Source organism: Kitasatospora sp. NPDC057223 (assembly GCF_042669755.1).
Lineage (GTDB): Bacteria > Actinomycetota > Actinomycetes > Streptomycetales > Streptomycetaceae > Kitasatospora.
This window is the reverse complement of record NZ_JBHUWW010000022.1, coordinates 1-56,451: the sequence shown is the minus strand read 5'-3', so window position 1 is coordinate 56,451 and position 56,451 is coordinate 1. Positions and strand designations below refer to the sequence as shown.

Here is a 56,451-nt window from a genome sequence, read left to right as displayed (position 1 = left end):
TGAGCAGCAGGTCGCGCATCCGGAACGAGCGCGTACGGCGAGCGCGATGCGCCGGCCTTGGGCTCGTTGTCGGAGTGCATGGATGCAGACAGCATCGGCTCTCCCGTCGTCGTCTTGGTATTGGGGGCCCGCCCGGTGGAGGTTGGGGGGCTCTGTGCAATAGGGACGACGTTGGCCCTCTGCGATTTCGTGCAGGTTACATGATGCCCGACATCCCGGGAAGTGGACGGCAGCGTCCACATGGCGGACGCAATTCCCAGGTCAGGGCCTATTACTGAGCAGTAATACCGGCCGGGGGAGACGAACTCGCATCCACACGCTCCCACCAGTGTGCCCGCACGCCGCGCAAATGAAACAGAGGCGAAATGCTCCCGAACCAAGATCGCCCGGAGACTGCCTGCGATTCGTCACGCGGGGCCGGGCCGAAGATTGGATTCCTCGGGCCCGCGGGCCCCGCAACGATAGTAGGACAACCGAGCACCCGAGTCTTATGTGCGGAACGTCACGCACCCCGGGGCATAACCATGCATCAGCTGTCGCTTCGCACCATCCCCCGCCGGCGGGCCGCCGACGGGGGCCGGCCCAGGACCGCGTCAGCCGACGGCGCCGCCGATCAGCGTCCCGAGCAGGTACGTCACCGCGGCAGCCGCGCCGCCCAGCACCAGCTGGCGCACCCCGCTGAACCACCAGCTGCGGGCCGTCACCCGCGCCACCACCGCGCCGCAGGCGAACAGCCCGGCCAGCGACAGCAGCAGTGCCGGCACCAGCGAGGTGGCGCCGAGCAGGTACGGCAGCAGCGGCAGCAGCGCGCCGACCGCGAAGCAGACGAACGAGGAGGCGGCCGCCACGACCGGCGACGGAAGGTCGTTCGGGTCGATGCCCAGCTCCTCCCGGGCGTGGATCTCCAGTGTCTGGTCGGGGTCGGTGGACAGCTGCCGGGCGACCTCGTGCGCGAGGTCCGGGTCCACCCCGCGCGAGACGTACAACTGGGCCAGTTCGGCCAGCTCGCCGTGCGGGTTGCGGCTGAGCTCCAAGCGCTCCGCCTCGATCTCGGCCTGCACCAGCTCGCGCTGCGAGGCGACCGAGGTGTACTCCCCCGCCGCCATCGAGCAGGCACCGGCCGCCAGCCCGGCGAGTCCGGTCAGCACCACCGTGCCGCTGGCGACCGAGCCCCCGACCACTCCGGTCATCAGGGCGAAGTTGGAGACCAGTCCGTCCATCGCGCCGAACACCGCCGGGCGCAGCCAGCCGCCGTTGACGTCGCGGTGGTGCCCCTCGTCGGGGATGTGCACCTTGGGCTGCGGTTCGTCGGTGATCGGTGCGGCTGTCGTCGTGGTCACGGTCTCGTCCTCCCTCAGCGGCTGCCCCCGCCTGTGCCCGGGCACGGCTGTGCGCCGTGAGCCGGGCTGCCCCGCGGGGGCTCTCACACTGGTGAACGTAGTCCGATGATCAGGTACTTTCCAGCAAAGTAAGGCTGTCCGAACAGCGCTGCGGCCGCCCGCCACCTGGTCGGTGGGGGCGGCCGCAGCCTCGGAAGATCGCAGGTCAGGTCAGCTTCTTGGGTTCCGCCCCGGCCGCACGGGCCGCGTCGGCGGGGGTGGCGTCGGCCTCGTCGGCGGAGGTGTCGGCGGGGTCTTCGGCGGGGTCCGCGCCGGCTTCGTCCGAGGCGTGGGACGCGGCCTCGGCCTCGCGCTGCTCACGGGCCGCCGGGTCGATGGAGTCCGGGTCCTCCCGGCCGGGGCGCTTCTTCCCGACGATCACCAGGTAGGCGACGGCGCCGAGGAAGACCACGATCGCGACCCAGTCGTTGAGGCGCAGGCCGAAGAACCGGTGGGCCTCGTCGATCCGCATCGCCTCGATCCAGAACCGGCCCACCGTGTACGCGGCGACGTACAGCGCGAAGGCCCGGCCGTGGCCGAGGGTGAAGCGGCGGTCGGCCCAGATGACCAGCAGGGCGACGCCGACGCACCAGAGCGACTCGTACAGGAACGTCGGGTGGTAGACCCCCTGGATCACCTCGCCGTCCGGCAGGGTCTTGTCGATCTTCAGGCCCCAGGGGAGGGTCGTCGCCTTGCCGTAGAGCTCCTGGTTGAACCAGTTGCCCCAGCGGCCGCAGGCCTGGGCGAGGGCGATGCCCGGCGCGAGGGCGTCCGCCCAGGGCGGCAGCGGCACGCCCCGGCGGCGGGCGCCGATCCAGGCGCCGACCGCGCCGAGGGCGATCGCGCCCCAGATGCCGAGGCCGCCCTCCCAGATCTTGAAGGCGTTCCAGGGGTTCTTGCCGTCCCCGAAGTACAGCTGGTTGTCGGTGATCACGTGGTACAGGCGACCGCCGACCAGGCCGAACGGGACGGCCCAGACGGCGATGTCACCCACCGTGTTCTTGGCACCGCCCCGGGCGACCCAGCGCTTGCTGCCGAGCCAGACGGCTACGACGACACCGATGATGATGCAGAAGGCGTAGGCGCGCAGCGGAATGGGCCCCAGTTGCAGGACGCCCCGCGACGGGCTCGGAATGTAAGCGATATCCATGGCAGGGTCGACGCTACCGTGTCCGCGGGCCGGTTCGGCCATCCCGGCAGGTCACAGATCGCACTCGGCTCCCACGGGCCCCGTCCGGGTCAGCCGTTGGGGCCGGGGGACGGGTTGTTCGACTCGGAGGCGGTACTGGTCGGCGCGGCGCTCTGGCCGTTGGTGCCGGGGGTGCCCAGCGGCTTGCCCTGGTTGGCCGCGTCGACCCACTTCACCAGGTTCTCCGGGGTGATCTCCTCGGTGCCGTTCTTCGGGTAGACCGGCTGGCCGTTGAGCAGCACGGTCGGCGTGGACTTGAAGCTGGACTTGTCGAAGTCCTGCTGCACCGCCGAGACCCAGCCGCTGAACTTGTTGTCGTTCACGCAGGCCTGGAAGGTGGGCGTGTCCAGGCCGGGGACCTGCTTGGACAGCGCGATCAGGGTGTCCTTGTTGCCGAAGGCGTCGTTCGTCTCGTCCGGCTGGTTGCGGTAGAGCACGTCGTGGAAGTCGCGGAAGTGCCCGGCGTCCTGCGCGCAGCCCAGCGCGTTGGCGCCGTAGCGGGAGCCCTTGCCCGCGACCGCCCGGTCGATGAACGACACGATGTGGTAGTTGAGGAACAGCTTGCCCTGGTCCTCCAGCTGGTCGATGGTGGGGCCGAACTCCCGCTCGAAGGTGCCGCAGGCGGGGCAGCGCGGGTCCTCGTACACGGTCAGCGTGGAGGGGGCGTTCGCCGAGCCGACCGGGATCACCAGGTTCTTGTCACCGATGGTGCCGGCCGGGGCGGCCACCGGGGTGTCCGGCTTGGAGCGGTTGTTCTGCACCACGACACCGACCACCGCCGCGACGACGATCACCGCGAGGACCGAACCGCCGACGATCAGTTTCTTGTTCCGCCTGGCCTTCGCCTCCTCGGCCGCCCGCTCCTCCAGCATCCGCTCGCGGGCGCTGCGCTTGCCATCTCGGTTCTTCTCGCTCATGTGACAGGACATCCAGGGTCGGGGCCGGGCCGGGGCCGGCGAGGACGGGGTGGGGGTGGGAGGGGCGGGCCGTTGCGAGCCGGGCGGCTCAGGCGGCCAGCCAGGCGTCGGCGGACAGCTTGGTCCGGGGTCTGAACACCAGCCAGCCGGCCAGGACGAGGAAGCCGGTGTCGCGCAGGATCTCCTGGAGGTACTCGGTCTGGGAGGCGTCGACCGCGCCGCCGCCGCCGAAGCAGCCGCAGTCGATCGAGATGCCGCGGGCCCAGGCCGAGCTGATGCCGGCGATGAAGGCGAGCAGCAGCACCGCGGAGACGACGGCGACGATCCGCACGCCGAGCCCGATCACCAGCAGCACGGCGAGCGCCAGCTCCAGGAACGGCAGCGCGTAGCCGACCGGCTTCACCAGCGACTCGGGGAGGATCTCGTACGCGCGGACGGCCTGTGCGGCGGCCGCCGGGTCGGAGACCTTGGCGAGGCCGGCCCAGCCCCAGACCACGGCCAGGCCGAGCCTGGCGGCCGTGCCGATCCACTCCCCCGCCGGGCCGTCGACCACCCGCCGCAGCGCGGAGCCGCCACCGGGCCGGGCCGCGGCGTGCGGGCGCGGCTCGGTGCCCTGCTGACCGGACATCGGGAACCCCCCTCGGAAAACGGCGTACATCCGTGGTGCGACCCACGTTTCCTGATGAACCGTAGGGGATCGGGGGTGGTTCCTCCACATTCGCCGGATTAAGCCGAACGAGTGATGTTTTGTCAGTTTCGACCCCGCGCCCGTTACCGACCGGGAGCCCCGCACCCGGTCGGCCGGACGGCGCCGCCGAGCCCCGGCCGCCGCTCCGCGCCCGAGCGGGTGGCCCGCTCCACCGCGCTCAGCCGGGCCGCCTCGGCGCACACCGAGGCCTCCCGCTCGGCACGCTCCGCACCCCTTCTGGCCAGCGCGTGTCCGACCGAGCCGTGCAGCCCCAGCGCCACACCGAGGGCCAGTGCGGCCGCCGCGGCGCGGAGCAGGACGGCTCGTTGGAGGCACGGCACCGGCAAACCCCTTCGATCGCTGCGGACGGCTGGGACGGCTGGGACGGCTGAGCAGTGCACGAACGACGAAGACCGGACGCCACCCGTCGACACGTCCCTCCACTCAACGCCGGTCAACCGCTGCTGATGCGCGGGGCCCTGACTCTTCACCCGGACGGGTGCACGGCAACGGCCCGCCGCCCCCGGTGCGGGGGCGACGGGCCGTCAGGGCGCTTCCGGTGCTGCGGATCTACCTGCGGCGCACGCCGGCCGCGAGTTCGCCGGCCAGGGCGCGGACGGACGCCAGCGCGGCCTCCTCGTCCCCGGCGGCGTCCAGGATCCGCTGGACGAAGGCGGAGCCGACGATCACGCCGTCCGCGAAGCCCGCGACCTGGGCCGCCTGGTCGGCGGTCGAGACGCCGAGGCCGACGCAGACCGGCAGGTCGGTGGTGGCCCGGGTACGGGCGACCAGGTCCTCGGCGAGGTTGCCGACCTGGGCCCGGGTGCCGGTCACGCCCATCACGGCGGCGGCGTACACGAAGCCGGTGCCGGCGGCCGTGACCTCGGCCAGCCGCGGGTCCTTGCTGCTCGGGGCGACCACGAAGACGGTGTCCAGGCCGTGCTCCCCGGCGGCCTTGCGCCACTCCTCGGACTCCTCGACCGGCAGGTCGGGCAGGATGCAGCCCGCTCCCCCGGCCGCCGCCAGGTCGGCGGCGAACCGGGCGACGCCGTAGCGGTCGACCGGGTTCCAGTACGTCATGACCAGCACCGGTGCGTCGGTGGCCGCGGCCACCTCCTGCACGGTGCGCAGCACGTCCTTGATCCGGACGCCGCCGCGCAGCGCGATGTCGTCCGCGGTCTGGATGGTCGGGCCGTCGAGCACCGGGTCGGAGTGCGGCAGGCCGACCTCGACGATGTCGCAGCCGCCCTCGATCAGCGCGCGGACGGCCTTGATGCCGCCCTCGATGCTGGGGAAGCCGGCCGGCAGGTAGCCGATCAGGGCCGCGCGGCCCTCGGCCTTGGCGGCGGCCAGGGTCTCGCTGAGCTTCGAAGCCATGGTCACTTACCGCCCTTGTCGTCGTAGAGGCCGAAGTACTGGGCGGCCGTGTGCATGTCCTTGTCGCCGCGGCCGGAGAGGCTGACCAGGATGGTCGCGTCCGGGCCGAGTTCGCGGCCGAGCACCAGGGCGCCGGCCAGTGCGTGGGCGCTCTCGATGGCCGGGATGATGCCCTCGGTGCGCGACAGCAGGCGCAGCGCCTGCATCGCCTCGTCGTCGGTGACCGGGCGGTACTCGGCGCGGCCGGTGTCCTTGAGCCAGGCGTGCTCGGGGCCGATGCCGGGGTAGTCCAGGCCGGCCGAGATGGAGTGGCTCTCGATGGTCTGGCCGTCCTCGTCCTGCAGGACGTAGCTGCGGGCGCCGTGCAGCACGCCGGGCTCGCCCTTGGTGAGGGTGGCCGCGTGGCGCGGGGTGTCGACGCCCTCGCCGGCCGCCTCGCAGCCGATCAGGCGGACGCCGGCGTCCGGGATGAACTCGTGGAAGATGCCCATGGCGTTGGAGCCGCCGCCGACGCAGGCGACGACCGCGTCCGGCAGCTTGCCGGTGCGCTCGATCACCTGCTCGCGGGCCTCGATGCCGATCACCCGGTGGAAGTCGCGGACCATCATCGGGAACGGGTGCGGGCCGGCCACCGTGCCGAACAGGTAGTGCGTGCTGTCGACGTTGGCGACCCAGTCGCGGAACGCCTCGTTGATGGCGTCCTTGAGGGTGCGGCTGCCGGACTTCACGGCGACGACCTCGGCGCCGAGCATCCGCATCCGGGCGACGTTGAGCGCCTGGCGCTCGGTGTCGACCTCGCCCATGTAGATGGTGCAGTCGAAGCCGAACAGCGCGCAGGCGGTGGCGGTGGCCACGCCGTGCTGGCCGGCGCCGGTCTCGGCGATGATCCGGGTCTTGCCCATCCGGCGGGTCAGCAGCGCCTGCCCGAGCACGTTGTTGATCTTGTGCGAGCCGGTGTGGTTGAGGTCCTCGCGCTTGAGCAGGATGCGCGCGCCGCCCGCCTCGGCGGAGAAGCGGTGGACGTCGGTGAGCGGGCTGGGCCGGCCGGTGTAGTCCTTCAGCAGGGCGTCCAGCTCGGCGGCGAAGGCCGGATCGGCCTTGGCCTTCTCGTACTCCTCGGCGACCTGCTCGACGGCGGCGACCAGCGCCTCCGGGATGAAGCGGCCGCCGTACGCGCCGAAGTAGCCCCGTGCGTCGGGGACCTGGGCGCCTGGCAGGTAGTCCTTCTCGGACATGGTGGAAGTCCTTCTCGGTGATGACTGCAGTGACGTGGCAGGGCTGTGCTCAGCCGTACGTCCTGCGCCATCGGCTGCCCTGCACCTGCCCGGGCTCGCAGCCGATCACGTACCGCACCCGGCGCCCCAGCACCCGGCGTGCGGGCGCGCGGCAGCCGCGCGGGCGGCAGCCGTTCCGGAGGGCGCCGCCGAGCCGCAGCGGAGGGTGGGGGTCGCGGCCGAGGAACGAGGTCGCGGCACCCGGCCTCCGCGGAGCCGGGGCAGTGCCCGGCCCCGGAGCGGGGCGGGTGACGATGGACATGTCCGCGGTCAGCCCCGGCCGTTGTTGCGCAGCGCCGGGTGGGCGCCGGCGGCGACCAGGTCGGCGACGGCCGCCTTCGGGTCCTTGCCGGTCACCAGGGACTCGCCGACCAGCACCGCGTCGGCGCCGAGGTTGGCGTACGCGATCAGGTCGTGCGGGCCGCGGACGCCGGACTCGGCCACCTTGACGATGTGCGCCGGGATGCTGTCCACGACGTTGCCGAAGGTGTTGCGGTCCACTTCGAGGGTCTTGAGGTTGCGGGCGTTGACGCCGATGATCCGGGCGCCGGCGTCGACCGCGCGGGCGATCTCCTCCTCGTCGTGCACCTCGACGAGCGGGGTGAGCCCGATCGACTCGGCGCGCTCGATCAGCGACACCAGGGCCGGCTGGTCGAGGGCGGCGACGATCAGCAGGGCCAGGTCGGCGCCGTGGGCGCGGGCCTCCCAGAGCTGGTACGCGGTGACGATGAAGTCCTTGCGCAGGATCGGGGTGTCGACCGCGGCCCGGACACTGTCGAGGTCGGCGAGCGAACCGCCGAAGCGGCGCTGCTCGGTCAGCACGCTGATCGCGGCGGCGCCGCCGGCGGAGTAGTCGAGCGCCAGGGCGGCCGGGTCGGCGATCGCGGCCAGTGCACCCTTGGAGGGGCTGGAGCGCTTGACCTCGCAGATCACCCGCACGCCGTCGCCGCGCAGGGCGGCCACGCCGTCCTTGGCGGCGGGAGCCTTGGCGGCGAGCTCCTTGAGCTGGTCCAGGGAGACCTGGGCCTGCCGCTCCGCGAGGTCCTCGCGGACTCCGTCGATGATCTCGTCGAGCACACTCACTCGGGCGCCCCCATCATTCTGCTAGTTCTGCGAGCCAGGGGTTCGGGGTGACCCGGGGGTCGTCCCGGCCTGGCAGTCCAGTCGGCCGACGGCTGCGATTCGCACAGATCGGTGAGGATTCTGTGGTCATGCGCCCTCGTCGGCTCTTCGATGGTATCGGCAAGGGGGGGCGCGGGGCGCATCCACCCGGCGCGCGTCTCGCGGAGCGGACCGCCCCGGGCCCCCGCCCGCGGCCTGCTCAGGCCCTCGACGAGCGGCTTTCGGACGCCTGCCGGACGCCGTCCAGGTCACGTACCAGGTGGTTTGCCGAGCCGGCCGCTCAGACCGCCGGGGGTGCCAGGCCGACCCCGATCGGCAGGTTCCGCAGGGCCATGAAGAGCACCAGCAGCACGCCGAGCAGCACCGCCCGGCGGCCGCCGACCACGACCACGGGCGCGCGGCCGCCGCTCACCGCGGCCCACAGCCAGCGGAGCCAGAGCACCGCCACGACCGCGGCCAGCCCGACCACCAGCACGTTGTCGTGCAGTGCGGTGAAGAGGTCGCCGTGGCTGAGCGCGTGCACACTGCGCAGGCCGCCGCAGCCCGGGCACCACCAGCCGGTGGCCTGGAGCAGCGGGCAGGTCGGGTAGTGACCGGGCGTGTTCGGGTCCACCGAGGCCACGTAGAGGGTCGGCACGGCGAGGGCCGCGAGGGCGGCCAGCGGACGGCCGAGGCGGCGCAGTACGGACGGCTGCGGCGCGGGGGCGGCGGGAGCGGCGTTCACCCGGACGATTCTGCCCCGCCCGGGTACCGGACGGGGCAGAACGGGGACGGCGGGCGTGGCGCGCCCGCCGTCCGGCAGTCCCTCGGTCGGCGCGGGGCCCGTGGCCCGGGCGCCTCAGCGCCTCAGTGGGCGGCGGCGACGGCGACGGCCGGCTGCTCGACGGCGGGGGCGCCCTCGTAGTGCGGGCTGGGCTGGCGGCCCATGCCGGCGATCGACATCGCCTTGCCGACGACGCCGGCGAGCAGGACGACGACGAGGCCGCCCCACACCAGGAGCACGTTCGGGATGATCATCGCGACGCCGCTGATCGTGAAGCCGATGAAGGCGATGGTCACGCCGGTCCAGGCGGCGGGGGTGTGGCCGTGTGCTGCTGCCGACATCTGATGCTGCTCCTTGGTCTCCGGGGTCCGGCGGGGCTGCGTGGCTCTCGGCAGTCCTGCGGGCTCCTGGCGGGTTGTCGCTGTCCATTGTGCCGGGCCTTCACGGCCCGGCCCAAAGGGGGGCCGCTGTCTATCGCCTCACAGTGCGGGCGGTCGGCCCGCGGCGGGGGGCCGCGTCAGCCGACGGTCGGGTCCTCACCGCGGTCGAGGGCCTTCCACAGGTCGGCGGGGGCGTCCGAGGGCCTGGCGGGTGCCTTGCGGGTCGGGGCGTCGTACCGGGTGCCCATGCCCGGCCAGCTCCGCCCGTACCGGACGGTCAGCAGGCCGGCCACCGCGATCAGCAGCCCGCCGAGCAGGGCGAGCCAGGGCCAGACGGAGTGGCCGACGTGTTCGGCCCGCGCGCCGGCCAGCGCCAGCTTGCGGGCGGCCTCGGCGTGCAGGGCGGTGGTGCCGTCGGCGTTCAGGGCGGCGCCGGCGGCCACGCCGAAGCCGGCGAGCGTCAGCAGGAGGCCCACCGCGACCCGCCCCGCGCCGCGGACCGCGAAGACCGCGACGGCGGCGGCCAGCGCGGCCAGCGCGAGGCCGGTCGGCAGGCCGGAGACGGTGCTGCCGGTGACGGAGACGTCCAGCGCGCCGCCGGTGACGCCGGCCACCGTGCCGGTCGCCCAGACCCGGCTCACCGCGGTCAGCACCAGGACGGCGCCGAGCGCGGTCAGCAGCAGCATCAGCCCGAGCGTGCGGCGGCCCGCCCCCTTCGACGGTGCGGCGGGGGCGGCCGGGGCCGCCTGTTCGGTCCGGGGTGCGGGAAGAGCGCTCACCGCTCCAGTGTCCCCCGGGCGCGGGCGGGCCCGGCGCCCGGGGTCACCGGGGGGCGCCCTCCACCGGGAAGCCGCCGGTCTCGATCACCATCGTGCGGTCCTGCAGCGGCAGGTACAGCTCGTTGCCGAACGGCACCCGCTCGGCGTCCCGGTAGGCGCCGGTGCGCTGCGGGCCGCTGTGCACGGTGCAGAGCGCCTCGGCCGGGTCGACGACCACGTACAGCGGGATGCCGCACTCCGCGTACAGCCGGAGCTTGCGGACGAAGTCCTCGTCCTGCTCGGGTCTGGCGGTCACGTCGAGCACCGCCTCCAGGTCGTGCCACTCGTAGCGGCCCCGGCCGTTGAGCTCGGCGCCGGGGGCGACGACGGCGAGGTCCGGGGCGTAGCCGTAGCGGGTGGACGGGAAGTCCACCTTGCTGTCCGAGAGCAGCCGGCCGTGACCGGCCAGCTGGTCCTCGATCTGCGGTGCGGCGGCGAGCACGGTCTGCCGCCGGGCCTGCCGCCGGGGCGTCATGATGATCTTCCCGGCGGTGATCTCGACCCGGTAGCCACGCGGCAGCGTGGCGCCCTCCAGGACGTCCCAGGCGCTCTCGGTCGTCATCGCGGTCATGCCGGCTGCTCTCCCTGCTGCGGCCCCCGGCCCCTCAGCTCACGATACCGGCGCCCGCAGCGTGTTGGCGGTGGCCACGGCGCGCAGCACGGCGGCGGCCTTGTTGCGGCACTCGGTGTCCTCGCTGTACGGGTCGGAGTCGGCGACCACGCCCGCGCCGGCCTGGACGTACGCGGTGCCGTCGCGCAGCACCGCGGTGCGGATCGCGATGGCGGTGTCGGAGTCCCCGGCGAAGTCCAGGTAGCCGACGCAGCCGCCGTACAGGCCGCGGCGGGTGGGCTCCAGCTCCTCGATGATCCGCATCGCGCGCGGCTTCGGCGCCCCCGACAGGGTGCCCGCCGGGAAGCAGGCGGTGAGCACGTCGAAGGCGGTGCGGCCGGCCGCGACGGTGCCGGTCACCGTGGAGACGATGTGCATCACGTGGCTGTAGCGCTCGACGGACATGAAGTCGACGACCTCCACGCTGCCCGGCTCGCAGACCCGGCCGAGGTCGTTGCGGCCGAGGTCGACGAGCATCAGGTGCTCGGCCCGCTCCTTGGGGTCGGCGAGCAGCTCGGCGGCGAGGTCGGCGTCCTCGTGCGGGGTGGCGCCGCGGTGCCGGGTGCCGGCGATCGGGTGCACCATCGCCCGGCCCTCGGTGACCTTGACCAGCGCCTCCGGGCTGGAGCCGACCACGTCGAAGCCGCCCTCGGCCGTGCCGTCCGGGCCGGGGAAGCGGAACAGGTACATGTACGGGCTGGGGTTGGTGGTGCGCAGCACGCGGTAGACGTCCAGGGCGGAGGCCGGGCAGGGCGCCTCGAAGCGCTGCGAGGGGACGACCTGGAAGGCCTCGCCGGCCCGGATCCGCTCCTTGATCTCCTCGACGGCGGCCCGGTAGGGCGCGCCGCCGAACGGCGAGACGGCCTCGGCGGCGGTGGGCGTGAAGGTCGCCAGGCCCGGGTCGACCGGCCGGCGCAGGTCGGACTCCATCGCGTCGAGGCGGGCGAGCGCGTCCGCGTACGCCTCGTCGACGCCGGTGGCCAGGTCGTTGTGGTTGACGGCGTTGGCGATCAGCAGCACGGTGCCGTCGGAGTGGTCGAGCACCGCGAGGTCGGTGGCGAGCAGCATCGTCAGCTCGGGCAGCTTGAGGTCGTCCGGCGTGAGGTCGGGCAGCTTCTCCAGGCGGCGCACGACGTCGTAGCCGAGGTAGCCGACCAGGCCGCCGGTGAGCGGGGGCAGGCCGTCCGCGTGGCGCGGGGTGTGCAGCGCCTCGACGGCGGCGCGCAGCACCTGGAGCGGGTCGCCGCTGGTGGGGATGCCGACCGGCACGTCGCCGTGCCAGCGGGCGTCGCCCTCCGGGCTCGCGGTCAGGGTGGCGGCGCTGCGCACGCCGACGAAGGAGTAGCGGGACCAGCTGCCCTGCTCCGCCGACTCCAGCAGGAAGGTGCCGGGGCGCTCGTCCGCGAGGCTGCGGTAGAGGCCGATGGGGGTGAGGCCGTCCGCGAGGAGCCGGCGGGTGACCGGGATGACCCGCGTGTCGACGGCGAGTTTGCGGAAGGCATCGAGGTCCATGGGCGGCGGCACCGTTTCCTGTGTGGCGGAGCAGGGGACTGCGGGTGGGAGAAGGTTAGCGAGTCACCGGCAGGACATCGGCGTCGAAGCACGTCCGCTCGCCGGTGTGGCAGGCCGCGCCGACCTGGTCGACCTTGACCAGCAGGGTGTCGCCGTCGCAGTCCAGCGCGACGGCCTTCACGTGCTGGAAGTGGCCGGAGGTGTCGCCCTTGACCCAGTACTCGCTGCGGCTGCGGCTCCAGTAGGTGCAGCGGCCGGTGGTCAGGGTGCGGTGCAGCGCCTCGTCGTCCATCCACCCGAGCATCAGCACCTCGCCCGTGTCGTACTGCTGCGCGATGGCCGGGAGCAGGCCGTCGGTGGTGCGCTTGAGGCGGGCGGCGACGTCGGCGGCCAGGGCGGTGCTGCCGGGGGCGGCGGGTGTGGTCGACATGCGTCCCATTCTGTCAGCACCCGTACCGGGCCCCGGCCCGCCACCTCCCGGGCGGGGCGTCAGGCGGGCGGCTCGCAGCCGTCCGGCCAGATCCGGTGGACGTACAGCCCGGCCTGCCGGGCGAGTCCGGCCACCCGGGCGGGTGCGGTGCCGGGGGCGCCGTCCCAGACGGCGACGACCTCGTCGGCCATGCCGACCAGGGCCGCCGCGGTGTCGTCCCCGGGGCCGCCGTGCGCGGCCGGTGCCAGCCGGTGGACGGCGTTCGCCTCGTTCATCAGCCGCAGCCGGGTGCTCCGGTGGTCGTCGCCGGCCGTCGCGAACACGGACGCCCCGGCCGGGACGATCACTTCGAGTCTGCCGCCGTGCTCCAGCACGGACCGGGCGAACCAGCTCTCCGGCCCCTCCCCCGCACAGCTGACGCCGACCAGTTCGCTCGCCCCGAAGGTGCTGACCAGCCTCCAGAGGTCTCCGCGGACGAGCATCTCGGTGATGCCCGAGAGCCCCTGGTACCCGGTGATTGCGACGCGCATCCGAAACTCCTGGGAACGTGTCGTGCCGCGCCCACGATATGCCAGTGGGCGGTACGGACGGGGCGGGCCGGGACGACTTGTCCGAAGTGCCTGCCGAGCGGCGGGCCGGTGGGCCATTCTCTGGGGCATGAGCACCGAGCAGCCGCCCCCCGCCCCCCGTCCGTCGCGGGGGCTGGTCCTCGCCGTCGCCGCCGTCCTGGCGGTGCTGCTGGCCGTGGTCGCCACCGTGCTGCTGTGGCCGGAGAAGCGGCCGGTGGCGCTGCCCCCGCCGCCCTCGCCCTCCCCCACCGCCACCGCCACCCCGACGCCGACACCCACGCCCGTCCCGACGCCCGCCAAGGTGCTGCCGTACCCGTTCTTCCCGGTCGGGACGTGCCTGGACCACCCGCAGCTGAGCAAGACCGTCACCAAGGCCGAGGCCCGGCCCTGCGAGGGCTCGCACGACGCCGAGGCCGTCGCGGACGTGCTGCTGCCGGAGGGGCTGACGAGCGACAGCCAGATCGGCAAGGCGCTGCGCGAGGCCTGCAAGAGCGCCTTCGACGAGGCGGAGCGGCGCCAGGGCGGCGGCGGGCCGTACTACGGCTTCCCGCTCGGGCCGTACCTGGCGTACTACCAGCAGGGCATGCGGGACGCGACGTGCGCGCTGGCGGTGAGCAACAAGCAGGGCGCGGCCAAGCTGACCGGACATCTCAAGTAGGGGCAGCCGCGGTGGGCGGCGGGCGCGCTGACGGAGCGTAGGCTTCCGGGCATGCCGACACTCGCCCGTGGGGAACGCCGGCGGCTCGCCGATCTGCTGATCGCGGCCGGGCCGGACGCTCCGACGCTCTGCACCGGGTGGACCACCCGGGACCTGGCCGCGCACCTGGTGCTGCGCGAACGCCGGATGGACGCGGCGGCCGGGATCCGGATCCGCGCGCTGGCGGCCCGGACCGCCCGGGTGCAGGCGCAGTACGCGGCCCGGCCGTACGAGGAGCTGGTGCGGCTGTTCCGCGAGGGGCCGCCCAGGCTGTCGCCGTTCGCGCTGCCGGGCGCCGACGAGGCGGCCAACACCGTGGAGTACTTCGTGCACGCGGAGGACGTCCGCCGGGCCGGCGACTGGGAGCCGCAGGCCGTGGCGCCCGCGCTGGCCGAGGCGCTCTGGGCGCGGCTGCCGATGCTGGCCCGGCTGGAGGCGGGGCGCAAGTCCCCCGTCCGGCTGGTGCTGCTGCGCTCGGACGGCGGGCGGGCGGAGGCCGGCCCCGAGGACGCCGGTTACGTCGAAGTGACCGGGGAGCCGGGCGAGTTGGCGCTGTTCGCGTTCGGCCGCGGGGCCCGTGCCCAGGTGCGCGTGGCGGGAGCGGAGGAGGCAGTGGCGGCGCTGCGTGCCGCGCTGCCACTGCCTCCCGAGGAGCTCTGAGCCGCTAGCGGACGGGGTGCCCGGCCTCGCGCAGGGCGTCCTTGACCTGGCCGATCCGCAGGTCGCCGAAGTGGAAGACGCTGGCGGCGAGCACCGCGTCGGCGCCGGCCTCGACGGCGGGGGCGAAGTCGGCCAGCTTCCCGGCGCCGCCGGAGGCGATCACCGGGATGGAGACGGTCTTGCGGACGGCCCGGATCATGTCCAGGTCGTAGCCGTCCTTGGTGCCGTCGGCGTCCATCGAGTTGAGCAGGATCTCACCGGCGCCCAGCTCGGCGGCCCGGCCGGCCCACTCCACGGCGTCCAGGCCGGTGCCCTTGCGCCCGCCGTGGGTGGTGACCTCGAAACCCGAGGCGGTCTCGGTGCCCTCGGGGCAGCGACGGGCGTCCACCGACAGGACGAGCACCTGGCGGCCGAACCGCTGGGCGATCTCGCGGATCAGCTCGGGGCGGGCGATGGCGGCGGTGTTGACGCCGATCTTGTCCGCGCCGGCCCGCAGCAGCTTGTCGACGTCCTCGACGGCGCGGATGCCGCCGCCGACGGTGAGCGGGATGAACACCTGCTCGGCGGTGCGGCGCACCACGTCGTAGGTGGTCTCGCGGGAGCCGGAGGAGGCGGTGATGTCGAGGAAGGTCAGCTCGTCGGCGCCCTCGGCGTCGTAGAGCTTGGCCATCTCGACCGGGTCACCGGCGTCGCGCAGGTTCTGGAAGTTGACGCCCTTGACCACCCGGCCCGCGTCGACGTCCAGGCAGGGGATCACTCGTACAGCGAGGGTCACGGCTGTTTGCCTTCCAAAGTGCTTGCGAGCCCGGCGCGGTAGGCCTCCAGCTCGATCTCGACCATCATCCGGGAGTCGATCAGGCCCTCGACCACGACCATGGTGGCGACCGGGCGGGCGGCGTCGAAGAGCAGCTTGTGGGCCCGGCCCACCTCGTCGGCGTCGCGTACGTGCGTGATGTACATCCGGGTGCGGACGACGTCGTCCGCCGTCAGACCGTACGCGGCGAGGGCCTGGAGGCCGACGCCGAAGGCGGCGAGTGTCTGGTTGTACGGGTCGCCCTCGTGCTCGATCTTCCCGTTCACCCAGGCGGTGGTGCCGGCCACCAGGACGTGGTCACCCGCCGCCACCGCCCGCGAGTAGCCGAAGTCGTCCTCCCAGGGGGAGGCGCCGGCCAGCTTGCCGCGTACGATCCGACGCTCTGTCATGACACGGCCTCCAGGGCCTCTTCGAGGGTGAACTTCTGCTCGTAGAGTGCCTTGCCCACGATGGCGCCCTCGACACCTTCGCCGACGAGGGTGGCGATGGCCCGCAGGTCCTCCAGCGAGGAGACGCCGCCGGAGGCGACGACCGGCCGGTCGGTGGCGGCGCAGACGTCGCGCAGCAGCTGCAGGTTGGGGCCGGTCAGGGTGCCGTCGCGGTTGACGTCGGTGACGACGTAGCGCGCGCAGCCCTCGGCGTCGAGGCGGGCGAGCACCTCGTAGAGGTCGCCGCCGTCCTTCGTCCAGCCGCGGCCCTTGAGCGTGGTGCCGACCACGTCCAGGCCGACCGCGATCCGGTCACCGTGCTCGGCGATGACCTTGGCGACCCACTCCGGGGTCTCCAGGGCGGCGGTGCCCAGGTTGACCCGGCGGCAGCCGGTGGCCAGCGCCGCGGCGAGGGTGGCGTCGTCGCGGATGCCGCCGGACAGCTCGACCTTGATGTCGAGGCGCTCGGTGACCTCGCGGACCAGGGCGCGGTTGTCACCGGTGCCGAAGGCGGCGTCCAGGTCGACCAGGTGCAGCCACTCGGCGCCGGCGCTCTGCCAGGCCAGGGCGGCGGCGAGCGGCTCGCCGAAGGAGGTCTCGCTGCCGGAGGCGCCCTTGACCAGGCGGACGGCCTGGCCGTCGCGGACGTCGACGGCGGGGAGGAGTTCGAGGCGGTTGCTCATGGAGTTGCAACTCTCCGGATGTCAGAGGGTGTTGACCCAGTTGGTCAGCAGGGCGGCGCCGGCGTCGCCGGACTTCTCGGGGTGGAACTGGGTGGCCCAGAGCGGGCCGTTCTCGACGGCCGCGACGAACGGCTGCCCGTGCGTGGCCCAGGTGACCAGCGGCGCGGTGATGTTCTCGTTGGTGACCTGGAGCTCCCAGTTGCGCACGCCGTATGAGTGCACGAAGTAGAAGCGGGCCTCGGGGTCCATCCCGGCGAACAGCCGGCTGTTCGCCGGGGCGTCCACGGTGTTCCAGCCCATGTGCGGGACGATCGGCGCGTCCAGCGGCTCGACGGTGCCGGGCCACTCGTCGCAGCCGGCGCTCTCCACGCCGTGCTCGACGCCCCGCTCGAAGAGGATCTGCATGCCGACGCAGATGCCGAGCACCGGCCGGCCGCCGGACAGCCGCCGGCCGATGATCACGTCGCCGCGGACCTCCTTCAGCCCGCGCATGCAGGCCTCGAAGGCACCCACACCGGGGACGAGCAGGCCGTCCGCCTCCAGGGCGGTCCGGAAGTCGGAGCTCACGGTGACGTTGGCGCCGGTGCGCTCGACGGCCCGCTGGGCGGAGCGCAGGTTTCCCGACCCGTAGTCGAGGACCACCACGTTCTTGGCCATGAAGGTTGTCGTCCAGTCTCTCTAGAGGCGCATGACGCCGGAAACGAGGCAGAGCGCCGCGCCGATCGCGAGGACCGCGACCAGGCTCTTGGACTGCTTCTGCTTCCAGAACGAGTACACGCCGCCGGACAGGAACAGCCCGGCGATGATCAGGAGTGTTGCGGCCTTGCTCACAGTGCGCCCTTGGTCGAGGGGAGGATGCCGGCCGCGCGCGGGTCGCGCTCGGAGGCGTAGCGCAGGGCACGCGCGAGGGCCTTGAACTGGCACTCGACGATGTGGTGCGCGTTGCGACCGTACGGGACGTGGATGTGCAGGGCGACCTGCGCCTGGGCCACGAAGGACTCGAAGATGTGCCGGGTCATCGTGGTGTCGTAGGTGCCGATCATCGGCGCCATCGTCTCCGGCTCGGTGTGCACCAGGTACGGGCGGCCGGAGAGGTCGACGGTGACCTGGGCCAGCGACTCGTCCAGCGGGACGGTGCAGTTGCCGAAGCGGTAGATGCCGACCTTGTCGCCGAGCGCCTGCTTGAAGGCGGCACCGAGCGCGAGGGCGGAGTCCTCGATGGTGTGGTGGGTGTCGATGTGCAGGTCGCCCTCGGTCTTGACGGTGAGGTCGAAGAGACCGTGGCGGCCCAGCTGGTCGAGCATGTGGTCGTAGAACCCGACGCCCGTGGAGATGTCGGTCTTCCCGGTGCCGTCGAGGTCGATCTCGACGAGGACCGAGGTCTCCTTGGTGGTGCGCTCAACGCGGCCGATACGGGACATGGGGTTCAAAGCTCCTTGGTGACTGTGCGGACGGCGTCCAGGAAGGCGTCGTTCTCGGCGGGGGTGCCGGCGGTCACCCGCAGCTGCCCGGGCACGCCGTTGTCGCGGATCAGGACGCCGAGGTCGAGGATCGCCCGCCAGACGGCCCGCTGGTCCGCGAAGGTGCCGAACTGGATGAAGTTGGCGTCGGACTCGGTGACGTCCAGCCCGAGCCCGCGCAGCGCCTCGACCACCCGGTCCCGCTCGGCCTTGAGCCGCTCGACGTAGCCCAGCAGGGTGTCGGTGTGCTCCAGGCAGGCCAGCGCGGTGGCCTGGGTGACGGCGGACAGGTGGTACGGCAGGCGCACCAGCTGGACGGCGTCCACCACGGCCCGGTCGGCGGCCAGGTAGCCGAGCCGCAGACCGGCCGCGCCGAAGGCCTTGGACATGGTGCGGGTGACCACCAGCAGCGGGCGCCCGGCCAGCAGCGGGAGCAGCGACGCCCGGTGCGAGAACTCGACGTACGCCTCGTCCACGATCACCATGGTCGGCTTGACGGCCTGCGCGGCCTCGTACAGCGCGAGCACGGCCTCGACCGGGACGGCGGTGCCGGTCGGGTTGTTCGGCGAGCAGATGAACAGGACGTCCGGGCGGTGCTCGGCCAGCGCGGCGACGGCCGCGTCGAGGTCGATGGTGAAGTCGGCGTTGCGCGGGCCGGCGATCCAGCGGGTGCCGGTGCCCCGGGAGATCAGCTCGTGCATCTGGTAGGAGGGCTCGAAGCCCAGCGCGCTGCGGCCGGGGCCGCCGAAGGTCTGCAGCAGCTGCTGGATGACCTCGTTGGAGCCGTTCGCCGCCCAGACCTGCTCAAGGGTGCGCTCGAACCCGGTGGTGCGGGTGAGGTAGCGCGCCAGCTCGGTGCGCAGCTCGACGGCGTCGCGGTCCGGGTAGCGGTTGAGGTTGCGGGCCGCCTCGGCGACCCGCTCGGCGATCCGGGCCACCAGCGGCTCGGGCAGCTGGTAGGGGTTCTCGTTGGTGTTCAGCTGGACGGGGACGTCGAGCTGCGGCGCGCCGTACGGGGACTGGCCGCGCAGTTCGTCCCGGACGGGCAGGTCGTCGATCTTCACGAGGCGTTCGGTACCGTCCAGTCGAAGCGGGCACGGATGGCGTCGCCGTGACCCGGGAGGTCCTCGGCGTTCGCGAGGTTCACCACGTGCGCGGCGACGCCGGCCAGCGCCTCGCGGTCGTAGTCCACGACGTGGATGCCGCGCAGGAAGGACTGCACGGACAGGCCCGAGGAGTGGCAGGCGCAGCCGCCGGTGGGCAGCACGTGGTTGGAGCCGGCCGCGTAGTCGCCGAGCGAGACCGGCGCGTACGGGCCGATGAAGACCGCGCCCGCGTTGCGGACCCGGGCGGCGACCGCGCGGGCGTCGCGGGTCTGGATCTCCAGGTGCTCGGCGGCGTAGGCGTTGACGACGTCCAGGCCCTGCTCGACGTCGTCGACCAGCACGATGCCGGACTGCCGGCCGCCGAGCGCCTCGGTGACGCGCTCGCGGTGCTTGGTGTCCGCGACCTGCACGGCCAGCTCGGCCTCGACGGCGTCGGCCAGCGCGAGCGAGTCGGTGACCAGCACGGAGGCGGCCATCGGGTCGTGCTCGGCCTGCGAGATCAGGTCGGCGGCCACGTCGCGCGGCGAGGCACTGTCGTCGGCGAGGACCGCGATCTCGGTCGGCCCGGCCTCGGCGTCGATCCCGATCCGGCCCTTGAGCAGCCGCTTCGCGGCGGCCACGTAGATGTTGCCGGGGCCGGTCACCAGGTTGACCGGGCGGCACTCCTCGGTGCCGTACGCGAACATCGCGACCGCCTGGGCGCCGCCGACGGAGTACACCTCGGTGACGCCGAGCAGCGCGCAGGCCGCCAGGATGGTCGGGTGCACGGCGCCGCCGAAGTCCTTCTGCGGCGGGGAGGTGACGGCGATGCCCTGCACCCCGGCCTCCTGCGCGGGCACGACGTTCATCACGACGGAGGACGGGTAGACGGCCAGGCCGCCCGGCACGTACAGGCCGACCCGGTCGACCGGCACCCAGCGCTCGGTGACGGTGCCGCCGGGCACCACCTGGACGGTGTGGTCGGTGCGGCGCTGCTCGCGGTGCACCATCCGGGCGCGGCGGATCGACTCCTCCAGCGCGGCCCGGACCTTCGGGTCCAGGGTCTCCAGCGCGGCGGTGATGTCCGCCTCGGGGACGCGGGTCGAGGTGAGCGTCACACCGTCGAACCGCTCGGTGATCTCGACCAGCGCCGCGACCCCGCGATGGCGTACGTCCTCGCAGATCGGCCGCACCGTCTCCAGCGCGGCCTCCACGTCGAACTCGGCACGGGGCAGCAGGTCACGCGGGTCGTCGAGCGAGCCGCGGAGGTCGATTCGAGAGATCACGCAACCCAGTGTAAGGAGTGGCCGGAACCGGCGGCCCCGCATTTCAGTCCGTGATACGAAAGCCGGGACGGCCGGGGATCTTGGGGGGACGCATCGTGGAGCAGGTTCCGGACGACTGGACGCCGGTGGAGAAGGGGCTGTGGGAGGCCGTCCGGCACGGCCGGGTCTACGACCTCAGGACCGGTGACGACGCCCTGGACGACCCGGTGAACTCCGGCGACTGGGGCCCCGGGCGCACCGTCCGCGCCGAGGTGGTCGCGGCCCTCCTGCTGGACGGGCCGCCCGCGGTGTCCGGCCGGGTGGCGAGCCTGCGGATGAGCGGCGTCCACGTCACCGGCTCGCTGGTGCTGGCCGGCGGCGCCATCCAGCACTACGTGGAGCTCTACGACTGCCGCTTCGAGCACAAGGTCCTGCTGTCCGAGGCCCGCGCCGGGACGCTGCGCCTGATCCGCTGCCTGATACCCCGGCTGGAGGCCTCCCGCCTGATCACCGAGGGTGACCTGCACCTGGCCCGCTGCGTGATACCCGGCGGGGTGCGGCTGACCGACGCCAAGATCGGCACCGACCTGATGCTCAACCAGGCGAAGTTCGGCGGCGACCGGCACGGCCGGGCGTTCGCCGCCGACGGCCTGAGCGTCAACCAGGACGTCGAGGCCGAACGGATGGAGTCCGACGGCGAGGTCAGCCTGCGCACCGCCCGGATCGGCGGGCGGCTGTCCCTGCGCGGTGCCCAGCTGCGCGGCGCCCCCGGCGCCCGCAACGTCCTCAACCTGGCCCGGATCAACGTCGGCCACACGCTGTACCTGAGCGGCTCGGCGGACGCCAGCTGGATCGACTCCCGCACGGTCTACGGCTACGGGTACGGCGAGCCGACCCCGCTCGGCTCCCCCGTCACCCCGTTCCGCGCGTACGGCGGCGTGCGGCTCGCCGACGGGCGGTTCGAGAACGCCTGCCTGATCACCGACGCCGAGTTCCACCTCGGCCCCGGCCAGGAGCTGTCGATGCGCCGCATCCACGCCCCCGAGCTGCGCTTCAGCTGCCGCAAGCCACCGACCGGCCACGTCTCGCTGTCCCGCGCCCGGATCGGCAACCTGGTCGACCGGCCCGGGGCCTGGCCCGAGGCCGGGCAGGTCGGCCTCAACGGCTTCACCTACGAGTCGCTCCGCCCGGACGGCCACTTCTCGGTGCGGGAGCGGATCGAGTGGCTGGAGAAGTCCCTCAGCGAGTACCAGCCCGAACCGTACGAGCAGCTGGCGGCCGCACTGCGCCGGGACGGCTCCGACGAGGACGCCCGCGAGGTGCTGCACGCCAAGCAGCGCCGCCGGCGCCGCAGCCTGCCGCTGCCCGGCCGGCTCTGGGGCCTGGTCCAGGACTTCGCCGTCGGCTACGGCTACCGGCCCGGGCGCGCCGCCTGGTGGCTGCTGCTGGCCTGGGCGCTGGGCAGCCTGTACTTCAGCCGGCACGAACCGGCCCCGCTGAAGGCCGACGAGCGGCCGCACTGGAACGCCGTGCTCTACGCGCTCAGCCAGCTGCTGCCCATCGTCGACCTCGGCCAGCAGGGCTGGAACCCGGGCGGGACGAGCCAGTGGGTGGCCGCCGGGCTGGTCATCGTCGGCTGGGTGCTGGCCACCACGGTCGCGGCCGGTGCGACCCGGATGCTCCAGCGCGGCTGACCCGGCCGGCGACCGCCCGTACCCGGCCGCACCCGCCCACAGCCGCAAACCCTGGCGCGCCGTGCCCCTTCGGGCAACTACGCTGAGCGCCGTGACCGAACGGCTGCCGCTCTTCCCGCTCAACCAGGTTCTCTACCCGGGCCTGGTGGTGCCCCTCAACGTCTTCGAGGAGCGCTACCGCCGTCTCGTCGCGGACCTGCTGGAGCTGCCCGAGGACCGGCCCCGCCGGTTCGGGGTGCTGGCGATCAGGGACGGCCGGGAGGTCTCCCCCGTCCGTGAGAACAGCGGCCCGGCCGGGCCGCTGGACGGCCTGGGCACCGTCACCGGCGACCCGCTGGAGGCGCTGCACCACATCGGCTGCGTCGCCGACGTCGCGTCCGTCCAGCCCCAGCCCGACGGCCGCTACGAACTGCTGGTCACCGGCACCACCCGGTTCCGGCTGCGCAGCGTCGACACCGGCGGCCCGTACCTGACCGGCGAGATCGAGACGATCGACGAGCAGCCCGGCGAGGGGGCGGGCGCGCTGGCGGCCGGGGTCGTCCGGGCGTTCCGGCTCTACCAGAAGCGCCTCGCGGGCGCCCGCGAGGCCAGCCTGGCCGGCGAGCAGGAGCTGCCGGGCGACCCGCAGGTGCTGTCGTACCTGGTCGCGGCCGCCGCCGTGTTCGACACCCCGGTCAAGCAGCAGCTGCTGGCCTGCCCCGACACCGCGCAGCGGCTGACCACCGAACTGGACCTGCTGCGCCGGGAGACGGCGATGCTCGCCTGGCTGCCGTCGCTGCCCGCGGTGGACCTGACCCGGCAGTCGTTCAGCCCGAACTGACCCGCCCCGCCCGCGCGGGCGCCTGTGACGAGCGGAGGGCCGGATGGCCAAGAAGGCGAAGAAGGGCGGGCAGGGCACGCCGGCGACGGTGGCCCTGGCGGCGGCCGGCGTGCCGTTCACCGTCCACGCGTACGAGCACGACCCGGCGGCGGACTCCTACGGCGGGGAGGCGGCGCAGCTGCTCGCCGTCCCGGCCTCCCGGGTCTTCAAGACGCTGGTCGCGGACGTGGACGGCGCCCTGACCGTCGGCGTGGTGCCGGTCTCCGGCAAGCTCGACCTGAAGGCGCTGGCGGCGGCGGTCGGCGGCAGGCGGGCCGCGATGGCGGACCCGGCGGCGGCCGAGCGGAGCAGCGGCTACGTCCTGGGCGGCATCTCGCCGCTCGGCCAGCGCCGGCCGCTGCGGACCGTCCTGGACGACAGTGCGCTGGCGCATCCGACCGTGTACGTGTCGGCGGGCCGGCGCGGGCTGGAGGTCGAGCTCGCCCCGGCCGACCTGGTGGCGCTCACGAACGCGACGACGGCCCCCATCGGGCGATAGGGGCCGTCGTCACGCGGTACCGGGGCTCGGGCTAGGCCTTCGGGGGGTGCCGGTCCTCGGGGGCCGGTGCGGGCGGCAGGGTCGGGGCGGGGGGTGCTGCCGGGGCGGGGGCGAGCCCGCCGGCCGGGTGACCGTCGGTGACGGCCCCGTGGGCGCCGGCACCGACCGGGGTGCCCCAGCCGGTGCCCTCCCAGTACGGCGGCGGATCCTGCTCGCGCTTGCCGAACGCCGCCGACAGGGCCAGCAGCAGCACCATCGCCGTCATCGGCCAGACCAGCAGCGCGCTGTGCGCGCTGAGCCGCAGCGCGTCGCTGAACTCGTGGCCGTCGCCGACCTGCTTGGCGTGCGCGACCACGTCGGCCGTCGGGCCGAAGCGGATCCCGAGCTGCCAGCCGAGCACCGAGCCGGCCAAACCGCCGAGGGTCAGCCCGACCGCCACCGCGATCCCGCCGCCCCGGGCCCGGGTCAGCAGGAACGCCCCCAGCGCGGTGAACAGGCCGGCGCCGAGCCCGACCAGTGCGAACACCGCGTCCGCCCCGGCGCGCTGCTCGCCCTCGGGGTCGGCGTACAGGATCCGGTTGCCCTGGACGAGCAGCGGCACCCGGGGCGCCAGCCAGACCCAGAGCCCGGCCACCGCGAGCCCCAGCACCAGGCAGACCAGCACCGTCAGCGCACCGACCCGCAGCTCCGGCAGCAGCGGACGCCTGGGCTCCCGGACCGGCTGGAAGGCCGGCGGTGCGGCGTAGGGGTTCTGGGCCGGGGGCGGCGCCTGGCCGAAGGCACCGGCGGCGGGGCCCCCGACCGGACCCGCGGTCGGGGCCGCGGTCGGGGCCGCGGGAGTGCCCGTCGTCGGGCCCGTGAGGTCCGCGGCGGGGCTCGCGGCGTCTCGGGCGGAGCCGGGATCCGGAGGTGTGTTCGGTACGGTCACCCGGCCATCGTTTCACGGTCGGCCTGCCCCAGGGGGTGCGGGCCACACCCCGGGGCACGTCCGAGGGCCGGCCGCCGGCCGTCCTCGGGCCCGGTCAGCGGCTGGTGGCCCGCCGGTAGGCCCAGGTCGCCGCCGCCAGCGAGACCAGGCCGACACCGGCGCAGACCCCGAGGTCGCCCGCCACCGCCGCCCAGTCCGGGCTCGCGGTGAACGTCCGGGCGAAGGCCTCGACGCCGTACGTCGAGGGCAGCAGGTCACGCAGCCAGAGCACCGGCTGCGGCAGCCGCTCGACCGGCAGCACGCCCAGCAGCAGGGCCGCCGACATGCCGAGCTGGCCGAGCAGGGTGGCGATCTCCTGGCGCGGCGCCAGCAGCCCGCAGGCCGCCCCCAGCCCCGACAGCGCGGCGCCGGCCAGCGGGACCACCGCCAGCAGCACCCACAGGTGGGTCAGCGGCAGCGCGAACATCCAGGCCCCGACGGCCGCGGTGACCAGCGCCCCCGGCAGCGTGAAGGAGGCGTACGCGGCGGCCGCGCCGAGCACCACCGAGGCGGCCGGCACCGGCAGCGTCGCGTAGTGGTCGAGCCCGCCGGTCGCGCGCAGCCGGCCGAAGTACTGCGCCAGCAGGTTGAGCGCGACGAACGCCACCACCAGCACGCTGGAGCCGGCCACGACGGTGTGCGCGGCCGCGTTGTTCCCCGGGTCGACGACGCCGCGCATCATCACCAGGATGCCGAGCGACTGGAAGGTCGCCACGAAGAGCAGCGGGATCCGCGCCACCTTGGCCCGGGCCAGTTGCGCCCGGTAGACGGCGGCCAGCGCCGGCAGCAGCCGGGCGGCGGGCGCCAGTGGGGCGGGCACGGCGGGGGCCGGGGCGGACGCCGTCTGCGGCGGGACGGACAGCAGGGTCACTTGGCCAGACCTCCGTGGCGGCCGCCCAGCTTGAGGTAGGCGTCCTCAAGGCTCGGGGTGGCCAGGGTGAAGTCGTCCAGGGCCGCGAAGGCCGGGCCCGTGGTGACGGCGGCAACCAGTTCGCGGGCCTGTTCGGGGCTGGTGCGGACGGTCCAGCGGCGGCCGGTGCGCTCGGCCTGCTCGGCGAGCCGGGCGACCGCGGGCACCTCCAGCGGCGCCTCGGTGCGCCACACCAGGTCGAGCCGGACGTCGCCGTCGACCAGGGCCTTGAGGCCGCCCGGGGTGTCGCAGGCGATCACCCGGCCCTCGTCGATCACGGCGACCCGGTCGAGTACGGTCTCGGCCTCGATGACGTTGTGGGTGACCAGCAGCACGGTGACGCCGTGCTCGGCGCGGCGGCGGTCCACGGCGGACCACACGGCCCGGCGGGCGACCGGGTCCATGCCGGTGGTCGGCTCGTCCAGGACGAGCAGCGGGCGCTCGCCGACCAGCGTCGCGGCGAAGCAGGCGAGCCGGCGCTGGCCGCCGGAGAGCTTGGCGAGCGGGCGGTGGGCGAGCGGCTCCAGGCCGAGTTCGGTGAGCACGTCGGCGGCGGTGGAGCGGGCCTGCGCCCGGCTCAGGCCGCGCAGCCGTCCGGTGGTCTCGGCGGCCAGGGCGACGGTCAGTTCGTCCAGCGCGGTGGACTCCTGGCCGAGGTAGGCCAGCAGCCGGGCGGCCCGCTCGGGGTGGCGCACCACGTCGTGGCCGAGGATCTCGATGCTGCCGCTGTCGGGGCGCAGCAGGCCGGTGAGCTGGCGGACCAGGGTGGACTTGCCGGCGCCGTTGGGGCCGAGCAGTCCGAACACCTCGCCCCGGGCGATGTCCAGGGTGATGCCGTCGTTGGCGCGGATCTCGCCCGCCCGCTCGCCCCGGCCGGAGCGGTACGTCCGCACCAGGTCGCGGACGGTACAACAGCGCTCGGCGAGCCGTCCCGGCGCACCGGCGGCCTCGCCCTGTGGCACGGCCCGTGGTGCCCGCCGGTCGCTCTCGCTCACGAGCGAAGACTCTACGCGCTGGGCGGGCGGATCCGGACAAGGGGGCCTGAGACGGACGGCACACGGCGCCCCGGCCGCGCCGCTCTCAGTCGTCGACGACGATCAGGTCGCCGCCGGGCACGCGGGCGGCGAGCTCCTTCCAGAAGCCGGCCCGGATCGCGTACCGGTCGTGCTCGTCGATCTGGTCGTCCTTGTGCGCGAGCAGGCCGAAGCGGGCGGCGTAGCGGAGCAGTTCGCCGTCCACCCGGTGCGGGATGCGCGGGTAGTCGGCCCACAGCGCGGTGAGCCGCTCGACGTCGCCGAGGCGCTCGGTCCAGCGGCGGGCGAAGACCTGGCCGACCTCGTGGGCGTCGCCGCCGATGGTGGTGATGTCCTCCTCGCGGTCGGCCCAGCGCTGCTCGGCGGTGGTCAGCTGGGCGAGCGTGGGCAGGGTGTCGCCGGCGGTGTCGGGGCCGGGGCCGGGGCGGTCCACCCAGCCCCGGTCGGAGGACCAGCGCAGCACCGGGCCGCCGTGCAGCGCCGTCCCGTTCGCCGGACCGCCGTGCGCCGCACTGCCGTTGACCGAACCGGACGCGCTCCCGTGGCCGCCCGGTCCCGGTCCGTGTCCGTTCACGGCGGCCACCGGTACGGGGGTCCGGCCCGCCAGGTCCTTGGGGGTCGGGACGACCTTCAGTGCGGTGGCGGCGGTCACCGCGGCGGCGGGGGCGGCGTGCGCGGGCCGCGGGCGGGCGGGTTCCGCGGCCACCGCGGTGGCGGCGGCCGGCCGGACGGCGGCCGGAGGCGCGGAGAGGATCTTGGCGATCTCGGGGCGCGGCCCGGGGGCGGTGAAGGGGGGCACCGTCTCCCGGACGGCGACCCAGCGCTCGATCCAGTCGCGGTCCAGCACCCGCCGCTCGTCCGCCTCGCCGACCAGGTCCTCGGACTGGTTGAAGTCCCCGTCGGCCGCCTGCAGGGCCCACAGGTGCACCACCACGCCGTGCTCCTTGGCGGACATCATGCCGGGCAGCAGGTCGCCGTCGCCGGTGACCAGCACGACGTCCGCGCAGGCCCGGTTGCGGGCGAGCTCCGACAGTTCGGCGTGCATCGCCGCGTCCACGCCCTTCTGGACCCAGCGCCCCTCGGCCCGGGTCAGTGCCCCCAGCCGGACGGTGACCCGGGGCAGCACCCGCAGCCGCCGGTGCTCGGGCATCGGGCGCCGGTCGGGTGCCGCGTCGAACCAGTAGATGCGCAGCAGCGGCAGGCCGGTCTCGTCCTCGGCGCGTTCGCGCAGCGCGGCGATCAGCGCGGTGTGGTCGACCGTCACCCGCGACCGGGAGGGATCCCCCGCGAGCAGGCTGGCGGCTGCGCCCAGCAGGTATCCGGCATCCACCAGGACGACACAGCGGTCCACGTCCGCACCTCTTTCCGGTCGGCCCCGGGTACGGCGCCACCGGCCGGCAGCGCCTGGCGGGCGCGGTCCGCCCAGCGCTCGGGCTGAGGGGCCCGGCGCGCGGCGTAGGGAGCAGTCTGCCCGACCGGTCGCACTCCGGTACCCCGGACCACGCCGATCGTCCCGACCGGCCGCGCTCCGGCCGCACTCCGGCCCGCCCGATCGTTGGGGTCTCCTTTACCCCTCGTACCGTCGGCGAACCTCGGCACACCGGCCCGTCTGCGCGCCCCGCGCCGTACGTACGCGGAGGCCGCCCGAACGGCACAGCGCCCCGCCGGACGGATCCGGCGGGGCGCTGCCTTCGGGCGGGAGCGGATCAGCTCAGCTCGGCCGCGACCAGCTCGGCGATCTGCACGGCGTTGAGCGCCGCGCCCTTGCGCAGGTTGTCGTTGGAGAGGAAGAGCGCGAGGCCGTGCTCGACCGTCTCGTCCGCCCGGATGCGCCCGACGTACGAGGCGTCCTTGCCGGCCGCCTGGAGCGGGGTCGGGATCTCGGACAGCTCGACGCCCGGGGCGTCCTTGAGCAGCTCGTAGGCACGCTCGACGCTGATCGGGCCGGCGAAGCGGGCGTTGATCTGGAGCGAGTGGCCGGAGAAGACCGGCACGCGCACGCAGGTGCCGGAGACCTTGAGCTCCGGGATGCCGAGGATCTTGCGGGACTCGTTGCGGAGCTTCTGCTCCTCGTCGGTCTCGAAGGAACCGTCGTCGACCAGGTTGCCGGCCAGCGGGATCACGTTGAACGCGATCGGGCGCTTGTAGACGCTGGGGGCCGGGAACTCGACGGCCTCGCCGTCGTGGGTGAGCCGGTCGGCCTCGCCGACGACCTTGCCCGCCTGCGTGTGCAGCTCGGCGACACCGGCCAGGCCGGAGCCGGAGACCGCCTGGTAGGTGGTGGCGACCAGCGCGGTCAGCCCCGCCTCCTCGTGCAGCGGGCGCAGCACCGGCATGGCGGCCATCGTGGTGCAGTTCGGGTTCGCGATGATGCCCTTGGGGCGGTTCGCGATCGCCTCCGGGTTGACCTCGGAGACCACCAGCGGGACCTCGGGGTCGCGGCGCCAGGCCGAGGAGTTGTCGATGACGACCGCGCCGGCCGCGGCCACCTTGGGCGCCAGCTCCTTGGAGGTCGAGCCGCCGGCCGAGAAGATCACGATGTCCAGGCCGCTGTAGTCGGCCGTGGCCGCGTCCTCGACGGTGACCTCGGTGTCCTGCCAGGGCAGCGTGCGCCCGGCCGAACGGGCCGAGGCGAACAGCCGCAGCTGCTCCACGGGGAACGAGCGCTCCGCCAGGATTCCGCGCACCACGGCGCCGACCTGGCCGGTGGCCCCAACAATGCCGATCCTCATCCGACTATCTCCTCTGGGGTTCTTGCAGATCACACAGCCTGCGATCAGAGCCGCACTGGGCCCATCATGCCCTGAGACCCGTCCGGGGCCGCCAGGTATTCCACGGGTTGAACGGTCTCCGCCCGCGCTCACGGCGCCAGGCGCTCCAGCTGCGCCAGCGCCGCGCCGACCTCGGCGGGCCCGGCGGGCAGCAGCGGCAGCCGGACGTCCGGGGTCGGGATCCGCCCCTGGGCGTGCAGGACACCCTTGACCACGGCCGGGTTGGGCGCGCCGAAGCAGGCCCGGGCGAGGGCCGCCAGCGCGTGTCCGAGCGGGCGGGCGCGGTTCGCGTCGCCGGCCCGCCAGGCCTCGGCCAGCTCGACGAAGCGGCCGGTCGCCAGGTGGGCGGAGGCCAGGATGCCGCCGGCGGCGCCGAGCGCCAGCAGCGGGGAGAGGAAGGCGTCGTCGCCGGCCAGCACCGCGAAGCCCTCGGGGGCGGCGCCGAGGAGGTCGACGGTGTCCTGGTCGATGCCGCCCACGGCGTACTTCACGCCCGCGATGCCGGGCACGGCCGCCAGCTCCAGCAGGGCGGCGGCGCTCAGCGGCTGCCCGGTGCGGTACGGGATGTGGTAGATCACCAGCGGGACGGGGCTGAGCGCGGCCAGTTGGCGGAAGTGCGCGAGGACGCCCGCCTCGCCGGGGCGCGAGAACGCCGGGACGGTGACCATCGCGGCGGCGGCCTGCGGGGTGTCCTTGCCGAGGGCGAGCAGGGCCTCGCCGGTGCTGCGGGTGTCGCCGCCGCCGGCGCCGACGAGCAGGGCGGCGCCGCGCTCGCGGCAGACGGCGGCGGCCACCTCGACGACGGTGCGCCGCTCGGCCGCGTCCAGGGCGGCGGCCTCGGCGGTGGTGCCGAGGGCGGCCAGGCCGGCCGCGCCCTCGTCCAGGGCGGTGTGGGCGAGCGACTCCAGGGCGCGGCGGGCGACGGTGCCGTCGGCGGCGAAGGGCGTGACGAGGGGGACGAAGATCCCTTGCAGCGGGGTGTGCTGGTCCATGCCGACCAGCCTGGCCCCGGTCCTGGCGCCAGGTCCAGTTCACGTTTGTGCCGATAACCGTAAGCTGGGCCGATGCTCGACGTCCGCCGCCTGCGCCTGCTCAGGGAACTCGCCCACCGGGGCACCATCGCCGCCGTGGCCGAGGCACTCGCCTTCAGCCCGTCCGCCGTCTCCCAGCAGCTGTCCGTGCTGGAGCGGGAGGCCGGGGTGCCGCTGCTGGAGCGCACCGGGCGGCGGGTCGCCCTGACGCCGGCCGGGCGCAACCTCGTCCGGCACGCCGAGGCGGTGCTGGAGCGCCTTGAGCTGGCCGGCGCCGAACTCGTCGACGCCCGCCAGGGGCTGGCCGGCCCGCTGCGGATCGGCACCTTCCCGAGCGCGGCCCGGGCGATCGTCCCCGGGGCGCTGCTGGCGCTCGCCCGTGAGCACCCCGGGCTGGAGCCGATGGTCGCCGAGATGGACCCGGCGGGCGTGGCCGACGCGCTGCGGGCCGGCGAGCTGGACGTCGCGCTCGTCCACGACTACGACTTCGTGCCCTCGCCGGACGAACCGGGCCTGGCCACCGAACCGCTGTTCACCGAGGCGATGTACCTGGCGTCGGCGGCCACCGACGGCCCGGCCGCCGGGGGTGATCCGGTGGCCGCCCGGCGGGACTCGCCCTGGATCATGGGCACCCCCGGCACGCTCTGCCGCACGATGGCCGTCCGCGCCTGCGAGGCCGCCGGGTTCACCCCGCGGGTGCGCCACCAGGTGGACGAGTTCGCGACCGTGCTGGCCCTGGTGGCGGCCGGGCAGGGCGTCGCCCTGGTGCCCCGGCTCGGCGCGGTGGACCGGCCGCCCGGCGTCACCCTGACCGAACTGGCGATGTGCCGCCGCACCCGGACGGCGTTCCGCAGCGGCGCCGCCGCCCACCCGGCCGTGGCCGCCTTCACCGCCGCACTGCGGACGGCCCTGCCGCTGCCGGCCCCGGACCTCGACCGGCCGGGGGCCGGTCCTGGACCTTGATCAACCGCAGGCCGGTCACTAGCCTTCGCGCATGGCTGAGTTGACGCACCAAGGCGAGCAGGCACCGGGCTCCCACGGCCCCTCCGCGACCACCGAGGTCGATCCCTTCCGGATCGGCGCCGTCCGGACGGAGTACGCGCCCGACCACGACGGCGACCCGGACCCGGGCGAGATCGTCTGGACCTGGGTGCCGTACGAGGAGAACGACGGCCGGGGCAAGGACCGGCCGGTGCTGGTGGTCGCCCGCGAGGCGGGCGGGACGCTGCTCACCGTGATGCTCTCCAGCAAGGCGCACGACGCCGACCGCGACTGGGCGCCGATCGGCTCCGGCCCGTGGGACCGCACCGGACGGGACTCCTGGGTCGCGCTCGACCGGGTGCTGCGGGTGCACGACGCGGGCATGCGCCGGGAGGCCTGCGCGCTGGACCGGGCCCGGTTCAACCAGGTCGTCGACCGGCTGAAACTGCGCTACCGCTGGAGCTGAGCGGGCCCGTCGGCGGGGCGCGCGGGGACGTGACATCGGTCTCACCGCGCCCCGGCCGGAGCGCCCGGGCGGCCCGGCGCGAGCAGCTCCGATCGATCGTGGAGGTCTCGGGGACACCATCGGCCACTGAGCCGATCAGGTGCCTCACCGCGCTAGGGTGGGAGATCCCCCCAGGCGCGTCCTGCCCCCTCTGCTAGGAGCTCTCCCACCGTGGCCGACAGCTTCGTTCACCTGCATGTCCACACCGAATACTCGATGCTGGACGGTGCAGCGAAGAACGGAAAGCTGTTCGCGGAGGCGCAGCGGCAGGGCATGCCCGCGATCGCGATGAGCGACCACGGCAACATGTTCGGCGCGTACGAGTTCTTCCAGAGCGCCAAGAAGCTCGACGGCGCCGTGAAGCCGATCATCGGCATCGAGGCGTACGTGGCGCCCGGCTCGCGCTTCCACAAGAAGCAGACCTTCTGGGCGCCCGGCGGGCAGCGGCAGGTGAGCGCCGACGGCGAGGGCGGCAAGGACGTCTCCGGCGGCGGCCGCTACACCCACATGACCATGTGGGCGCAGAACGCCACCGGCCTGCGCAACCTCTTCAAGCTCTCCTCGCTCGCGTCGATGGAGGGCTACTACATGAAGCCCCGGATGGACCGCGAGCTGATCGCCGCGAACTCCACCGGGATCATCGCCACCACCGGCTGCCCGTCCGGCGAGGTGCAGACCCGCCTCCGGCTCGGCCAGTACGAGGAGGCGGTCAAGGCCGCCTCCGCCTACCAGGACATCTTCGGCCGGGAGAACTACTTCCTGGAACTGATGGACCACGACCTGTCCATCGAACGGGACGTCCGGCTCGACCTGCTGCGGCTCGCCAAGGAACTGGACATCCCGCTGCTGGCGACCAACGACTCGCACTACGTCACCGCCGACCAGGCGGACGCGCACGACAGCCTGCTCTGCGTCGGCGTCGGCAAGAACAAGGACGACCCGAACCGCTTCAAGTTCAACGGCAGCGGCTACTACATCAAGACCCCCGACGAGATGCGCGCGCTGTTCAGCGAGCTCCCGGAGGCGTGCGCCAACACGCTGGCCATCGCCGAGCGGATCGAGCCGTACGACGAGGTCTTCAACTACGTCGACCGGATGCCGCAGTTCGACGTCCCCGAGGGCGAGACGCAGGCGTCCTTCCTGCGGCAGAAGATCCAGGCCGGCCTGCAGGTCCGCTACGGCGACAACCCGAGCCAGGAGGTGCTGGACCGGGTCGAGCTGGAGATGGGCGTCATCAGCCCGATGGGCTTCGACGCGTACTTCCTCGTGGTCGCGGACATCTGCCAGTACGCCCGTGACAACGGCATCCCGGTCGGCCCCGGCCGTGGCTCGGCGGCAGGCTCGATGGTCTCCTACCTCACCCGGATCACCGAGCTGGACCCGCTGGAGCACGACCTGCTGTTCGAGCGGTTCCTGAACCCCGAGCGCATCAACCCCCCGGACGTCGACATCGACTTCGACGACCGCCAGCGCGACCAGATGGTGCGCTACGTCACCGAGAAGTACGGCTCGGACTACACCGCGCAGGTCAACACCTTCGGCACGATCAAGGCGAAGGCCGCCGTCAAGGACGCCAACCGCATCCTGGGCTACCCGTTCGCGATGGGCGACCGGATCACCAAGGCGATGCCGCCGGACGTGATGGGCAAGGGCGTCCCGCTGGCGGACCTCTTCAACGAGAGCCACCCGCGGTACAACGAGGGCACCGAGATCCGCTCGCTGTACGCGAACGAGCCCGACGTCAAGAAGATCATCGACACCGGCCTCGGCATCGAGGGCCTGATCCGCGGCACCGGCGTGCACGCCGCCGCCGTCATCCTGTCGTCCACGCCCCTGCTGGAGCTCGTCCCGCTGCACATGCGGGACAAGGACGGCACGATCATCACCGGCTTCGACTACCCGTCGTGCGAAGCCATGGGCCTGATCAAGATGGACTTCCTGGGTCTGCGGAACCTGGGCATCATCGACCACTGCATCAAGATCGTGAAAGCCAACCGCGGCGCCGACGTCGACATCGAGAAGATCCCCCTCGATGACCCGACCACGTACGAACTGCTGGCCCGCGGCGACACCCTGGGCGTGTTCCAGCTCGACGGCGGGCCCATGCGGGCGCTGCTCAAGCTGATGAAGCCCACCGAGTTCGCCGACATCTCCGCCGTCTCCGCGCTGTACCGGCCGGGCCCGATGGGCATGAACTCGCACACCAACTACGCGCTCCGCAAGAACGCCCAGCAGGAGATCATCCCGATCCACCCCGAGCTGGAGGCGCCGCTGAGCGAGGTGCTCGGCCCCACCTACGGCCTGATCGTCTACCAGGAGCAGGTGCAGCGAGCCGCCCAGGTGCTGGCCGGTTACAGCCTCGGACAGGCCGACCTGCTCCGCCGGGCCATGGGCAAGAAGAAGAAGGAGGTCCTGGAGAAGGAGTTCGTCCCCTTCCACGCCGGGTGCAAGGAGCGCGGCTACTCCGACGAGGCCATCCAGGCGGTCTGGGACGTCCTGGTCCCGTTCGCCGGCTACGCGTTCAACAAGTCGCACTCCGCCGCGTACGGCCTGGTCTCCTACCAGACCGCCTACCTGAAGGCGAACTTCCCGGCCGAGTACATGGCCGCCCTGCTCACGTCGGTGGCCGACGACAAGGACAAGATGGCGATCTACCTCGCCGAGTGCCGCCAGATGGGCATCAAGATCCTCTCGCCCGACGTGAACGAGTCCGTGGTCGACTTCACCGCCGTCGGCACCGACGTCCGCTTCGGCCTCAAGGCCGTCCGCAACGTCGGCGTGCCCGTCATCGAATCGCTCGTCAGGACCCGTGGCGAGAAGGGCAAGTACACCTCCTTCGCGGACTTCCTCGACAAGGTCGAGCTGGTGGTCTGCAACAAGCGCACCATCGACTCCCTGATCAAGGCCGGCGCCTTCGACTCCCTCGGCCACACCCGCCTCTCGCTCACCACCGTGCACGAGACGGCGGTCGACGCCGTCACCGGAGTGAAGAAGCAGCAGGCGATCGGCCAGGACGACCTGTTCGGCGCGATGGACACCGGCGAGGACATCCCCGCCATCGGCCTCGACTTCGAGCTCACCGACCGCGAATGGCCGCGCAAGCAACTCCTCAGCCTGGAGCGGGAGATGCTCGGCCTGTACGTCTCCAGCCACCCGCTGGACGGCGCCGAGCACATCCTCTCCCGCAACCGCGACATCTCCATCGCCGAACTCCTCGGCTCCGGCCGCACCGAGGGCGAGGTCAAGCTCGCCGGGCTCATCACCGGCGTCGACCGGCGCATCAACAAGGCCGGCAACGCCTGGGCGATCATCACCCTCGCCGACCGCGACGGCTCGGTCGAGGTGCTCTTCTTCCCCGCCACGTACAACCTGATGTCCGAGCAGATGATCGAGGACAACGTCATCTCGGTCCGGGGCCGGCTCAACGAACGCGACGGCTCGCTGAGCATCTTCGGCCAGGAGATCACCCCGCTGGACATCTCCTCCGCCGAGCACGGCGGCAAGCCGCCCGTCCAGATCACCGTCCCGTACACCAAGGTCAGCCCCCACCTGGTGCACGAACTCAAGCGCTCCCTGCGGGCCCACCCCGGCGACGTCCCCGTTCGGATGCTCACCACCAGCCCGCAGAAGAACGTCCTCTACGAGCTCGGCTTCCTGGTCAACCCCGACACCGGCTTCGCCAGCGAGGTCAAGACGCTGCTCGGCCCGTCCGCCTGGAGCGCCTGAACGGCAGCGGGACCGCACGGCGGTCGGGCATCGCGGCGCTCCGGCGCGCGCAGTAGTCTCCAGAACCGTAGGAGCAACTGCCGCAGAAGGAACCACGATGCCCGACCAGCTCACCGCCGCCCACCGCGAACCCGAGCGCGCCGAGACCGTACTGCGGGTCTTCGACGCCGCCTTCGGCGAGCTGCTCGCCCAGGACCCGGCCGCGTTCCGGGTCAAGTTCCGCAAGATGGCGGCCTCCGCGTTCGCCTTCTACCGGGGCACCGCCGGGCTCTACTACGCCGACCTCAGCACCGCGCCCTACGACGCGTACGGCGCCGGGTTCCTGGACGAGCGCACCAGCCGGGTCTGGATCCACGGCGACCTGCACGCCGAGAACTTCGGCACCTACCTCAACTCCGAGGGCCGGCTCGTCTTCAACGTCAACGACTTCGACGAGGCGTACGTCGGCGCCTTCACCTGGGACGTCCAGCGGCTCGCCGCCAGCCTCGCCCTGATCGGCTACGCCAAGGCCCTCTCGGACGACACCATCACCGAACTCGTCCGCGTCTTCGCCGCCGCCTACCGCGACCGGATCTCCACGCTCGTCCGCGACGGCGAGAGCGCCGCGTTCACCCTGGACACCGCCACCGGCCCGATCCTGGACACCCTGCGCCGGGCCCGGCTGCAGACCCGCGTCGCCCTGCTGGACTCCGAGACCGTCATCGACGGGTACGACCGCCGGTTCCGCAAGGGCGGCGGCGCCATCGAACTCGACGAGGCCACCAAGGCCGAAGTCCTCGCCGCCTTCGAGGCCTACCTCCCGACCCTGCCGCCCGCCACCCGCACCCGCCCGGACGCGCTGCGCGTCAAGGACGTCATCGGCCGCCGCGGCATCGGCATCGGCAGCGCCGGACTGCCCTCCTACAACCTGCTGCTGGAGGGCCACACCGACGCCCTGGAGAACGACGTCATCATCTACCTGAAGCAGGGTCAGACCCCGGCCGTCTCCAGGCACGTCACCGACCCCGCGATCCGCGGCTACTTCGAGCACGAGGGCCACCGCACCGTGATCTCGCAGCGCGCCCTCCAGGCGCACAGCGACCCGTGGCTCGGCTACGCCACCCTGCGCGGGCAGGGCCAGCTCGTCGCCGAGGTCTCCCCGTACACCGCCGACCTGGACTGGACCGACCTCAACGAACCCGCCGACCTCCGCTCGGTGATCGACTACCTGGGCCGGGCCACCGCCAGCATGCACGCCGCCGCGGACGAGTCCTCCAGCGGCCACACCCTGGTGCCGTTCTCCACCGAGCACGCCATCGACGCGGCCATCGCCAAGGACGAGAACGGCTTCGCCGACATGCTGGTCGACTTCGCCCACGCCTACGGCGCGCGGGCCCGCCAGGACCACCAGATCTTCGTCGACCTCTTCCGCAACGGCCGCATCCCGGGCCTGTAGCCCGCCGCCGCCCCGGGGGCGTCGCGCTAGCGCGGCCCCGGGGCCGGTGTCTCCCTCGTCCGCAGCGGTCTGGTCACCTGCTTCTCCACACAGGACGGGATCCCCGCCTCAGCGCCCGCCTCCTGCCGCTGGTAGACGCTGGGCGGCACGCCCACCAGCTCGGTGAAGCGGGTGCTGAAGGTGCCCAGCGAGGAGCAGCCGACCGCGAAGCAGACCTCGGTGACGCTCAGGTCGCCCCGGCGCAGCAGCGCCATCGCGCGCTCGATGCGCCGCGTCATGAGATAGCCGTACGGCGCCTCGCCGTAGGCGAGCCGGAACTGCCGGCTGAGGTGCCCGGCCGACATGTGCACGCCGCGGGCCAGTGCCTCCACGTCCAGCGGCTGCGCGTACTCCCGGTCGATCCGGTCACGGACGCGGCGCAGCCGCGCGAGGTCGCTCAGGCGCTGCGCCGCGCCAGGTTTGCCGGTCACCCGAAAATCCTGCCACACCGGGCCGCCCTCGGGGGCACCCGCGGACGTGCCCGCTGTCCGGCGCACCGGTCAGGTACCGACGTAGGCCGCGAGGTGCTCACCGGTGAGGGTCGAGCGGGCGGCGACCAGGTCGGCGGGTGTGCCCTCGAAGACGATCCGGCCGCCGTCGTGGCCCGCGCCCGGGCCGAGGTCGACGATCCAGTCGGCGTGCGCCATGACCGCCTGGTGGTGCTCGATGACGATGACCGACTTGCCGGAGTCGACGATCCGGTCGAGCAGGCCGAGCAGCTGCTCCACGTCGGCGAGGTGGAGGCCGGTGGTCGGCTCGTCGAGGACGTAGACGCCGCCCTTCTCCGCCATCCGGGTGGCCAGCTTGAGCCGCTGCCGCTCGCCGCCGGACAGCGTCGTGAGCGGCTGGCCGAGGCTGAGGTAGCCCAGCCCGACGTCGGCGAGCCGCTCCAGGATCGCGTGCGCGGCGGGCGTGCGCGCGTCACCGGCGCCGAAGAACTCCGCCGCCTCCGAGACCGGCATCGCGAGCACCTCGCTGATGTCGCGGCCGCCGAGACGGTACTCCAGCACCGACGCCAGGAAGCGCTTGCCCTCGCACTCCTCGCAGACGGTGGCGACGCCGGCCATCATCGCCAGGTCGGTGTAGACGACACCGGCGCCGTTGCAGGTGGGGCAGGCGCCCTCGGAGTTGGCGCTGAACAGGGCCGGCTTCACGCCGTTGGCCTTGGCGAAGGCCTTGCGGATCGGGTCCAGCAGGCCGGTGTACGTCGCCGGGTTGCTCCGGCGCGAGCCGCGGATCGGGCTCTGGTCGACGGCCACCACCCCGTCCCGTCCCGCCACCGACCCGTGGATCAGCGAGCTCTTCCCCGACCCGGCCACGCCGGTCACCACCACCAGCACGCCGAGCGGCAGGTCGACGTCGACGTCCCGCAGGTTGTGGGTGCCGGCGCCGCGCACCTCCAGCACTCCCGACGGCTCGCGCACCGACGGCTTCAGGGTGGCCCGGTCGTCCAGGTGCCGCCCGGTCAGCGTGCCGCCGGCCCGCAGCCCCTCGACGGTGCCCTCGAAGCAGACGGTGCCGCCCGCCGACCCGGCGCCGGGGCCGAGGTCGACGACGTGGTCGGCGATCGTGATCGTCTCCGGCTTGTGCTCCACCACCAGCACGGTGTTGCCCTTGTCCCGCAGCCGCAGCAGCAGGTCGTTCATCCGCTGGATGTCGTGCGGGTGCAGACCGATGGTGGGCTCGTCGAAGACGTAGGTGGTGTCGGTGAGGGAGGAGCCGAGGTGGCGGATCATCTTGACGCGCTGCGCCTCGCCGCCGGACAGCGTCCCCGAAGGCCGGTCGAGCGAGAGGTAGCCGAGGCCGATCTCCACGAAGGAGTCGAGCGTCTCCAGCAGCGCGGCGAGCAGCGGCGCGACCGTCGGCTCGTCGAGGCCGCGGACCCACCCGGCCAGGTCGCTGATCTGCATCGCGCAGGCGTCGGCGATGCTGATCCGGGCGATCTTCGAGGACCGGGCCCCTTCGCTGAGCCGGGTGCCGTCGCAGTCGGGACAGGTGGTGAAGGTGACCGCCCGCTCCACGAACGCCCGGATGTGCGGCTGGAGCGCCTCCTTGTCCTTGGACAGGAACGACTTCTGGATCTTGGGGATCAGCCCCTCGTAGGTGAGGTTCACGCCCTCGACCTTCACCTTGGTGGGCTCCCGGTAGAGGAAGTCCTGCATCTCCTTCCTGGTGTACTTGCGGATCGGCTTGTCCGGGTCGAGGAAGCCCGACTCGGCGTAGACCCGGACGGTCCAGAAGCTGTCCGACTTCCAGCCGGGAATGGTGAACGCGCCCTCGGCGAGCGACTTGGAGTCGTCGTAGAGCTGGGTGAGGTCGATGTCGGAGACGGCGCCCCGGCCCTCGCACCGCGGACACATGCCGCCGGTGCGGTTGAAGGTCGCCTTGACCGTCTTCTTCGCACCCGCCTCGACCGTGATGGCACCACTGGCCCGGACCGAGGGCACGTTGAACGCGTACGCGCTGGGCGGGCCGATGTGCGGCTTCCCGAGCCGGGTGAACAGGATCCGCAGCATCGCGTTGACGTCGGTGGCGGTGCCGACCGTGGAGCGCGGATCGGCGCCCAGCCGCTGCTGGTCGACGAGGATCGCGGTCGTCAGCCCTTCGAGCACGTCGACCTCGGGACGCGCCAGCGTCGGCATGAAACCCTGCACGAAGGCGCTGTAGGTCTCGTTGATCAGCCGCTGCGACTCCGCCGCGATCGTGCCGAACACCAGCGAGCTCTTGCCCGATCCGGAGACGCCGGTGAACACCGTCAGCCGGCGCTTGGGGATCTCGATGCTGACGTCCTTGAGGTTGTTCACGCGCGCGCCGTGGACGCGGATCAGATCGTGACTGTCGGCGGCGTGCGGCGCCGGCGAGTGCGTGTTCGTCCTCGTGGCCGTGCTCATGGTGTCTCCGTCTCGGTCGTGGACGCGCCCGCGGGCGCGGCACCGCGCTGGTTGCCGCCCGGCCACTGCCTGCCGTGCCGACGGCGGGGCGGGCTGTGACTGCCGGGGTCGCTCAGCCGCGCTGGTTGATGCGGATCAGGTTGCCCGCGGGATCGCGGAAGGCGCAGTCGCGAATACCGTACGGCTGATCGGTGGGCCCGGTGGTCCCGGGATCGGCCGCCGGCGGGAGGAAACCCGCGTGCATCGTGATGTCCATGGTTGTCACGCTAGTGCGGCTCGGAAGCGGGCGCTTCTCGATTCCTGACCGGTCCGGCCGCCGCTCCCGCCCGGTCGTTTCTCTGGCCACCGCCCGGGCCCGCCACTAGCCTCGTGCCGACGAGCGGATCGTCGGACGCGATCACCGGACGCGATCGTCGGATGCGATCAGCGGACGCGATTCCGCACGGAATAGCCGTACGGAATCGCCGTTCCAGAGGGGGAGTTCATGACGTACGACCCGTACCGCCCGCCCGGCCAGGGGTACCCGTGGCAGCCCCCCGCACCCCGCACCAGCGGCGGCGGACTGGTCGCCATCGGTGTCGTGGCCCTCCTCCTGCTGCTCGCCGAACTGGGCATCCTCGGCTACGACATCAGCCAGCAGGGCGTGGAGTACCTGCCCGTCGCCCTCGGCTTCACCTACGACCACGCCGCGTTCCGTGCCCCGGTCGGGTTCTTCGGCTACGACGCCGCCCTGTCGGTCGCGCTGCTCGCCCTCGTCATCGGCGCCTTCAGCCGCCGGAGCTGGGTGCGGCCGGGCGCCGTCGTCCTGCTCGCCGTGAACGGCTACGCCGCCGCCGCGATGACGATCAACCAGCTCGGCACCTCGTACGGCCGCGACGCGTTCGCCCGGAGCCCCGCCTTCCTGCTCCTCAACGTCGCCCACCTCCTCTCGGTCGCGGCGGCCGTCATCGTGGCCGTCGTGGTGGCCGCGACCCGTCCCACCGGGCCCTCGGGCGCCCCGGCTGCCGCTGCGGCGCCCAACCCGTACGCCCCCTATCCCGCGTACGGGGCGTACGACCGGCCCGCCTCTCCCCCGCTGCCGGCGCAGGCCTCTCAGCCCTCGCAGCCGTTCCAGCCGTTCCAGTCGCCTCAGCCGGCCCGGCCGCCCCAGCCCTCGCAACCGCCGGTGCCGCCGGTGCCGCCTGTCGGGCCGCCGTCGGTCTGATCCGGTCCGGCCGACGGGCGGCCCGCAAGGTCGACGCCGGGGTTGTCACATCCGCCGCTTCCCGTTCGTCAGAGGGAGGACGGAACGCGACGGGAGAGTGTGACCGATGAACGAGGACGAATTTCCGGGTGAGCCTGCGGACGCGCTCTCGGCCGACTTCCTGGCCGGCCGGTTCGAGGAGAACCGCAGCCGGCTGCGGTCGGTGGCGTACCGGATGCTCGGCTCGCCGAGCGAGGCGGACGATGCCGTCCAGGAGACGTGGCTGCGGCTCGGCCGTACCGGTGCGGACGGCATCGAGAACCTCAGCGGGTGGCTGACCACCGTGGTCGGCCGGGTCTGTCTGGACATGCTGCGCTCGCGCGGCTCCCGGCGGGAGGACCCGCTCGACGCGTGCCCGGCCGACCCGGTCGTCAGCAGCGCGGAGGGGACCGACCCGGAACACGAGGCGCTGCTCGCCGACTCCGTCGGCCTGGCGCTGCTGGTGGTACTGGAGACCCTGCCGCCCGCCGAGCGGCTCGCGTTCGTCCTGCACGACATGTTCGCGGTGCCGTTCGACGAGATCGCCCCCATCGTGGACCGCACACCGGCGGCGGCGCGCCAGTTGGCGAGCCGGGGCCGCCGCCGGGTGCAGGGACAGGGGGCCGCCGCAGCGCCGGAGCCGGACCTCCCCCGGCAGCGCGAGGTCGTCGACGCCTTCCTGGCCGCGGCGCGCGGCGGGGACTTCGAGGCCCTGGTCGCGGTACTGGACCCGGACATCGTGCTCCGGGCCGACTACGGCGGCCTCCGCACCGGCACCGCCGAGCTGGTGCGCGGGGCGCGGGTGGTGGCCGCTCAGGCGATCACCTTCTCGCAGTTCGCCGCCACCGCCCGGCGGGTGCTCGTCGACGGCCGGCCGGGGCTGCTCGCCACCCGGGACGGACGGCCGTTCTCGCTGATGTCGTTCACCGTGCGGGGCGGAACGATCGTCGAGATCGACGTGCTGGCGGATCCGGAACGGCTGGGACGGCTCGACCTGGCGGCTCTGGGCTGTTGAGATCGCGGACTGGCGGCGTCGTGCCTGTCGGATATCGACTATCGGATAGCAGACGACAGGTGACAGGTGACAGGCGACAGAGTCGCGCTGACAATATCTGTCATCTGTCACCCCTCACCCGTCCAGCTCCGCCAGAAAGTCCAGCGCGGCGGCCCAGGTCTGCTCGGCCGCCTCGGCGTCGTAGTCGGGCAGCTCCGGGTCGGTGAAGATGTGCCCGGCCCCCCGGTAGCGGTGGACCTCGACGTCGGCGCCGGCCTTGCGCATCCGCAGGTACCAGGCGTTCAGCCAGTCCTCGGACTCGAACGGGTCGGGCTCGGCGACGTGCAGCTGGACGGGAATGCTCGTGGCCGCGTCGTCGCGGATGTCCGAGGTGCCGTGCAGGAGCAGCAGCCCCTTCGCCTGCTCGTCGGCCAGCGCGAGGTTCTGGGCGAGGGCGCCGCCGAGGGAGAAGCCGGCGTAGACCAGGCCGTCCGGCGGCGGGGTGGTGCCGTTGACGGGGGCGAGCAGCGGGGCGGCCGCGGTGACGGCCCGGCGCAGGAGTTCGTCGTTGGTGAGCTCCTCCTTGTACGCCATGCCCTCCTCGACGGTGTCGAAGGTGCGGCCGTCGTACAGGTCGGGGGTGTGCACCCGGTGGCCGGCGGCGCGGAGCCGGTCGGCGGCCTGGTGGACGGCGGGGCGCAGGCCGTAGGCGGAGTGGAGGAGGACGATCTGGGCCACGGGTACGGTTCCTTCGCGAGCTGGTCGGTGACCCTCCCATGATCCCCCATCCCGATTCCCGCCCCGCTCCTGCCACCCCGCGCCACTCCGCCCACCCGCCGGGCCCGGCGCACCCCCGCTCCGGCACCGCATGGCCGCCGGGTGGCGCGCCGGACGCGCGCCGGTGCCGCCGTCCGAGCATCGGATGACGAGCGGACGAACAGTCAGTCCATGGGCTGCGCAGGATGATTACCACCCGGTAGCCTCATCGGGTGACTAATCCCATACATGACAAGTCCCTGTCCGGCGCCACCACCCGCCCGCGGCGTCGCCAGGTGCTGAAGGCCACCGCGATCGCCGCCGGGGCCGCCGCCCTGCCGCTGGCGATCGGCGACCGCGCCCTCGCCGCGACGGCGGCGTCCGAGGGGCCGGCCTTCCTGCACGGCGTCGCCTCCGGGGATCCGCTGCCCGACGGCGTCGTCCTCTGGACCAGGCTCACCCCGACCGCGGCCGCCGTGCCCGGCTCGGGCGCCGGGCCGGACACCGAGGTCCGGTGGGAGGTGTCCGCCGACCGCAACTTCGCGGCCGTCGTGGCGAGCGGCACGGTGGCCGCCACCGCCGCCACCGACCACACCGTCAAGGTGGACGCCCGCGGCCTGCAGGCCGACACCTCCTACTGGTACCGGTTCACCGCGGGCGCGGTGGTCTCCCCCGCCGGCCGGACCAGGACGGCGCCCGCGAGCGACGCCGCCGTGCAGCGGCTGCGGCTGGGCGTCGCGTCCTGCGCCAACTGGGAGGCCGGCTACTTCGCCTCCTACCGGCACCTGGCCGCACGCGGCGACCTGGACGCCTTCCTCTTCCTGGGCGACTACATCTACGAGTACAAGACCGGCGAGTTCTGTGCCGCCGGTACCGTCGTCCGCGCGCACGAGCCGGCCCACGAGATCCTGGACCTCGCCGACTACCGCACCAGGCACGGCCGTTACAAGACCGACCCGGACCTCCAGGCCCTGCACGCCGCCGTCCCGACGATCGCCATCTGGGACGACCACGAGTTCGCGAACGACGCCTCCTCGGTGGGTGCCGAGAACCACTCCCCCGCCACCGAGGGCGACTGGGCGGCCCGGGTCGCCGCCGCGAAGCAGGCGTACTTCGAGTGGATGCCCGTCCGCCCCTCGATCGCCGGCACCACCTACCGCCGCCTGCGGTACGGCAAGCTCGCCGACCTCTCGCTGCTCGACCTGCGCTCGTTCCGGTCCGCGCAGGTGAAGACCGGCAGCGGGGACGTCGACTCGCCCGACCGCACCATCACCGGCCGGGCGCAGCTGGACTGGCTGAAGGCCGGGCTGTCCGCCTCCGACACCACCTGGCGGCTGGTCGGCAACTCGGTGATGATCTCGCCGGTCGCCTTCCTCTCCCTCCCGGACTACCTGCTCCGCCCGATCGCGAAGCTGCTCGGCCTGCCCGGCGAGGGCCTGGCGGTCAACCCGGACCAGTGGGACGGCTACACCCACGACCGGCGCGAACTGCTCGGCCACCTGAAGGCGCAGGGCATCCGCAACACCGTCTTCCTGACCGGCGACATCCACTCCGCCTGGGCCAGTGACGTGCCGAACGAGGCGGCCACGTACCCGGCGTCGGGCAGTGTGGCGACGGAGTTCGTGGTCACCTCCGTGACCTCCGACAACGTGGACGACTTCCTGAAGGTGGCACCGCAGACCGTCTCCCTGGTCGCCGCGGGAGCACTGAAGGCCGCCAACCGGCACGTGAAGTGGATCGACCTGGACTCGCACGGCTACGGCGTCCTGGACGTCACCCCGGGCCAGGTGCAGATGGACTACTACATCCTCTCCGACCGCACCCGCCGGGACGCCACCAGCACCTGGACGCGCTCCTACCGCAGCCGCTCCGGCAGCCAGGCCCTGGAGCGGGTCTGGGCGCCGGTGAAGTGACTGTCCCCCGCTGAGCGACGCCCGCCCGCCCCCGGCAGCCCACCGGGGCGGGCGGGACGGCCCGGACGGCCGGTCAGGACACCACGTCCTTGCGGGCGAAGCCGCGGAAGGCGAGCGCGAGCAGCACGACCGCGTACGAGAAGGAGACCGAGACGCCCTGGAGCATGCCGCCCCACTCCAGTTGGGGCTGGAGGGCGTCGGCCCAGGCGTACTGCCAGTGGGCGGGGAGCCATTCGCGCAGGTCGCCGAGGGCGGTGACGGCGTCCAGGACGCCGGTGAGGATGGAGGCGAAGACGGCGCCGCCGACGGCGCCCAGCGGTGCGTCGGTGGCGGTGGAGAGCCAGAACGCGAGGGCCGCGATGACGAGTTCGCTGAGCAGGACGAAGGCGACGGCGATCGCCAGGCGCGGCAGGGCGGTGGAGGCGGGCAGGCTGATGCCGGCGGGCAGCTGGAGGTCGCCCCAGCCGTAGGCGGCGGTGCCGACGCCGAGGCCGATCAGCGGGAGCAGGACGATCGCGACGGCGGAGAAGGCGAGGCCGACGGCGAACTTGCGGGCCAGCAGCCGGGCCCGGGGGACGGGGGCGGCGAGCAGGTACCGCAGGGAGGACCAGCTGGCCTCGGAGGCGACGGTGTCGCCGCAGAACAGCGCGACCGGGATGACCAGCAGGAAGCCGGTGCCCATGAAGAGCATGGTGGTGGCGAAGTTGAGGCCGGAGGCGGTCGCGAGTTCGATGAAGGTGGTCCGGTCGGTGCGGCTGGGGGTGCCGCCGATCTGGAACGCCAGCAGGATGACGAACGGCATCGCCGCGAGCACCCCGCCGATCACCATCGTGCGGCGGCGGCGCAGCTGGCGCATCGCCTCGACGCGCAGCGGCAGGGTGCGGCCGGCCTTGTAGCCGGGGGCGTGGTCGGGCGCCGCCTCGGCGGCGCCGGGGGTGCTCACCGGGGTGCTCACGCGGTGCCTCCGATCAGGGAGAGGAACGCGTCCTCCAGGCGGCGGTGCGGCCCGGCGCGCTCCACCGGGACGCCGAGGCGGACGAGTTCGGCGATCAGCTGTCCGGCCGTCATGCCGTCCAGCCGGACGAGGAGGCCGCCGTCGACGACCTCGGCGGAGCCGACGCCCGCCAGTGCGGCCGTCTTGTCGGCGGCGACGGCCAGTTCGTCCGGTCCGTACCCGGCGGGGGTGCCGACGAGCAGCAGTTCGCCCGCGCCGACGATCTCGGCGACGTCCCCGGCGCTGACGAGCCGGCCGCGGTCCATCACCACCAGGTGGGTGCAGGACTGCTCGACCTCGGAGAGCAGGTGGCTGGAGACGATGACGGTGCGTCCGGCGGCCGCGTAGCGGATCATCACCTCGCGCATCTCGCGGATCTGCGGCGGGTCCAGCCCGTTGGTCGGCTCGTCGAGGATCAGCAGGTCGGGCAGGCCGAGCATGGCCTGGGCGATGGCGAGGCGCTGGCGCATGCCCTGCGAGTAGGTGCGCACCGCGCGGTCGAGGGCCTCACCGAGGTCGGCGATGACCAGGGCCTCGTCCAGGTGGGCGTCCTCGGCGGGGCGGCCGGTGGCCTGCCAGTAGAGCTGGAGGTTGGCGCGGCCGGTGAGGTGCGGCAGGAAGCCGGCGCCCTCGACGAACGAGCCGACCCGGGAGAGCACGGGGGCGCCGGGGCGGATGGCGTGGCCGAAGATCCGGATCTCGCCCTTGTCGGGGCGGATCAGGCCCATCAGCATCCGCAGGGTGGTGGTCTTGCCGGCGCCGTTGGGGCCGAGCAGGCCGAGCACCTGGCCCTTCTCGACCCGGAAGCCGAGGTCGCGGACGGCGTACCGGTCGGCCGCGCCCTTGTAGCGCTTGCTCAGGCCGGTGATCTGCAGCGGTACGCCGGCGAGCGCCGGGTCGGGGGCGTGGCGCTCGCGGCCGCGCCGCAGGCCGCGGCGTCCGGCCAGCAGCAGGGCGGCGACGCCGAGGGCGACCAGGGGCAGCAGCCAGGTGCGGGCGGGCAGCGGGGCGGCCTCGGTCTTCAGCGCGTCGACGGTCGGCACGGTGAGCGGGCCGGCCACGGCGGCCCGGTAGGTGGCGGGTTCGGCGGGCGAGGCGTACGCGAGGTCGGTGGTGGCCAGCACGAGCCGCAGCCGGTGGCCGGCGGGGAAGTCGTGGTCGACCGCGGGCAGCGCGATCTGGACGGTCCGGCCGCCGGGGGCGTCGGCGCCGGTGACCCGCAGCGGGGCGACGAGCTGCTGCGGCAGCGTCTGCTTCCCGTCGGGGCCGAGGTCGTACAGCTTCGCGAAGAGCACCGCGTCGGGCCGGTCGGCGGAGACGTGGACGGCCACGCCGGGCTGCCCGGTCAGGTGCAGGGCGGAGTCGAGCGGCGCGGAGTCGAAGGTGGCGTGCTGGCCGGGGAAGTCCAGCGAGAGGCCGCCGCCGAGCGAGGCGGCCTGGGCGAGGGCTCCGATGCCGGGCAGGGTGGAGATGGCGGGCGGTGCGCCGCCGGGCGGGTTGGCGAAGGACTGCTCGGCGCCGGTCAGTTCGACGCTGCGGGAGCCGGTGCCGGCCAGGCCGGGGTAGGCGTCGGCGGTGGCGCCGCGCAGCACGGCCTGGAAGCCGGTGGAGTCGACGCCGCCGGTGCGGGTGACCCGGAAGGCCGGGCCGGTGTCGCCCGGCGTCCCCTTCAGGTAGTGGTCGAACCAGCCGGTGACCCTGGTGTCGACCCGGTCGCTGGTGTCGGTGCCGCCGTCGTGCCCGCCGGCGAACCAGTCCACGGCCACCGGGGCACCGTTGGCCGCGACGGCCCTGGCGATGGCGTCGCCCTGGTCGAGCGGGAAGAGCGAGTCCTGCTGCCCCTGGACGACCAGGGTCGGCACCTTGAGCCGGGCGGCGACGGAGGAGGGGCTGGAGCGGTCGAGCAGGGCGACGGCCTCGGGGTCGGCGTGCCCGGTGGTGGCGACCCGGTCGTACATCGCGCACAGCTCGTCCAGGAAGCGCCCGCACCCGACGGGGCCGTCGGCCGCGGCGTCCGGATTCGGCGCGGCGGGTGCGGCGGGCGCGGCGCCCGTCGCGGTCAGGTCGCCCGCGGAACCGGTGGTGAAGAAGAGGCCGGCCCAGAGCTTCTTGAACACCCCGTCCTGCGCCGTCCCGCCCTGGACCCCCTGCGGGAAGAGCGCGTCGGCGAGGTTCCACCAGGTGATCTGGCTCGCGACCGTGTCGATCCGCGGGTCGGCGGCGGAGCCGAGCAGGGCGATGGCGCCGCCGTAGGAGGCGCCGGTGATGCCGACCCTGGGGTCGCCGGGGGCGTCGAGGCGGACTTCGGGGCGGGCGGCGAGCCAGTCGACCAGGTGCTTGACGTCCTCGACCTCGCGGTCGGGGGCGTTGAGGCCGATCTTCCCGCCGGAGTGGCCGAAGCCGCGGGCGGACCAGGTGAGGACGGCGTAGCCGGAGCGGGCGAGCTGCTCGGCGCGGGCGCGTTCGCCCTCCTTGCTGCCGCCGAAGCCGTGGGCGAGCAGGACGGCGGGGCGCGGGCCCGTACCGGTGGTGAAGTACGAGGTGTCGATGCCGACCTGCTGCGTGCTGCCGGGTGTCTCGGGCATCAGCAGGACGTGGTCCTCCTGACGGACCGCCGCCTCGCCGCCCGCGGCGGCCGCCGTCCAGGTGCCCACGCCGGCGAGGACCGCCACCGCGAGAGCGGCGGTCACCAGCCGCCGGGTCCTGGACGTCGTGGCCGTCCTGCGTGCGCGCCAGCGGCGCCATGATCCACCGAGCTCCATGGATAGCGATCGTATCCGCGTTTCCGGTAGGGAAGCCGTAAGGAGCCGGGGCCGGCGGAGGCCGCAGGCGTCGGCGGTCGCTTCGCGCAGCAGTGACCGAATCAGGCCGGTTCACCCCGAATCCTCCGGGTATCGTACGGTCAGCTGACGATCCGTCCACCGTCCGCCTTCCGTCGCCCCCCTGCTCCCGCCCCCCGACCCCCCGGCTCCCGACTCCCGACTCCCCACTCCCGGCGAGGTGCCCGTGCTGCTGTGGCCGCTGACCGTCCTGCTCCTCAGCGTCGCAGTGACCCTCGCCGTCGGCTGGGGCGGCGACCAGGTGCTCCAGCGCGTCGCGGCCCGCAACCCCGGGGTGGCGGTCTGGCCGCTGCTGCGACGCTGCCGGATCCCGCTCCAGCTGGTCGTCGTCTCCGCCCTCCTGCTGGCCGCCAAGCCGCTGGAGCGGATCTTCGACCTGAGCGGCGACGTCCTGCACGAGGTGAACCTGCTGGTGCTGCTGGCCAGCCTCGGCTGGCTGACCGTCAGGGTGGTCGCGGCCGGCCTGGAGGCCGTGCTCAGCCGGTACGAGACGGTCACCGAGGACCCGGCGCGGGTCCAGCGGGTGCACACGCAGATCAGCATGCTGCGGCGGGTCGTCAGCGCGGTGATCGCCGTGGTCACGGTCGCGGTGATGCTGCTGACCTTCTCCGCGATGCGCACCATCGGCGCCAGCCTGCTCGCCTCGGCCGGCATCCTCGGCATCGTGGCGGGCATCGCCGCGCAGTCCGCGCTCGGCAACTTCTTCGCCGGCCTGCAGATCGCCTTCGGCGACACCGTCCGGATCGGCGACGTGGTGGTGGTGGACGGCCAGCAGGGCACGGTGGAGGAGATCACCCTCTCCTACCTGGTGGTCCGGCTCTGGGACTACCGCCGGCTGATCGTGCCCGTCTCGTACTTCGTCAACAAGCCGTTCGAGAACTGGACCCGCAAGGACCGGGGCCTGCTCGCCTCCGTCGTCCTGCACCTCGACCACGCCACTCCCGTGGACGCGCTGCGCGCCACCCTGCATGAGCGCCTGCTCGGCAACCCGCTCTGGGACGGCGCCGAATGGGCCCTCCAGGTCACCGACACCACCCCGAGCACGCTGGTCGTCCGGGCCACCATGACCGCCCGCTCCCCGGACGACGCCGCGCTGCTCCGCTTCGCCGTCCGCGAGCAGCTGATCGCCTATCTGCGCGACGAGCACCCGGACGCGCTGCCCCGGCTGCGGACGGGCGAGGCGTAGCGGAGTCGGGTCAGCACCACGGCGACCCGTCGGTGTCGGCCGTGATGGTCACGGCGAACAGGTCCCCCTCGGTCGGCCGGCCCGTGTAGAGGTACGCGGTGCTGCCGCCGACCTCCTTGGCGTAGCAGGGGGACCGGCGGCCCTCCACCGGCCGCCAGCCTCCGCCGACCGCCGCGTCGCGGTAGAAGGCCAGCGCCTCGGCGTCCGGTATCGAGAGCCGGTAGTCCTGCCAGGCCTCGACGTGCCCGTCATCGGCGTCGCACGACGAGGTGCCCCCGGACACCGGTTCGGACCCGGCCGGGTGCGCGGCCAGCACGGGCTCCTTCGCGAGCGCGGACCCGAGCCGGTCCGCCGCACCCGACCAGCAGGACGAGGCCCCGGTGAGGACGCCCACCCCGACGAGTCCCAGCATCAGCAGGGCGATCACACCGAACGGCCCCCACTTGGCGAACTTCAGCATGCCGCGCAGCGTAGCGGCTACAGCACCCGGGTCATCGTCCGGTGCGGGATGTTCGCGTCCAGGTACTCCGGACCCTCGGCGGTGTAGCCGAGGCGCTCGTAGAAGCCGAGGGCCTGGGTCTGGGCGTGCAGCTCGACCTCGGTCGCGCCGCGCTCGCGGCCCGCCTGCTCGACGGCCCGGACGAGGGCGGCGCCCAGGCCGGTGCCGCGCGCCGTCCGGGAGACGGCGAGCCGGCCGAGCAGCACCCGGCCGGGCCTGCCGCCGGTGAGCTTCAGGGCCTGCTCACCGTGGATCAGCCGGGCGGTGCCGAGTGCGGCGCCGTCGGGGCCGGTCGCGAGCAGGTGCTCGGAGGTGGCGTCGAGCTCGTCGTACTCCAGCTCCTCCGGGACGTTCTGCTCGACGACGAAGACCTCGCGCCGGATGCCGGCGACCAGCGCCAGGTCGGCCTCGCCGGCGGCCACCCTGATGTCGGCGGCCATGTCAGCTCTCCGAGGAGATGATGTCGAGGGCCTTCTGCAGGTCGGCCGGGTACTCGCTGCTGAACTGCACCCACTCGCCGTTCGACGGGTGCTCGAAGCCGAGCGAGACGGCGTGCAGCCACTGGCGGGTGAGGCCGAGGCGCTTGGAGAGCGTCGGGTCGGCGCCGTAGGTGAGGTCGCCGACGCAGGGGTGGCGCAGCGCGGACATGTGCACCCGGATCTGGTGGGTGCGGCCGGTCTCCAGCTTGATGTCCAGCAGCGAGGCGGCGCGGTAGGCCTCGATCAGGTCGTAGTGCGTGACGGAGGGCTTGCCGGCCTGGGTGACGGCCCACTTCCAGTCGGAGCTGGGGTGGCGGCCGATCGGCGCGTCGACGGTGCCGCTCATCGGGTCCGGGTGGCCCTGGACGAGGGCGTTGTACTTCTTCTCGACCACGCGGTCGTGGAACTGCCGCTTGAGGTCGGTGTAGGCCCGCTCGGACTTGGCGACGACCATCAGGCCGGAGGTGCCGACGTCGAGGCGGTGCACGACGCCCTGGCGCTCGGCCGCGCCGGAGGTGGAGATCCGGTAGCCGGCCGCGGCGAGGCCGCCGATGACGGTGGTACCCGTCCAGCCGGGGCTCGGGTGGGCGGCGACGCCGACGGGCTTGTCGACGAGGACGATGTCGTCGTCGTCGTGGACGATGCGCATGCCCTCGACGTGCTCGGCGACGATCTGCACGGCGGCCGCGGGGGCCGGGATCTCGACCTCCAGCCAGGATCCGGCCATCACCCGGTCGGACTTGCCGGCCGTCGCCCCGTCGATGGTCACCTTGCCGTCGGCGGCCAGCTCGGCGGCCTTCGTCCGGGAGAAACCGAACATCCGGGCGAGCGCGGCGTCGAGACGCTCGCCCTCGAGGCCGTCGGGAACGGGGAGGCTACGGGTCTGCGCTGCGGTACTCACCCGTACGAGTATGCCGGACGGGAGCGGCCGCCCTTACTCACCCGGCGTCCCGGCATCGGTCCCGTCCTTGGACGGCCGGGCCCCGGAGGGCTCGTCCTTGGCGCCGCCGTGGTGCACGGTGCCGTCGGGGTTGCTGCCGCGGAAGGAGAGCAGCACCACCAGGATGCCGCCGCAGACGATCGCCGAGTCGGCGAGGTTGAAGACCGCGAAGTGCTGGACGGAGATGAAGTCGACCACGTGGCCGCGGAACACCTGCGGCGCGCGGAACAGCCGGTCGGTGAGGTTCCCGAGGGCGCCGCCGAGCAGCATGCCGAGCGCGACGGCCCACGGCAGGCTGTAGAGGCGGCGGGCGATCCGCCAGATCACCACGATGACGGCGGTGGCGATCATGGTGAAGACGATGGTCATCGCCTGGCCCATGCCGAAGGCCGCGCCGCCGTTGCGGATCACCTGGAGCGTGACGATGTCGCCGGCCACCTGGATCGGCGAGTGGCCCTCCAGCTTCGCCACGACCAGCAGCTTGCTGCCGAGGTCGATCAGGTAGGCGAGCAGCGCCACGACCAGCAGGACACCGATCCGACGGCGGCGGGCGCCGCCGGTGGCCCCCGTCGCGCCCGCGGGCCCGGCCGCCGCCGGCACGGTCTCGTCCCGCACCGCGGCCTCCCGTCCGGCGTCCTCCGCCCCGGTGAGGGGCGCCTGCGCCGGGGCAGCAGTGGTCGGGACGGACTCGTCCCGCGTCTGGGGGGAACCTTGGGTACTGATGATCCGCTCCGCTGCCGATGGGGGCCCGCCCGGCCGTGGCCGGGTAAACGAGGGCCGACGTTACGGGGTCGAGCGTACGGCAAGCCCGGCCCCGTCCGGCGCCCCGGTTACCGCCGTTCCTGCTTCGCCTTGCACTGGACGCAGAGCGTGGCGCGCGGGAAGGCCTGCATCCGGGCCTTGCCGATCGCCTGGCCGCAGGACTCGCAGACGCCGAAGCCGACACCCTCCAGGCGGCCCAGGGCGCGCTCGGTCTGGGCGAGGCTGTCGCGGGCGTTGTTGCCGAGGGCGAGTTCGCTCTCCCGCGAGATGTTCTTGGTGCCGGCATCGACCTGGTCGTCGCCGGCGCCGTCGTTGGAGTCGCGCATCAGGCCGGTGATCGCCGCCTCGGAGGCGTCGATCTCGGCCTGGAGCCGCTCCAGCTCGCTGATGAGCTCGGCGTGCAGCTCGGCCACCTCCACCGAGGTCCAGGCGTCCTCACCGGGGCGTACCGGCAGCTCGGCCGGGTCGACCGACTCGGCGCCGCCGACCGCCCGGGCGCCGGTGGCGGCGGGTGTACGGGTACGGCCGGGCGCTGCTACGCGGGCGGTGCCGTTGCTGTTCTTGTGCCGTGCGGTGGTGGTCACGGTCCCCTCCCCTGGGTCGCCTGCCACAGCCTTGCGGGCCCGCTTGGTCGCGGTGCCCGCGCCGGTTGCCTTCTCAGCCATGGCTTCGACCCCATCTACGAATGAATCGAGCCGCCGGTTCCCGGCGGCCTCCAGTGCCGGAACGATAATCCCCATCAAATCCGGCCACAACATGACATACCGATACGCATCGATACAGCCTGCCGATGCCACCCGGGTAGCCTCCCCGGCCGCCCCTGCCCTCGTGCTGTCCAAGTTGTGCCCAGATCGTCATCTGCTAACCGCACCGGTGGGAGCGCACACCGGCGCGGGGCGGAGAAACCGGGTTGTCCGGGCCGATACACTGGGCCTGCAAGGCGCAGATGGGACGAGTACCGACGTACGCAGCCACCAGCGACCCGGGGACGGTGCGAGCCCGGGGGTGTGCACGGCGGGAAGATCACCCCGGAGCCGCCGGAAGAACGGCCTCACGGCCCGGTAGAACCGGCAGCAAGCCCCCAAACAAGAGGGCCGCAGCACCATCGCGGCCAAGGAGGGTGGTACCGCGGGACGGCACGCCGTCTCGTCCCTCCGTCGGAAGCCAGTCCACGCATCCGCCGGAGGAAGACACCGCGATGAGCACCCCGCCCGAGCACGGCCAGCCCGCCTACAACGCAGTCCCCGCCCAGGTCGACCTGCCCGCCCTCGAACACCGGATCCTGAGCTTCTGGCAGGACAACAAGGTGTTCCAGCGCAGCCTGGAGCAGTCCGAGGGCCGCCCGGAGTGGGTCTTCTACGAGGGCCCGCCGACCGCCAACGGCATGCCCGGCGCCCACCACATCGAGGCCCGCGTCTTCAAGGACGTCTTCCCCCGGTACCGGACGATGAAGGGCTACCACGTCGCCCGCAAGGCCGGCTGGGACTGTCACGGCCTGCCGGTCGAGCTGGCCGTCGAGAAGGAGCTCGGCTTCTCCGGCAAGCAGGACATCGAGAAGTACGGCATCGCCGAGTTCAACGCCAAGTGCCGCGAGTCGGTCACCAGGCACACCGACGCCTTCGCCGAGCTGACCACCCGGATGGGCTACTGGGTCGACCTCGACCAGGCCTACCGCACGATGGACCCGTCGTACGTGCAGTCCGTCTGGTGGTCGCTGAAGCAGATCTTCGACAAGGGCCTGCTGGTCCAGGACCACCGGGTCGCCCCGTGGTGCCCGCGCTGCGGCACCGGCCTGTCCGACCACGAGCTGGCGCAGGGCTACGAGACGGTCGTCGACCCCTCGGTGTTCGTCCGCTTCCCGCTGACCTCGGGTCCGCTCGCCGGCGAGGCCGCGCTGCTGGTCTGGACGACCACCCCCTGGACGCTGGTCTCCAACACCGCCGCCGCCGTCCACCCGGACGTCACGTACGTGGTGGCCACCGACGGCAGCGAGAAGCTGGTCGTCGCCGAGCCGCTGCTCGGCAAGGCGCTCGGCGAGGGCTGGGAGCCCACCGGGGACCGCTTCACCGGCGCCGAGATGGAGCGCTGGGCGTACACCCGCCCGTTCGACCTGGTCGAGATCGAGAACGCGCACTACGTGCTGAACGCCGACTACGTCACCACCGAGGACGGCACCGGTATCGTCCACCAGTCGCCCGCCTTCGGCGCGGACGACCTCGCGACCTGCCGCCGGTACGGCCTGCCGGTGGTCAACCCCGTCCGCGCGGACGGCACCTTCGCGCCCGAGGTCCCGCTGGTCGGCGGCGTCTTCTTCAAGAAGGCCGACGAGGCGCTGGTCAAGGACCTCCAGGAGCGCGGCCTGCTCTTCCGCCACCTCCCGTACGAGCACAGCTACCCGCACTGCTGGCGCTGCCACACCGCGCTGCTCTACTACGCGCAGCCGTCCTGGTACATCCGGACCACCGCCGTCAAGGACGCGCTGATCCGCGAGAACGAGGCGACCAACTGGTTCCCCGAGAACGTCAAGCACGGCCGCTTCGGCGACTGGCTGAACAACAACGTCGACTGGGCGCTGTCGCGCAACCGCTACTGGGGCACGCCGCTGCCGATCTGGCGCTGCGCGGAGAACCACCTCACCTGCGTCGGTTCGCTGGCCGAGCTCTCCGAGCTGACCGGCACCGACCAGAGCGGGCTGGACCCGCACCGCCCGTACATCGACGACGTCACCTTCGACTGCCGCGAGTGCGGCGGCGTCTCCACCCGGGTGCCCGAGGTGATCGACGCCTGGTACGACTCGGGGTCGATGCCGTTCGCGCAGTACGGCTACCCGTACCAGAACAAGGAGCTGTTCGAGAAGCGCTACCCGGCGCAGTTCATCTCGGAGGCGATCGACCAGACCCGCGGCTGGTTCTACACGCTGATGGCCGTCGGCACGCTGGTGTTCGACAAGAACTCCTACGAGAACGTCGTGTGCCTCGGCCACATCCTGGCCGAGGACGGCCGGAAGATGTCCAAGCACCTGGGCAACATCCTGCAGCCGATCCCGCTGATGGACCAGCACGGCGCGGACGCGGTGCGCTGGTTCATGGCGGCCGGCGGCTCGCCCTGGTCGGCCCGCCGGGTCGGCCACGGGACGATCCAGGAGGTGGTCCGCAAGACCCTCCTCACCTACTGGAACACCGTCGCCTTCCAGGCCCTGTACGCCCGCACCACCGGCTGGGCGCCGTCCGCCGCCGACCCGGCCCCGGCCGACCGGCCGCAGCTCGACCGCTGGGTGCTCTCCGAGCTGCACACCCTGGTCCGCGAGGTGGACGCCTCGCTGGAGGCGTACGACACCCAGCGGGCCGGCAAGCTGCTCTCCGGCTTCGTCGACGACCTCTCCAACTGGTACGTCCGCCGCGGGCGCCGCCGCTTCTGGCAGGGCGACGCCGCCGCGCTCGCCACCCTGCACGAGGCGCTGGAGACCGTCACCCGGCTGATGGCCCCGCTCACCCCGTTCATCACCGAGCAGGTCTGGCAGGACCTGGTCGTCCCGGTCGACGCCGAGGCGCCCGCCTCCGTCCACCTGGCCGGCTGGCCGGTCGCCGACGAGGCGCTGATCGACACCGAGCTGTCCCGGCACATGGCGCTGGTGCGCCGCCTGGTGGAGCTGGGCCGCGCCACCCGGGCGGAGTCCGGTGTGAAGACCCGTCAGCCGCTCTCCCGCGCGCTGATCGCGGCCCAGGGCTGGGAGGAGCTGCCGGCCGGCCTGCGCGCGCAGATCGCCGAGGAGCTGAACGTCTCCACCCTGGAGTCGCTGGCGGCCGTCGGCGGCTCGCTGGTCGACACCACGGCCAAGGCCAACTTCCGGGCGCTCGGCAAGCGGTTCGGCAAGGGCGTGCAGGACGTCGCCAAGGCGGTCGCCGCCGCCGACGCCGCCGTGCTCGCGGCCGGCCTGCGCTCCACCGGCAGCGCGAGCGTCGAGCTGGACGGCGAGCCGATCGCGCTCTCCCCCGACGAGGTGATCATCACCGAGACGCCGCGCGAGGGCTGGGCCGTCGCCAACGAGGCCGGCGCGACCGTCGCGCTCGACCTGCACATCACGCCGGAGCTCAAGCGCCTGGGCGTCGCCCGCGACGCCATCCGCCAGATCCAGGAGGCCCGCAAGAACTCCGGCCTGGACGTCGCGGACCGGATCGTGCTGCGCTGGCTGGCCGAGGACGAGGAGACCGCCGCGGCGATCACCGAGCACGGCGCGCTGGTCGCGGAGGAGGTGCTGGCCGTCGACTTCGCCGCCGGCGCCGCCGACTGGGAGTCCGAGTCGTTCCGCGACGACGGCCTCGGCCTGGCCTTCCAGCTGCGCAAGGCCTGACCCGCGGCCCGACCGGCACCAGCAGCGCGGCCGCCACCCCGGACCAGAGGTGG

55 protein-coding genes and 1 pseudogene (1 of these 56 only partly in view) are annotated in these 56,451 nt (G+C 73.3%); 14 read left to right on the top strand and 42 right to left on the bottom strand.

Features of this window, described 5'->3' with window-relative positions; translation table 11 throughout:
- The 17 genes from gltB to ACFUK0_RS11535 all read right to left on the bottom strand — a co-directional run.
- Positions 1–80: the start of a glutamate synthase large subunit gene (gene gltB / locus ACFUK0_RS11615; protein WP_380248759.1), read on the bottom strand. It extends 4,534 nt beyond the left edge of the window; the window shows 80 of its 4,614 coding nt (coding positions 1–80); the start codon lies at positions 78–80; the stop codon falls past the left edge of the window.
- A gap of 513 nt (positions 81–593) precedes the next feature.
- The gene (locus ACFUK0_RS11610; protein WP_380248723.1) at positions 594–1,340 is read right to left on the bottom strand and encodes a VIT1/CCC1 transporter family protein; all 747 of its coding nucleotides are present in this window, start codon (positions 1,338–1,340) and stop codon (positions 594–596) included.
- 205 nt (positions 1,341–1,545) lie between these two features.
- Positions 1,546–2,529: a prolipoprotein diacylglyceryl transferase gene (lgt, locus tag ACFUK0_RS11605; RefSeq protein WP_380248721.1), complete on the bottom strand. Its 984-nt coding sequence runs from the start codon at positions 2,527–2,529 to the stop codon at positions 1,546–1,548.
- An 89-nt stretch (positions 2,530–2,618) separates the two neighbouring features.
- A complete protein-coding gene (locus ACFUK0_RS11600; RefSeq protein ID WP_380248719.1) occupies positions 2,619–3,485 on the bottom strand; it encodes a DsbA family protein in 867 nt (288 codons plus the stop codon).
- 88 nt (positions 3,486–3,573) lie between these two features.
- Positions 3,574–4,113 (bottom strand): MauE/DoxX family redox-associated membrane protein, encoded by a 540-nt coding sequence (locus tag ACFUK0_RS11595; protein WP_380248717.1) that lies wholly within the window; start codon positions 4,111–4,113, stop codon positions 3,574–3,576.
- A 143-nt stretch (positions 4,114–4,256) separates the two neighbouring features.
- Positions 4,257–4,514, bottom strand: coding sequence for a hypothetical protein (locus tag ACFUK0_RS11590; protein ID WP_380248715.1), 258 nt, complete (start codon positions 4,512–4,514; stop codon positions 4,257–4,259).
- 229 nt (positions 4,515–4,743) lie between these two features.
- Complete coding sequence (trpA, locus tag ACFUK0_RS11585) at positions 4,744–5,550, bottom strand: tryptophan synthase subunit alpha (RefSeq protein ID WP_380248713.1); 807 nt, start codon at positions 5,548–5,550, stop codon at positions 4,744–4,746.
- A 2-nt stretch (positions 5,551–5,552) separates the two neighbouring features.
- On the bottom strand, positions 5,553–6,785 hold the full coding sequence (trpB, locus tag ACFUK0_RS11580) for a tryptophan synthase subunit beta (RefSeq protein WP_380248711.1): 1,233 nt from the start codon (positions 6,783–6,785) through the stop codon (positions 5,553–5,555).
- A 49-nt stretch (positions 6,786–6,834) separates the two neighbouring features.
- Entirely contained in the window at positions 6,835–7,086 is a 252-nt protein-coding gene (trpM, locus tag ACFUK0_RS11575; RefSeq protein WP_380248710.1) for a tryptophan biosynthesis modulator TrpM, read from the bottom strand.
- Positions 7,087–7,094: 8 nt separating this feature from the next.
- Positions 7,095–7,907 (bottom strand): indole-3-glycerol phosphate synthase TrpC, encoded by an 813-nt coding sequence (gene trpC, locus ACFUK0_RS11570; protein ID WP_380248709.1) that lies wholly within the window; start codon positions 7,905–7,907, stop codon positions 7,095–7,097.
- Between the two features lie 319 nt (positions 7,908–8,226).
- A complete protein-coding gene (locus ACFUK0_RS11565; RefSeq protein WP_380248707.1) occupies positions 8,227–8,670 on the bottom strand; it encodes a DUF2752 domain-containing protein in 444 nt (147 codons plus the stop codon).
- Between the two features lie 122 nt (positions 8,671–8,792).
- Positions 8,793–9,050: an HGxxPAAW family protein gene (locus tag ACFUK0_RS11560; protein WP_380248705.1), complete on the bottom strand. Its 258-nt coding sequence runs from the start codon at positions 9,048–9,050 to the stop codon at positions 8,793–8,795.
- A gap of 176 nt (positions 9,051–9,226) precedes the next feature.
- Positions 9,227–9,868, bottom strand: coding sequence for a TIGR02234 family membrane protein (locus ACFUK0_RS11555; protein WP_380248703.1), 642 nt, complete (start codon positions 9,866–9,868; stop codon positions 9,227–9,229).
- Between the two features lie 43 nt (positions 9,869–9,911).
- Entirely contained in the window at positions 9,912–10,478 is a 567-nt protein-coding gene (locus ACFUK0_RS11550) for a Uma2 family endonuclease (protein ID WP_380248701.1), read from the bottom strand.
- A 39-nt stretch (positions 10,479–10,517) separates the two neighbouring features.
- Positions 10,518–12,029, bottom strand: coding sequence for an anthranilate synthase component I (locus ACFUK0_RS11545; protein ID WP_380248699.1), 1,512 nt, complete (start codon positions 12,027–12,029; stop codon positions 10,518–10,520).
- Between the two features lie 55 nt (positions 12,030–12,084).
- The gene (gene hisI / locus ACFUK0_RS11540; protein WP_380248697.1) at positions 12,085–12,459 is read right to left on the bottom strand and encodes a phosphoribosyl-AMP cyclohydrolase; all 375 of its coding nucleotides are present in this window, start codon (positions 12,457–12,459) and stop codon (positions 12,085–12,087) included.
- Between the two features lie 59 nt (positions 12,460–12,518).
- Positions 12,519–12,989 carry a hypothetical protein gene (locus ACFUK0_RS11535; protein ID WP_380248695.1) on the bottom strand — a complete coding sequence of 157 codons (471 nt, stop codon included), beginning with the start codon at positions 12,987–12,989 and terminating at the stop codon, positions 12,519–12,521.
- Between the two features lie 127 nt (positions 12,990–13,116).
- On the opposite strand from ACFUK0_RS11535, the gene ACFUK0_RS11530 reads away from it, so the two are divergent.
- Both ACFUK0_RS11530 and ACFUK0_RS11525 read left to right on the top strand, forming a co-directional pair.
- Positions 13,117–13,686: a hypothetical protein gene (locus tag ACFUK0_RS11530; RefSeq protein ID WP_380248693.1), complete on the top strand. Its 570-nt coding sequence runs from the start codon at positions 13,117–13,119 to the stop codon at positions 13,684–13,686.
- A gap of 51 nt (positions 13,687–13,737) precedes the next feature.
- Positions 13,738–14,385 carry a TIGR03085 family metal-binding protein gene (locus ACFUK0_RS11525; RefSeq protein WP_380248691.1) on the top strand — a complete coding sequence of 216 codons (648 nt, stop codon included), beginning with the start codon at positions 13,738–13,740 and terminating at the stop codon, positions 14,383–14,385.
- Positions 14,386–14,389: 4 nt separating this feature from the next.
- Here the strand turns inward: ACFUK0_RS11525 and hisF are convergent, their stop codons facing one another.
- The 8 genes from hisF to hisD are packed head-to-tail and all read right to left on the bottom strand — an operon-like array spanning position 14,390 to position 20,141.
- Positions 14,390–15,160 carry an imidazole glycerol phosphate synthase subunit HisF gene (gene hisF / locus ACFUK0_RS11520; protein WP_380248689.1) on the bottom strand — a complete coding sequence of 257 codons (771 nt, stop codon included), beginning with the start codon at positions 15,158–15,160 and terminating at the stop codon, positions 14,390–14,392.
- Positions 15,157–15,588, bottom strand: a complete 432-nt coding sequence (locus tag ACFUK0_RS11515) for a RidA family protein (protein WP_380248687.1) — start codon at positions 15,586–15,588, stop codon at positions 15,157–15,159. Before ACFUK0_RS11515 ends, hisF begins: the two co-directional genes overlap by 4 nt.
- A complete protein-coding gene (priA, locus tag ACFUK0_RS11510; RefSeq protein ID WP_380248685.1) occupies positions 15,585–16,310 on the bottom strand; it encodes a bifunctional 1-(5-phosphoribosyl)-5-((5-phosphoribosylamino)methylideneamino)imidazole-4-carboxamide isomerase/phosphoribosylanthranilate isomerase PriA in 726 nt (241 codons plus the stop codon). The genes ACFUK0_RS11515 and priA overlap by 4 nt, the downstream gene beginning before the upstream one ends.
- Positions 16,311–16,331: 21 nt before the next feature.
- The gene (gene hisH / locus ACFUK0_RS11505; RefSeq protein WP_380248683.1) at positions 16,332–16,967 is read right to left on the bottom strand and encodes an imidazole glycerol phosphate synthase subunit HisH; all 636 of its coding nucleotides are present in this window, start codon (positions 16,965–16,967) and stop codon (positions 16,332–16,334) included.
- A 21-nt stretch (positions 16,968–16,988) separates the two neighbouring features.
- Complete coding sequence (locus ACFUK0_RS11500) at positions 16,989–17,141, bottom strand: hypothetical protein (protein WP_190209161.1); 153 nt, start codon at positions 17,139–17,141, stop codon at positions 16,989–16,991.
- Positions 17,138–17,731: an imidazoleglycerol-phosphate dehydratase HisB gene (hisB, locus tag ACFUK0_RS11495; protein WP_380248681.1), complete on the bottom strand. Its 594-nt coding sequence runs from the start codon at positions 17,729–17,731 to the stop codon at positions 17,138–17,140. Before hisB ends, ACFUK0_RS11500 begins: the two co-directional genes overlap by 4 nt.
- A gap of 5 nt (positions 17,732–17,736) precedes the next feature.
- Positions 17,737–18,834 carry a histidinol-phosphate transaminase gene (locus ACFUK0_RS11490; RefSeq protein WP_380248679.1) on the bottom strand — a complete coding sequence of 366 codons (1,098 nt, stop codon included), beginning with the start codon at positions 18,832–18,834 and terminating at the stop codon, positions 17,737–17,739.
- Positions 18,831–20,141 carry a histidinol dehydrogenase gene (gene hisD, locus ACFUK0_RS11485; protein ID WP_380248677.1) on the bottom strand — a complete coding sequence of 437 codons (1,311 nt, stop codon included), beginning with the start codon at positions 20,139–20,141 and terminating at the stop codon, positions 18,831–18,833. The genes ACFUK0_RS11490 and hisD overlap by 4 nt, the downstream gene beginning before the upstream one ends.
- Positions 20,142–20,236: 95 nt before the next feature.
- Between hisD and ACFUK0_RS11480 the strand changes: the two genes are divergently transcribed.
- From ACFUK0_RS11480 to ybaK, 3 genes are all read left to right on the top strand, one after another.
- A complete protein-coding gene (locus ACFUK0_RS11480) occupies positions 20,237–21,814 on the top strand; it encodes an oxidoreductase (protein ID WP_380248675.1) in 1,578 nt (525 codons plus the stop codon).
- An 82-nt stretch (positions 21,815–21,896) separates the two neighbouring features.
- Positions 21,897–22,634: an LON peptidase substrate-binding domain-containing protein gene (locus ACFUK0_RS11475; protein WP_380248757.1), complete on the top strand. Its 738-nt coding sequence runs from the start codon at positions 21,897–21,899 to the stop codon at positions 22,632–22,634.
- 43 nt (positions 22,635–22,677) lie between these two features.
- Entirely contained in the window at positions 22,678–23,172 is a 495-nt protein-coding gene (ybaK, locus tag ACFUK0_RS11470; RefSeq protein ID WP_380248673.1) for a Cys-tRNA(Pro) deacylase, read from the top strand.
- Between the two features lie 31 nt (positions 23,173–23,203).
- On the opposite strand, the gene ACFUK0_RS11465 is transcribed toward ybaK, so the two are convergent.
- The 6 genes from ACFUK0_RS11465 to ACFUK0_RS11440 all read right to left on the bottom strand — a co-directional run bounded on the left by ACFUK0_RS11465 (position 23,204) and on the right by ACFUK0_RS11440 (position 29,846).
- The gene (locus tag ACFUK0_RS11465) at positions 23,204–24,100 is read right to left on the bottom strand and encodes an ABC transporter permease (protein ID WP_380248671.1); all 897 of its coding nucleotides are present in this window, start codon (positions 24,098–24,100) and stop codon (positions 23,204–23,206) included.
- A gap of 94 nt (positions 24,101–24,194) precedes the next feature.
- Positions 24,195–25,004 (bottom strand): ABC transporter permease, encoded by an 810-nt coding sequence (locus ACFUK0_RS11460; RefSeq protein ID WP_380248755.1) that lies wholly within the window; start codon positions 25,002–25,004, stop codon positions 24,195–24,197.
- Positions 25,005–25,006: 2 nt separating this feature from the next.
- A complete protein-coding gene (locus ACFUK0_RS11455) occupies positions 25,007–26,011 on the bottom strand; it encodes an ABC transporter ATP-binding protein (protein WP_380248753.1) in 1,005 nt (334 codons plus the stop codon).
- Positions 26,012–26,129: 118 nt separating this feature from the next.
- On the bottom strand, positions 26,130–27,434 hold the full coding sequence (locus ACFUK0_RS11450) for an NYN domain-containing protein (protein WP_380248668.1): 1,305 nt from the start codon (positions 27,432–27,434) through the stop codon (positions 26,130–26,132).
- A gap of 355 nt (positions 27,435–27,789) precedes the next feature.
- The gene (locus tag ACFUK0_RS11445; protein WP_380248666.1) at positions 27,790–28,815 is read right to left on the bottom strand and encodes an aspartate-semialdehyde dehydrogenase; all 1,026 of its coding nucleotides are present in this window, start codon (positions 28,813–28,815) and stop codon (positions 27,790–27,792) included.
- A 128-nt stretch (positions 28,816–28,943) separates the two neighbouring features.
- Positions 28,944–29,846, bottom strand: a complete 903-nt coding sequence (locus ACFUK0_RS11440; RefSeq protein ID WP_380248664.1) for a dihydrodipicolinate synthase family protein — start codon at positions 29,844–29,846, stop codon at positions 28,944–28,946.
- Positions 29,847–29,918: 72 nt separating this feature from the next.
- Between ACFUK0_RS11440 and ACFUK0_RS11435 the strand changes: the two genes are divergently transcribed.
- From ACFUK0_RS11435 to ACFUK0_RS11420, 4 genes are all read left to right on the top strand, one after another.
- Positions 29,919–30,848, top strand: coding sequence for a LysR family transcriptional regulator (locus ACFUK0_RS11435; protein ID WP_380248662.1), 930 nt, complete (start codon positions 29,919–29,921; stop codon positions 30,846–30,848).
- 31 nt (positions 30,849–30,879) lie between these two features.
- Entirely contained in the window at positions 30,880–31,332 is a 453-nt protein-coding gene (locus tag ACFUK0_RS11430; protein ID WP_380248660.1) for a type II toxin-antitoxin system PemK/MazF family toxin, read from the top strand.
- A 210-nt stretch (positions 31,333–31,542) separates the two neighbouring features.
- Positions 31,543–35,097 carry a DNA polymerase III subunit alpha gene (gene dnaE, locus ACFUK0_RS11425; protein ID WP_380248658.1) on the top strand — a complete coding sequence of 1,185 codons (3,555 nt, stop codon included), beginning with the start codon at positions 31,543–31,545 and terminating at the stop codon, positions 35,095–35,097.
- 97 nt (positions 35,098–35,194) lie between these two features.
- On the top strand, positions 35,195–36,532 hold the full coding sequence (locus ACFUK0_RS11420) for a DUF2252 domain-containing protein (protein WP_380248656.1): 1,338 nt from the start codon (positions 35,195–35,197) through the stop codon (positions 36,530–36,532).
- Positions 36,533–36,558: 26 nt separating this feature from the next.
- Here the strand turns inward: ACFUK0_RS11420 and ACFUK0_RS11415 are convergent, their stop codons facing one another.
- From ACFUK0_RS11415 to ACFUK0_RS11405, 3 genes and pseudogenes are all read right to left on the bottom strand, one after another.
- Positions 36,559–37,002, bottom strand: coding sequence for a helix-turn-helix transcriptional regulator (locus ACFUK0_RS11415; protein WP_380248654.1), 444 nt, complete (start codon positions 37,000–37,002; stop codon positions 36,559–36,561).
- 69 nt (positions 37,003–37,071) lie between these two features.
- Positions 37,072–39,462, bottom strand: a complete 2,391-nt coding sequence (locus ACFUK0_RS11410; protein WP_380248652.1) for an ATP-binding cassette domain-containing protein — start codon at positions 39,460–39,462, stop codon at positions 37,072–37,074.
- A gap of 112 nt (positions 39,463–39,574) precedes the next feature.
- Positions 39,575–39,658 (bottom strand): annotated as a pseudogene (locus ACFUK0_RS11405) (VOC family protein); the annotation flags it as partial.
- 288 nt (positions 39,659–39,946) lie between these two features.
- On the opposite strand from ACFUK0_RS11405, the gene ACFUK0_RS11400 reads away from it, so the two are divergent.
- Both ACFUK0_RS11400 and ACFUK0_RS11395 read left to right on the top strand, forming a co-directional pair.
- Complete coding sequence (locus ACFUK0_RS11400) at positions 39,947–40,666, top strand: hypothetical protein (RefSeq protein WP_380248650.1); 720 nt, start codon at positions 39,947–39,949, stop codon at positions 40,664–40,666.
- A 106-nt stretch (positions 40,667–40,772) separates the two neighbouring features.
- Complete coding sequence (locus ACFUK0_RS11395) at positions 40,773–41,699, top strand: sigma-70 family RNA polymerase sigma factor (RefSeq protein ID WP_380248648.1); 927 nt, start codon at positions 40,773–40,775, stop codon at positions 41,697–41,699.
- Between the two features lie 114 nt (positions 41,700–41,813).
- Here ACFUK0_RS11395 and ACFUK0_RS11390 read toward each other — a convergent pair whose 3' ends face one another.
- On the bottom strand, positions 41,814–42,416 hold the full coding sequence (locus tag ACFUK0_RS11390) for a dienelactone hydrolase family protein (protein WP_380248646.1): 603 nt from the start codon (positions 42,414–42,416) through the stop codon (positions 41,814–41,816).
- Between the two features lie 251 nt (positions 42,417–42,667).
- Here ACFUK0_RS11390 and ACFUK0_RS11385 point away from each other — a divergent pair, with 251 nt between their 5' ends.
- Positions 42,668–44,347 (top strand): alkaline phosphatase D family protein, encoded by a 1,680-nt coding sequence (locus ACFUK0_RS11385; RefSeq protein WP_380248644.1) that lies wholly within the window; start codon positions 42,668–42,670, stop codon positions 44,345–44,347.
- 73 nt (positions 44,348–44,420) lie between these two features.
- Here the strand turns inward: ACFUK0_RS11385 and ACFUK0_RS11380 are convergent, their stop codons facing one another.
- A complete protein-coding gene (locus ACFUK0_RS11380; RefSeq protein ID WP_380248642.1) occupies positions 44,421–45,302 on the bottom strand; it encodes an ABC transporter permease in 882 nt (293 codons plus the stop codon).
- Positions 45,299–48,103, bottom strand: a complete 2,805-nt coding sequence (locus ACFUK0_RS11375; protein ID WP_380248640.1) for an alpha/beta fold hydrolase — start codon at positions 48,101–48,103, stop codon at positions 45,299–45,301. Before ACFUK0_RS11375 ends, ACFUK0_RS11380 begins: the two co-directional genes overlap by 4 nt.
- A gap of 238 nt (positions 48,104–48,341) precedes the next feature.
- Between ACFUK0_RS11375 and ACFUK0_RS11370 the strand changes: the two genes are divergently transcribed.
- Positions 48,342–49,367 (top strand): mechanosensitive ion channel family protein, encoded by a 1,026-nt coding sequence (locus ACFUK0_RS11370; protein ID WP_380248638.1) that lies wholly within the window; start codon positions 48,342–48,344, stop codon positions 49,365–49,367.
- A 10-nt stretch (positions 49,368–49,377) separates the two neighbouring features.
- On the opposite strand, the gene ACFUK0_RS11365 is transcribed toward ACFUK0_RS11370, so the two are convergent.
- The 5 genes from ACFUK0_RS11365 to ACFUK0_RS11345 all read right to left on the bottom strand — a co-directional run bounded on the left by ACFUK0_RS11365 (position 49,378) and on the right by ACFUK0_RS11345 (position 52,631).
- Positions 49,378–49,827 carry a hypothetical protein gene (locus ACFUK0_RS11365; protein ID WP_380248636.1) on the bottom strand — a complete coding sequence of 150 codons (450 nt, stop codon included), beginning with the start codon at positions 49,825–49,827 and terminating at the stop codon, positions 49,378–49,380.
- Between the two features lie 17 nt (positions 49,828–49,844).
- Positions 49,845–50,306, bottom strand: coding sequence for a GNAT family N-acetyltransferase (locus ACFUK0_RS11360; protein WP_380248634.1), 462 nt, complete (start codon positions 50,304–50,306; stop codon positions 49,845–49,847).
- Between the two features lies 1 nt (position 50,307).
- Complete coding sequence (locus ACFUK0_RS11355; RefSeq protein WP_380248632.1) at positions 50,308–51,246, bottom strand: RluA family pseudouridine synthase; 939 nt, start codon at positions 51,244–51,246, stop codon at positions 50,308–50,310.
- 33 nt (positions 51,247–51,279) lie between these two features.
- Positions 51,280–51,900 (bottom strand): signal peptidase II, encoded by a 621-nt coding sequence (gene lspA / locus ACFUK0_RS11350; protein WP_380248630.1) that lies wholly within the window; start codon positions 51,898–51,900, stop codon positions 51,280–51,282.
- A 215-nt stretch (positions 51,901–52,115) separates the two neighbouring features.
- Positions 52,116–52,631 (bottom strand): TraR/DksA family transcriptional regulator, encoded by a 516-nt coding sequence (locus tag ACFUK0_RS11345; protein ID WP_380248628.1) that lies wholly within the window; start codon positions 52,629–52,631, stop codon positions 52,116–52,118.
- Between the two features lie 614 nt (positions 52,632–53,245).
- Here ACFUK0_RS11345 and ileS point away from each other — a divergent pair.
- On the top strand, positions 53,246–56,398 hold the full coding sequence (gene ileS, locus ACFUK0_RS11340) for an isoleucine--tRNA ligase (RefSeq protein WP_380248626.1): 3,153 nt from the start codon (positions 53,246–53,248) through the stop codon (positions 56,396–56,398).
- The last annotated feature ends 53 nt before the right edge of the window (positions 56,399–56,451 follow it).

Bases quoted from the DNA above. Each gene is read 5' to 3' on its own strand.
- lgt (WP_380248721.1), bottom strand. From the start codon at position 2,529: ATGGATATCGCTTACATTCCGAGCCCGTCGCGGGGCGTCCTGCAACTG.
- ACFUK0_RS11600 (WP_380248719.1), bottom strand. From the start codon at position 3,485: ATGAGCGAGAAGAACCGAGATGGCAAGCGCAGCGCCCGCGAGCGGATG.
- ACFUK0_RS11595 (WP_380248717.1), bottom strand. From the start codon at position 4,113: ATGTCCGGTCAGCAGGGCACCGAGCCGCGCCCGCACGCCGCGGCCCGG.
- trpA (WP_380248713.1), bottom strand. From the start codon at position 5,550: ATGGCTTCGAAGCTCAGCGAGACCCTGGCCGCCGCCAAGGCCGAGGGC.
- trpB (WP_380248711.1), bottom strand. From the start codon at position 6,785: ATGTCCGAGAAGGACTACCTGCCAGGCGCCCAGGTCCCCGACGCACGG.
- trpM (WP_380248710.1), bottom strand. From the start codon at position 7,086: ATGTCCATCGTCACCCGCCCCGCTCCGGGGCCGGGCACTGCCCCGGCT.
- ACFUK0_RS11560 (WP_380248705.1), bottom strand. From the start codon at position 9,050: ATGTCGGCAGCAGCACACGGCCACACCCCCGCCGCCTGGACCGGCGTG.
- ACFUK0_RS11550 (WP_380248701.1), bottom strand. From the start codon at position 10,478: ATGACCGCGATGACGACCGAGAGCGCCTGGGACGTCCTGGAGGGCGCC.
- ACFUK0_RS11545 (WP_380248699.1), bottom strand. From the start codon at position 12,029: ATGGACCTCGATGCCTTCCGCAAACTCGCCGTCGACACGCGGGTCATC.
- hisI (WP_380248697.1), bottom strand. From the start codon at position 12,459: ATGTCGACCACACCCGCCGCCCCCGGCAGCACCGCCCTGGCCGCCGAC.
- ACFUK0_RS11535 (WP_380248695.1), bottom strand. From the start codon at position 12,989: ATGCGCGTCGCAATCACCGGGTACCAGGGGCTCTCGGGCATCACCGAG.
- ACFUK0_RS11530 (WP_380248693.1), top strand. From the start codon at position 13,117: ATGAGCACCGAGCAGCCGCCCCCCGCCCCCCGTCCGTCGCGGGGGCTG.
- ACFUK0_RS11525 (WP_380248691.1), top strand. From the start codon at position 13,738: ATGCCGACACTCGCCCGTGGGGAACGCCGGCGGCTCGCCGATCTGCTG.
- ACFUK0_RS11515 (WP_380248687.1), bottom strand. From the start codon at position 15,588: ATGACAGAGCGTCGGATCGTACGCGGCAAGCTGGCCGGCGCCTCCCCC.
- priA (WP_380248685.1), bottom strand. From the start codon at position 16,310: ATGAGCAACCGCCTCGAACTCCTCCCCGCCGTCGACGTCCGCGACGGC.
- hisH (WP_380248683.1), bottom strand. From the start codon at position 16,967: ATGGCCAAGAACGTGGTGGTCCTCGACTACGGGTCGGGAAACCTGCGC.
- hisB (WP_380248681.1), bottom strand. From the start codon at position 17,731: ATGTCCCGTATCGGCCGCGTTGAGCGCACCACCAAGGAGACCTCGGTC.
- ybaK (WP_380248673.1), top strand. From the start codon at position 22,678: ATGGCCAAGAAGGCGAAGAAGGGCGGGCAGGGCACGCCGGCGACGGTG.
- ACFUK0_RS11445 (WP_380248666.1), bottom strand. From the start codon at position 28,815: ATGAGGATCGGCATTGTTGGGGCCACCGGCCAGGTCGGCGCCGTGGTG.
- ACFUK0_RS11440 (WP_380248664.1), bottom strand. From the start codon at position 29,846: ATGGACCAGCACACCCCGCTGCAAGGGATCTTCGTCCCCCTCGTCACG.
- ACFUK0_RS11435 (WP_380248662.1), top strand. From the start codon at position 29,919: ATGCTCGACGTCCGCCGCCTGCGCCTGCTCAGGGAACTCGCCCACCGG.
- ACFUK0_RS11430 (WP_380248660.1), top strand. From the start codon at position 30,880: ATGGCTGAGTTGACGCACCAAGGCGAGCAGGCACCGGGCTCCCACGGC.
- ACFUK0_RS11420 (WP_380248656.1), top strand. From the start codon at position 35,195: ATGCCCGACCAGCTCACCGCCGCCCACCGCGAACCCGAGCGCGCCGAG.
- ACFUK0_RS11410 (WP_380248652.1), bottom strand. From the start codon at position 39,462: ATGAGCACGGCCACGAGGACGAACACGCACTCGCCGGCGCCGCACGCC.
- ACFUK0_RS11400 (WP_380248650.1), top strand. From the start codon at position 39,947: ATGACGTACGACCCGTACCGCCCGCCCGGCCAGGGGTACCCGTGGCAG.
- ACFUK0_RS11395 (WP_380248648.1), top strand. From the start codon at position 40,773: ATGAACGAGGACGAATTTCCGGGTGAGCCTGCGGACGCGCTCTCGGCC.
- ACFUK0_RS11375 (WP_380248640.1), bottom strand. From the start codon at position 48,103: ATGGAGCTCGGTGGATCATGGCGCCGCTGGCGCGCACGCAGGACGGCC.
- ACFUK0_RS11365 (WP_380248636.1), bottom strand. From the start codon at position 49,827: ATGCTGAAGTTCGCCAAGTGGGGGCCGTTCGGTGTGATCGCCCTGCTG.
- ACFUK0_RS11360 (WP_380248634.1), bottom strand. From the start codon at position 50,306: ATGGCCGCCGACATCAGGGTGGCCGCCGGCGAGGCCGACCTGGCGCTG.
- ileS (WP_380248626.1), top strand. From the start codon at position 53,246: ATGAGCACCCCGCCCGAGCACGGCCAGCCCGCCTACAACGCAGTCCCC.